General features: G+C 46.9%; 42 protein-coding genes, 6 tRNA genes and 1 pseudogene. 27 read left to right on the top strand and 22 right to left on the bottom strand.

The genetic code is table 11. From position 1 onward, the window contains the following. Together Q0144_RS08295 and Q0144_RS08290 are read left to right on the top strand one after the other, a co-directional pair. The coding region (locus Q0144_RS08295; RefSeq protein ID WP_298063239.1) for an aryl-sulfate sulfotransferase at nt 1–539 on the top strand (539 nt) is incomplete at its 5' end. Between the two features lie 447 nt (nt 540–986). Then, nucleotides 987–1,196, top strand: coding sequence for a DUF2695 domain-containing protein (locus tag Q0144_RS08290; protein WP_298063237.1), 210 nt, complete (start codon nt 987–989; stop codon nt 1,194–1,196). A gap of 537 nt (nt 1,197–1,733) precedes the next feature. Here Q0144_RS08290 and menA read toward each other — a convergent pair. Then, nucleotides 1,734–2,636, bottom strand: coding sequence for a 1,4-dihydroxy-2-naphthoate octaprenyltransferase (gene menA, locus Q0144_RS08285; RefSeq protein WP_298063235.1), 903 nt, complete (start codon nt 2,634–2,636; stop codon nt 1,734–1,736). A gap of 174 nt (nt 2,637–2,810) precedes the next feature. On the opposite strand from menA, the gene Q0144_RS08280 reads away from it, so the two are divergent. Together Q0144_RS08280 and Q0144_RS08275 are read left to right on the top strand one after the other, a co-directional pair. After that, nucleotides 2,811–3,641 (top strand): pyridoxamine kinase, encoded by an 831-nt coding sequence (locus Q0144_RS08280; RefSeq protein WP_298063232.1) that lies wholly within the window; start codon nt 2,811–2,813, stop codon nt 3,639–3,641. Nucleotides 3,642–3,654: 13 nt separating this feature from the next. After that, a complete protein-coding gene (locus tag Q0144_RS08275; protein ID WP_297997360.1) occupies nt 3,655–3,810 on the top strand; it encodes a hypothetical protein in 156 nt (51 codons plus the stop codon). 727 nt (nt 3,811–4,537) lie between these two features. On the opposite strand, the gene hcp is transcribed toward Q0144_RS08275, so the two are convergent. From hcp to Q0144_RS08235, 8 genes are all read right to left on the bottom strand, one after another. Beyond that, nucleotides 4,538–5,866 (bottom strand): hydroxylamine reductase, encoded by a 1,329-nt coding sequence (hcp, locus tag Q0144_RS08270; RefSeq protein ID WP_298063230.1) that lies wholly within the window; start codon nt 5,864–5,866, stop codon nt 4,538–4,540. Between the two features lie 273 nt (nt 5,867–6,139). Continuing rightward, a tRNA-Asn gene (locus tag Q0144_RS08265) sits at nt 6,140–6,214 on the bottom strand. A gap of 14 nt (nt 6,215–6,228) precedes the next feature. After that, a tRNA-Leu gene (locus tag Q0144_RS08260) sits at nt 6,229–6,313 on the bottom strand. 49 nt (nt 6,314–6,362) lie between these two features. After that, nucleotides 6,363–6,439: transfer RNA gene (locus tag Q0144_RS08255), tRNA-Arg, on the bottom strand. A 15-nt stretch (nt 6,440–6,454) separates the two neighbouring features. Continuing rightward, nucleotides 6,455–6,531: transfer RNA gene (locus tag Q0144_RS08250), tRNA-Arg, on the bottom strand. Between the two features lie 6 nt (nt 6,532–6,537). Then, nucleotides 6,538–6,614: transfer RNA gene (locus Q0144_RS08245), tRNA-His, on the bottom strand. A gap of 5 nt (nt 6,615–6,619) precedes the next feature. Then, a tRNA-Pro gene (locus Q0144_RS08240) sits at nt 6,620–6,696 on the bottom strand. A gap of 74 nt (nt 6,697–6,770) precedes the next feature. Continuing rightward, nucleotides 6,771–7,400 (bottom strand): non-canonical purine NTP pyrophosphatase, encoded by a 630-nt coding sequence (locus Q0144_RS08235; RefSeq protein ID WP_298063228.1) that lies wholly within the window; start codon nt 7,398–7,400, stop codon nt 6,771–6,773. A 105-nt stretch (nt 7,401–7,505) separates the two neighbouring features. Between Q0144_RS08235 and Q0144_RS08230 the strand changes: the two genes are divergently transcribed. From Q0144_RS08230 to Q0144_RS08210, 5 genes are all read left to right on the top strand, one after another. Further along, a complete protein-coding gene (locus Q0144_RS08230) occupies nt 7,506–8,804 on the top strand; it encodes an MFS transporter (protein ID WP_298063226.1) in 1,299 nt (432 codons plus the stop codon). Further along, on the top strand, nt 8,801–10,012 hold the full coding sequence (locus tag Q0144_RS08225) for a molybdopterin molybdotransferase MoeA (protein WP_298063224.1): 1,212 nt from the start codon (nt 8,801–8,803) through the stop codon (nt 10,010–10,012). Before Q0144_RS08230 ends, Q0144_RS08225 begins: the two co-directional genes overlap by 4 nt. Nucleotides 10,013–10,358: 346 nt before the next feature. Further along, a complete protein-coding gene (locus Q0144_RS08220) occupies nt 10,359–10,871 on the top strand; it encodes a DNA-deoxyinosine glycosylase (protein WP_298063222.1) in 513 nt (170 codons plus the stop codon). 159 nt (nt 10,872–11,030) lie between these two features. After that, entirely contained in the window at nt 11,031–12,164 is a 1,134-nt protein-coding gene (locus tag Q0144_RS08215; RefSeq protein ID WP_298063220.1) for a toxin-antitoxin system YwqK family antitoxin, read from the top strand. A 960-nt stretch (nt 12,165–13,124) separates the two neighbouring features. Continuing rightward, nucleotides 13,125–13,346: a hypothetical protein gene (locus Q0144_RS08210; RefSeq protein ID WP_298063218.1), complete on the top strand. Its 222-nt coding sequence runs from the start codon at nt 13,125–13,127 to the stop codon at nt 13,344–13,346. Nucleotides 13,347–13,615: 269 nt separating this feature from the next. Here the strand turns inward: Q0144_RS08210 and Q0144_RS08205 are convergent, their stop codons facing one another. From Q0144_RS08205 to Q0144_RS08190, 4 genes are read right to left on the bottom strand one after another with little or no spacing between them, the layout of a single operon-like run. Then, the gene (locus Q0144_RS08205) at nt 13,616–14,347 is read right to left on the bottom strand and encodes a superoxide dismutase (RefSeq protein ID WP_298063216.1); all 732 of its coding nucleotides are present in this window, start codon (nt 14,345–14,347) and stop codon (nt 13,616–13,618) included. Next, entirely contained in the window at nt 14,347–14,520 is a 174-nt protein-coding gene (locus Q0144_RS08200; RefSeq protein ID WP_005870938.1) for a hypothetical protein, read from the bottom strand. Before Q0144_RS08200 ends, Q0144_RS08205 begins: the two co-directional genes overlap by 1 nt. After that, complete coding sequence (locus Q0144_RS08195) at nt 14,513–16,627, bottom strand: mechanosensitive ion channel family protein (protein WP_298063213.1); 2,115 nt, start codon at nt 16,625–16,627, stop codon at nt 14,513–14,515. The genes Q0144_RS08200 and Q0144_RS08195 overlap by 8 nt, the downstream gene beginning before the upstream one ends. Then, complete coding sequence (locus tag Q0144_RS08190) at nt 16,593–17,261, bottom strand: carbonic anhydrase (protein WP_297943776.1); 669 nt, start codon at nt 17,259–17,261, stop codon at nt 16,593–16,595. Before Q0144_RS08190 ends, Q0144_RS08195 begins: the two co-directional genes overlap by 35 nt. Before the next feature lie 131 nt (nt 17,262–17,392). Here Q0144_RS08190 and Q0144_RS08185 point away from each other — a divergent pair, with 131 nt between their 5' ends. The 6 genes from Q0144_RS08185 to Q0144_RS08160 all read left to right on the top strand — a co-directional run bounded on the left by Q0144_RS08185 (nt 17,393) and on the right by Q0144_RS08160 (nt 21,061). Then, nucleotides 17,393–18,088, top strand: coding sequence for a Bax inhibitor-1/YccA family protein (locus Q0144_RS08185; RefSeq protein ID WP_297880079.1), 696 nt, complete (start codon nt 17,393–17,395; stop codon nt 18,086–18,088). A 94-nt stretch (nt 18,089–18,182) separates the two neighbouring features. Further along, nucleotides 18,183–18,704 carry a preprotein translocase subunit SecG gene (gene secG / locus Q0144_RS08180; protein WP_298063207.1) on the top strand — a complete coding sequence of 174 codons (522 nt, stop codon included), beginning with the start codon at nt 18,183–18,185 and terminating at the stop codon, nt 18,702–18,704. A gap of 101 nt (nt 18,705–18,805) precedes the next feature. Then, a complete protein-coding gene (frr, locus tag Q0144_RS08175) occupies nt 18,806–19,363 on the top strand; it encodes a ribosome recycling factor (RefSeq protein ID WP_295150138.1) in 558 nt (185 codons plus the stop codon). Nucleotides 19,364–19,366: 3 nt separating this feature from the next. Beyond that, nucleotides 19,367–19,978, top strand: coding sequence for an orotate phosphoribosyltransferase (gene pyrE, locus Q0144_RS08170; protein WP_298063205.1), 612 nt, complete (start codon nt 19,367–19,369; stop codon nt 19,976–19,978). Between the two features lie 97 nt (nt 19,979–20,075). Then, the gene (locus Q0144_RS08165) at nt 20,076–20,501 is read left to right on the top strand and encodes an RDD family protein (RefSeq protein WP_298063202.1); all 426 of its coding nucleotides are present in this window, start codon (nt 20,076–20,078) and stop codon (nt 20,499–20,501) included. Further along, nucleotides 20,498–21,061: a ribonuclease HII gene (locus Q0144_RS08160; RefSeq protein ID WP_298063199.1), complete on the top strand. Its 564-nt coding sequence runs from the start codon at nt 20,498–20,500 to the stop codon at nt 21,059–21,061. Before Q0144_RS08165 ends, Q0144_RS08160 begins: the two co-directional genes overlap by 4 nt. 517 nt (nt 21,062–21,578) lie before the next feature. Here Q0144_RS08160 and Q0144_RS08155 read toward each other — a convergent pair. After that, nucleotides 21,579–22,346 (bottom strand): hypothetical protein, encoded by a 768-nt coding sequence (locus Q0144_RS08155; protein ID WP_298063197.1) that lies wholly within the window; start codon nt 22,344–22,346, stop codon nt 21,579–21,581. A gap of 81 nt (nt 22,347–22,427) precedes the next feature. Next, nucleotides 22,428–22,619 carry a hypothetical protein gene (locus Q0144_RS08150; protein WP_298063194.1) on the bottom strand — a complete coding sequence of 64 codons (192 nt, stop codon included), beginning with the start codon at nt 22,617–22,619 and terminating at the stop codon, nt 22,428–22,430. Between the two features lie 30 nt (nt 22,620–22,649). On the opposite strand from Q0144_RS08150, the gene Q0144_RS08145 reads away from it, so the two are divergent. Together Q0144_RS08145 and Q0144_RS08140 are read left to right on the top strand one after the other, a co-directional pair. Next, nucleotides 22,650–23,369 carry a TerC family protein gene (locus Q0144_RS08145; protein WP_298063191.1) on the top strand — a complete coding sequence of 240 codons (720 nt, stop codon included), beginning with the start codon at nt 22,650–22,652 and terminating at the stop codon, nt 23,367–23,369. A 35-nt stretch (nt 23,370–23,404) separates the two neighbouring features. Continuing rightward, entirely contained in the window at nt 23,405–24,730 is a 1,326-nt protein-coding gene (locus Q0144_RS08140; RefSeq protein ID WP_298063189.1) for a hypothetical protein, read from the top strand. Nucleotides 24,731–25,192: 462 nt separating this feature from the next. Here the strand turns inward: Q0144_RS08140 and Q0144_RS08135 are convergent, their stop codons facing one another. The 3 genes from Q0144_RS08135 to Q0144_RS08125 form a co-directional block, all read right to left on the bottom strand. Next, on the bottom strand, nt 25,193–26,221 hold the full coding sequence (locus Q0144_RS08135; protein WP_298063186.1) for a DUF3137 domain-containing protein: 1,029 nt from the start codon (nt 26,219–26,221) through the stop codon (nt 25,193–25,195). A 379-nt stretch (nt 26,222–26,600) separates the two neighbouring features. Next, entirely contained in the window at nt 26,601–27,161 is a 561-nt protein-coding gene (locus tag Q0144_RS08130) for a Fe-S-containing hydro-lyase (RefSeq protein ID WP_298063184.1), read from the bottom strand. Between the two features lie 10 nt (nt 27,162–27,171). Further along, nucleotides 27,172–28,017, bottom strand: coding sequence for a fumarate hydratase (locus tag Q0144_RS08125; protein ID WP_297895917.1), 846 nt, complete (start codon nt 28,015–28,017; stop codon nt 27,172–27,174). A 199-nt stretch (nt 28,018–28,216) separates the two neighbouring features. Between Q0144_RS08125 and Q0144_RS08120 the strand changes: the two genes are divergently transcribed. The 4 genes from Q0144_RS08120 (at nt 28,217) to Q0144_RS08105 (ending at nt 31,152) form a co-directional block, all read left to right on the top strand. Next, entirely contained in the window at nt 28,217–28,774 is a 558-nt protein-coding gene (locus tag Q0144_RS08120) for a NapC/NirT family cytochrome c (protein ID WP_298063180.1), read from the top strand. Between the two features lie 10 nt (nt 28,775–28,784). Further along, entirely contained in the window at nt 28,785–30,185 is a 1,401-nt protein-coding gene (locus Q0144_RS08115; RefSeq protein ID WP_298063178.1) for a multiheme c-type cytochrome, read from the top strand. 267 nt (nt 30,186–30,452) lie between these two features. After that, the gene (locus Q0144_RS08110) at nt 30,453–30,869 is read left to right on the top strand and encodes a hypothetical protein (RefSeq protein ID WP_291940165.1); all 417 of its coding nucleotides are present in this window, start codon (nt 30,453–30,455) and stop codon (nt 30,867–30,869) included. Between the two features lie 148 nt (nt 30,870–31,017). Then, a complete protein-coding gene (locus Q0144_RS08105; protein ID WP_298063175.1) occupies nt 31,018–31,152 on the top strand; it encodes a hypothetical protein in 135 nt (44 codons plus the stop codon). A 925-nt stretch (nt 31,153–32,077) separates the two neighbouring features. Here the strand turns inward: Q0144_RS08105 and Q0144_RS08100 are convergent. Beyond that, a complete protein-coding gene (locus Q0144_RS08100) occupies nt 32,078–32,296 on the bottom strand; it encodes a hypothetical protein (protein ID WP_295098473.1) in 219 nt (72 codons plus the stop codon). 313 nt (nt 32,297–32,609) lie between these two features. On the opposite strand from Q0144_RS08100, the gene Q0144_RS08095 reads away from it, so the two are divergent. The 3 genes from Q0144_RS08095 (at nt 32,610) to Q0144_RS08085 (ending at nt 35,710) form a co-directional block, all read left to right on the top strand. Then, nucleotides 32,610–33,215 carry a DUF6803 family protein gene (locus tag Q0144_RS08095; protein WP_297994872.1) on the top strand — a complete coding sequence of 202 codons (606 nt, stop codon included), beginning with the start codon at nt 32,610–32,612 and terminating at the stop codon, nt 33,213–33,215. Nucleotides 33,216–33,606: 391 nt separating this feature from the next. Continuing rightward, on the top strand, nt 33,607–34,296 hold the full coding sequence (locus Q0144_RS08090) for a response regulator transcription factor (RefSeq protein ID WP_298063171.1): 690 nt from the start codon (nt 33,607–33,609) through the stop codon (nt 34,294–34,296). Further along, nucleotides 34,286–35,710, top strand: coding sequence for a DUF3365 domain-containing protein (locus tag Q0144_RS08085; RefSeq protein WP_298063168.1), 1,425 nt, complete (start codon nt 34,286–34,288; stop codon nt 35,708–35,710). Before Q0144_RS08090 ends, Q0144_RS08085 begins: the two co-directional genes overlap by 11 nt. A 19-nt stretch (nt 35,711–35,729) precedes the next feature. On the opposite strand, the gene Q0144_RS08080 is transcribed toward Q0144_RS08085, so the two are convergent. The 3 genes from Q0144_RS08080 to Q0144_RS08070 are packed head-to-tail and all read right to left on the bottom strand — an operon-like array spanning nt 35,730 to nt 38,541. Beyond that, entirely contained in the window at nt 35,730–36,452 is a 723-nt protein-coding gene (locus tag Q0144_RS08080) for an ABC transporter ATP-binding protein (RefSeq protein ID WP_298063165.1), read from the bottom strand. Then, nucleotides 36,449–37,459 carry an iron ABC transporter permease gene (locus tag Q0144_RS08075; protein ID WP_298063162.1) on the bottom strand — a complete coding sequence of 337 codons (1,011 nt, stop codon included), beginning with the start codon at nt 37,457–37,459 and terminating at the stop codon, nt 36,449–36,451. The genes Q0144_RS08080 and Q0144_RS08075 overlap by 4 nt, the downstream gene beginning before the upstream one ends. Further along, nucleotides 37,459–38,541: an ABC transporter substrate-binding protein gene (locus Q0144_RS08070; RefSeq protein WP_298063158.1), complete on the bottom strand. Its 1,083-nt coding sequence runs from the start codon at nt 38,539–38,541 to the stop codon at nt 37,459–37,461. The genes Q0144_RS08075 and Q0144_RS08070 overlap by 1 nt, the downstream gene beginning before the upstream one ends. 279 nt (nt 38,542–38,820) lie before the next feature. Between Q0144_RS08070 and Q0144_RS08065 the strand changes: the two genes are divergently transcribed. The 3 genes and pseudogenes from Q0144_RS08065 to Q0144_RS08055 all read left to right on the top strand — a co-directional run. Then, nucleotides 38,821–40,896, top strand: a complete 2,076-nt coding sequence (locus tag Q0144_RS08065; RefSeq protein ID WP_298063156.1) for a multiheme c-type cytochrome — start codon at nt 38,821–38,823, stop codon at nt 40,894–40,896. 52 nt (nt 40,897–40,948) lie between these two features. Continuing rightward, the gene (locus tag Q0144_RS08060; RefSeq protein WP_005870892.1) at nt 40,949–41,722 is read left to right on the top strand and encodes an FKBP-type peptidyl-prolyl cis-trans isomerase N-terminal domain-containing protein; all 774 of its coding nucleotides are present in this window, start codon (nt 40,949–40,951) and stop codon (nt 41,720–41,722) included. 28 nt (nt 41,723–41,750) lie between these two features. Further along, a pseudogene (locus Q0144_RS08055) lies at nt 41,751–42,048 on the top strand (nitrite reductase); the annotation flags it as partial.

The raw sequence follows: 42,048 nt of genomic DNA, 5'->3' as shown, positions 1-42,048 counted from the left end.
CGGTGGATAAAGACGGCAAAAAGATCGTCTGCGAGGACGAGTACTCAAAATGCCCTGGCTACGAGAGCGAAAAGGGCGGATTTGACTGGCAGTGGACGCAGCACACGGCATTTAGAATCGACAGCAAGTCTAAAAAAGGCGTCGTGTATCTAACCGTCTTTGACAACGGCGACACCCGCGGTATGGAGCAGCCTGCGATGGCGGGCATGAAATACTCCCGCGCAGTCGTCTATAAAATCGACGAAAAAGCTAAAACCGTCGAGCAGCTCTGGGAGTACGGCAAACAGCGCGGCAGCGAGTGGTACAGCTCTGTTACATCGCTCGCGCAGTATCAAGACGACCTTGATAGTGTGATGGTTTACTCCGCGGTCGCGGGTATGCAGTTTGACATCGCCAAAGGCCGCCCGGTCGGCGTACCTAGCCCTCACATCAACGAGTTTGAGTGGGGCGCAAAAGAGCCGTCAATCGAAATAAAAATGACCAACGCGATGGGCTATCAGGCGTTTCCGTTTAGCCCAGAAAAGGCGTTTGAGAAGTAAAATTTTAAAATTTAGCGGCCGTATTTCGAACGCGGCCGCTTTTGTTTTAGATTATGGTCAAATTCTACACATCTACTCGATAGAATTTCATCTGAATTTGCTAAATTTTATCCCTCGGTACGGCAAAATTTAGCCGAAAACATAGCTCTTTATTCTAGAATAAAATTTAATCATCGGATTTGCGATTTCGCGCTCTGCTTTTGCTATAATTTCGCTCTGCTAAAATTAATAAGCGTTATTTCGGTATAGACGAGGTAGCGCACGGTTTGGATGAAATTTGCATCCCGCTTGGGGCGGGGGACGACGGGTATGAAGTTAATGCGCCCAAAGGATATTCGTGCGGCAAGGCGGCGCAGCAAAGGAGAAAGAGTGGAAAAATCTAGAAAAAAGGAACTCAAAAAGCTCGCGGCGTAGCGGCAGCGAGATGCATTTGAAAAGAGCCTGCCGATGAGTAGGGCGGAGTTTGAGCGGCTATTTGAGTTCTTGGACGAGGGCTTGGCGCATCGTGGCTGCGACGGTACGCATAGCCTCACGTTGGAGTTCTTGCGAGCTCGGCGCGCGCCGAATGAGACGGCGGTTTTGGACTTTTGCGAGCAAAACGGCGGATATTGCGACCGCGAAGTTCTAAACAACGTGCAAAATTGCTTCGAATTTTAAGGGGCTATGTGCAGAAAGACATGGTTTTGCAAGCATCGTTTCAAAGAGGCGGTGCGTAAAATTTAGTAAAATTTTAGCGGCTCGATGGCTCAAAAGTAGGGCTAAAGCAACGTTTGCGGTGCGAACTGCCGCCGTGCAATAAGCACAAAGCCCACCACGCCAAACACGCGGGCCTTTTGTAGAATTAATGCTCTAGTTTTTAAATTTGACGCAAAAGGCGGGCAACTCGCCGTCAAAACGGCAATTAAAGCGTGGTGTGACGGGGCTTGTATGGACTTAAGAGCGGTATTGCTCGCTTAATTTAACGATACAAGACGGCGAGGAGACCTGGAGTTTGCCCCCTTAAATTTTATTGCGGTAGCCATCAGGCGGACAGAGATATGCTATGGACGTTTTCATTGAGCGAGCTTGCCGCAGACGCTTTGCTGTGCGACAAGCAGGTTGATTGCAAGATTAGGAGAACTCGCACAAAGCGCTTTTGCGCGAGAGGACTTTGCTGCGGTGCCGACGTAAATTTTATCTGCGCGGCATTTAAATTTAGGCCAAAATTTCCCCGACGAAAAATAGCGCCGACATCGCAAACGTGCAGAGCGCGACGACCTTTAGCTGCCCGTCAAAGTCGCGACATTCCCTCACTTTTAAGACGAAAAAGAGATGCCAAATAAGCGGCGCAAAGCTAATTACGTATAGTAGTTTTACGCCCGGCTCGCCGCGTAAAAGCGAGTAGCAGAGCATTAGACCCGCCCCTCCCGCAATCAGTGCGAAGTGGTAGAGCTTGGCTGCGCGCAGTCCGATACGAACGGGGATCGTGCGCTTGCCTTTGAGCGCGTCGTTTTGGATATCGCGCATATTATTTAAATTTAACACCGCCGTGCTTAACATCCCGCACGCGCACGCAGGCAGCAGCAGCGCCGCATAGAGCGAACGCGCGTATAAAAAGTACGAGCCAAGTACGCTAAGTAGTCCAAAAAACAAAAACACGAAAACGTCGCCGAGCCCCTTGTAGCCGTATGTGCCGGCTCCCACGGTGTAGCGGATCGCGGCATATATCGACGCTCCGCCTAGTGCTAAAAATAGCAGCACGAGATAAAACCGCTCGCCAAACGCCAAAACGCTTAGCGCGAGGCTGCAAAGCGCCGAAAGCAGCGCCGTAGCGATGATGACGCGCTTCATCTGCTCGGCGCTCATCTGCCCCGTTTGGATCGCGCGGCGCGGCCCCAGCCTGCCATCGTCGTCGGTGCCCTTTACCGCGTCGCCGTAGTCGTTGGCATAATCGCTTAGCACCTGAAACAGCAGCGTCGTAAGCAGCGCCAGCGCAAAAATATCCGCTCTAAATACGCCCGCGCCGTATGCCGCGCCGCTACCGAGCAACACGCCCGAGACGCTAAGCGGTAGCGATCTGAGGCGAGCTGATGCGTAAAGAGCCTTTGCGGTTATCATTTTTTGCCTTTTGTTGATTTTTAGAGCCGAATTTACGGCGAACTCGAGATAAAATTTAGCGGAAAAACGCCAAAAATATTATAAATTTAGACTATTCGTAGAGTAAATTTTATTTAAATTCGCCTTTTTAATATAAATAGCGGTAAAATAGAGCCAAAAATTTTAGGAATTGTGATGAAAAAAGTTCTTACCGTTCAAGATATATCCTGCGTGGGCAAGGTTTCGCTGACCGTCGCCTTGCCGATACTAAGCGCAATGGGGATGAGCACAAGCGTGATCCCTACGGCGGTTTTATCGATGCATACGGGCTTTTCGGGCTACACCTTTTGCGATCTAAGCTCTCAAATACGCGCGATCATGGCGCACTGGAAAGACCGCGGAGTGGTATTTGACGGCATTTACACAGGCTTTTTGGGCTCGGCGGCACAGATCGAGATTATGAGCGAGCTATTTGCGAGCTTCGGCGGCGCGGGCAAGACCATTTTGGTCGATCCTTGTATGGGCGATAACGGCGTATTTTATCCTGGCTTTAACGAGGATTTTGCCCGTATGATGGCGCTTCTGTGCGCTCAAGCCGACGTCATTACGCCCAATATCACCGAGGCCTGCGCGATTACAGGCGTGCCGTACCGAGAGGATGCGGATAGGGATTTCATCATGGATCTGCTTGCAAGGCTTCGAGAGCTGGGCGCTAGACAGGTTATTTTAAAGGGCATCGGCTACATTGCCGATCAGTGCGGGGTTTTCAGCTACGATGCACGCACGGGCAGGACGAATGAGTATTTTCACGAGCTGCTGCCGGTCAAATTTAACGGCACCGGCGATATTTTCGCGGCCGTAGCCTTCGGCGCGATAATGCGCGGCAAGTCGCTGGAAACGGCGGTTCGAGTCGCTGCGGACTTCGTCGTCAGCACGATCAAAGAGACGATGAGCGACGAGGAGCGCAAGGACTACGAAGGGGTCGATTTCGAAGCGATAATTCCCGAGCTGGTGAGGAAAATCTAAGTTCTAGACGGATTTGGAACTCGCCGCGCGGACAGAGGATTTGTGGGAGAGCTTTAAAATTTTACCGCAAAAGGAAATTCCTAAATTTCATCTGCGGCGTGAAATTTTAAAATTTCAAAATTATGTGTCGTGTGAGGCATGGAATTTTATAGGCGACGTGGAATTTTAGAATTTATGCATTGCACGGGCTTATAATTTTATCTCCTGCATAGAATTTTAAAATTTGCATCGACGTAAAGATGCGAAATTTATCACTAGCGCGGAATTCTAAACGCAAGGCTGCAGTGAATTTATCTGTTTGCGAGCTTGAGCTGCATTTTGAAATTTTGCACAAAATCTGCTTAAAATTTTATTCCCACAAGCCGTGCATTCATAAAGTATTCTCAAAATTTAGATTAAAATCCGTATTTAAATCCTATATTTATTTAAAATTTTAGCGATTATTAGAGAGGATGCTTGAAGAATTAAATAAAGATGGATATAAAATTAACGGCACTAAATTTCAATATCTGATAGCGAAAAATGAGATGATACGGAAAATTTTATGAGATACCAAGCATCAAGACGGCTACACTATAGCGGTTACTATAAGCGGCAGCGATACGGATAAGATAAATACTTACACAGAAAAAGAAGGATTGTAATAGCAAAGACGATTGGAATTTGAATGTGTAAAAAGGCACTTAATTAAATTTTTCGAAGCATTTAGTGAGATTATGAAATTTTAAAATTTAAATTAAGAAGGACGGTATAGTCGTGAAATTTAAATATGAGCGTCGGCGCAAAATAGCCGCGGAGTGGATCGGCTAGCTCCGCTAAAAGCGCTATATAAAGGGTAAATTTAAAATCGAAGCTTTGCCGAATTTTAAATTTACCCGATTTGCTCGTTACGAAATTTATTCGCCCAGGAAGTATTTCAGATCCGCCTGCGCGTCGCCACTGATTAGGCGAAGGCCGAAATTCTGCACCAAAAAGCCCAAAATTTCGTCGTTGAAAAACTCGGGCACCGTAGGGCCAACGTTGATATTCTTAACGCCTAGGCTAAACAGCGCAAGCAGGATGATGACCGCCTTTTGCTCCATCCACATCAGCACGATCGAGACCGGCAGGTCGTTTACGGCGATGCCCGTAGCCTCGCTAAGCGCCAGGGCGATCTTGACCGCGCCGTTGCTGTCGTTGCACTGGCCTAGATCGATGTAGCGCGGAAGCTCGGTGCCAGGGACGGTTCCAAAATCCACGTCGTTGAAGCGGAATTTGCCGCAGCTTGAGGTCAAAACCACGCAGTCTTTCGGCAGGCTAAGCGCTAGCTCGCGGTAATACTCGCGTCCTTTGCCCGGCGCGTCGCAGCCCGCGATGACGAAAAAGCGGCGGATTTTGCCAGATTTGATCGCGTCTAAAATTTGCGGCGCGAGGCTCAAAATCGTCTTGTAGTGTCCGCCCGTTACCAAGCTCTCGTCGCTGTCCATACTCACGTCGCCGCATGCAAGCGCGCACTCGATGAGCGGCGTAAAATCGTCGTTTTGGATATGCTTGACGCCGTCTGTGCCCGCGATAGAGTAGCCAAACAGCCTGTCTGCGTAGCTACAGGACGAGCGAAGCGGCACGATGCAGTTCGTGGTCATCAAAATCGCGCCTTTAAATTCGTTAAAAAGCTTGGTCTGATCGAACCACGCCTTGCCGACGTTGCCCTTTAGGTGCGGATACTTGCGAAGCTGCGGATAGCCGTGTGCAGGAAGCATCTCGGAGTGGGTGTAGATATTGATGCCCTTGCCCTCGGTCGCTTTTAGCAGCGCCTCAAGAGCGTGCAGGTTGTGTCCGCTGACCAAAATCGCCTTGCCCTCGACTTTGTTTTGGCTAACTTTAACTGGGGTCGGTACGCCGAATTTTGCGGTATGCGCCTCGCTTAAGATATCCATCATCTGCACGCCCGCGCTTCCGACAGCCATCAGCTGCGCGATATGCTCGTCAAAGTTAAAATTTGAGTTCGTCAGCGTGAAATACAACGTATCCGCCATAACGGTATCGACCGCGCTAGTATCGGCGCCGAGCTCGTGTGCGTGGTGGCGGTAGGCGCTAAGGCCTTTAAGCCCGAAAACCATAGTGTCTTGAAGTAACGCCAGCGTCGAGGTTTTGCCGCAGGTGCCGCGGTCTTGACCCTTTGCGCCGCAGCCCTCGGGTACGCTCATTTGGCACTGATGACAGAACATCTCTATATTGTCGCTCATAGAAAATCCTTTATAAAAAATTTAGTTAGTAATTTTAAGATTTTATTTAGGCAAAAAAATTGATTATAATCAATAAATGGCTAAATTTTATCAAATTTATTTACAAAATGAGAATTTTAAATTTTATAAAAGGTATTCTAGATTGCTTAGAAAGCATAACGAGAAATTAGAATATTAAAAAATTTCTGGAACAAATTTTTATAAAACTAAGAAAACTTAAAGCTCTTTAAACATCGATAAAATCAGGGGTCTAAAGGAATTTTTGAGTATATATGGCTCCGGATGCTGGATTCGAACCAGCGACCAAGCGGTTAACAGCCGCCTACTCTACCGCTGAGCTAATCCGGAACGCGTAGAATGGATGGTGCGGATGAAAGGACTTGAACCTTCATGCCGTGAGGCGCCAGATCCTAAGTCTGGTGTGTCTGCCAATTTCACCACATCCGCAAAAAAGAAAGCGCATATTAGCCAAAAAGCTCTTAATATGAGCTTAATATGGTACGCCCAAGAGGATTCGAACCTCTGGCCTACGGCTTAGAAGGCCGTTGCTCTATCCAACTGAGCTATGAGCGCAAAATATCAAATCAGTGGTACGCTCGAAAGGAGTCGAACCTTCAACCTACAGATCCGAAGTCTGTTGCTCTATCCAATTGAGCTACGAGCGCATAAAGTGGGGTGAGTTGTGGGAATCGAACCCACGACCCTCAGGACCACAATCTGATGCTCTAACCTACTGAGCTAAACTCACCACAATGGTCGGAGCGAAAGGATTCGAACCTTCGACCCTCTGGTCCCAAACCAGATGCGCTACCAGCCTGCGCTACGCTCCGAAGATTTTCGTGGATTGAATAAAAAGCGTATTATATATATTTTTTCTTAAATTCCGCTTTTTACGGCTTTAAATTTAATGAAATTTAGCAAGCCTCATCTGTTTTTCTAAATTTTTCAACAAAATTTGCATCAACGCCAGCCCCTTCGTACGGTGCGAAATTTTAAATTTCACCTCAGCGGGCAGCTCTCCGATTGTGCGGTCAAATCCACGCGGAATAAACATAAAATCGTATCCGAAGCCGTTGTGACCGCGCTCTTCGCAGATCGCCGTGCCGTGCATGAATCCGTGCGTGCAAAACTCGCCCAGATCGCATTTTAGCGCGATCGCCGCCGTGTAATGCGCGGGCGAGGAGTCTAAGCTTAAAGCCCTCAGCTTCCTTGCTAATTTCTCGCGATTGCTCGCATCCGTTGCACCCTCTCCACTAAAGCGTGCCGAAAATATCCCCGGAGCCCCGCCCAGCGCGTCCACGCAGATACCGCTATCATCGCTTAGCACGAAAAATTCGCTCTGCAAATTTTTACTTTTTAGGGCCTCATACACTGCGCGAACTTTAATAAGCGCGTTTTGTTTGAAGCTCGTGCCGCATTCGTCGATCTCAAAAGGATCCAGCACCTCGCCGAGCGCGCACACGTCGTATCCCGTGAAAAATTCTTTTATCTCTTTTACCTTATTTTTATTGCTCGTCGCAAGTAAAATTTTCATCCGCTCTCCTTAAATTTAAGCCGCCATTTTACCCAAAATCAAAGAATTCGTTACGATTTTTGGCTATAATCGGCACAAATTTCATATTATTTGAGGTCTAAGATTATGCTAAAAAGCGTCCTTCCGCTTAGTTTTATCATCGCTACGAGGTTTTTTGGATTATTTATTTTGCTGCCCGTGCTTAGCCTGTATGCATTGAGCTTACACGGCGCAAACGAAAGCCTAGTGGGGTTACTTTTTGGAATTTATGCGATTATGCAAGTGATTTTGCAAACGCCATTTGGAGTGCTAAGCGATAAGATCGGACGTAAAAAAACCCTTGCGATAGGACTGGCGCTTTTTATCCTGGGCGCTTGCGTTTGCGCGGCTAGCGAGAATATTTATACGATGATTTTTGGGCGCTTTTTGCAAGGCTGCGGTGCTGTAGGAGCCGTAGCTACCGCACTAATTAGCGATTTTACGCGAGAGGAAGAGCGCGGTAAGGCGATGGCGGTAATGGGCGCGATGATAGGCGTGAGCTTTGGTGTCGCAATGATTTTAAGTCCGCTTTTAAGCGCTAAATTTGGGCTTGCCAGCCTATTTCATCTAAGTTCAGCGCTTACGCTTTTATGTTTGATGCTGCTTTTTTTCGTAGTACCCACCGAACCGCATATCCGCTCCCTGCGCCAAAAGGTCCCGCTCGGCTCACTTTTGAGTGACAAAAATTTAATGCTTATGAATTTAACGAATTTTTTTCAAAAATCTTTCATGACGGCAGCATTTTTTCTAATTCCAATTTTGCTCGTGCAAAAATTCGGACTTTCCAAAAGTGATTTGACCAAAATTTATGCTCTAGGCGCTATTTTCGGCTTTACTGCGATGGGTGCGAGCGGCGCTTTAGGCGAAAAGCGCGCGCTAGCTAAGCAAATTCTACTTATCGGCATCTGCTTTTTCATCGCTTCGTATTTGATTTTTGCGTTTGCTAGCGGGGTGAGCGCTTTCGTGGTGGGCGTGATGCTCTTTTTCGTGGGATTTAACGCGCATGAGCCCATTATGCAAAGCCTTGCGTCCAAATTTGCCAAAGTCGCTCAAAAAGGCGCCGCACTTGGGATTTTTAATTCGTTCGGATTTTTTGGCAGTTTTTTGGGCGGGCTCTGCGGCGGCGCACTTTTTGGCAAAATTGGCATCGAAGCGCTAGGCATTGGCGTCGCGGTTTTGGGTGTGATCTGGCTTGCGCTACTTTCTAGGCTGAGCGATCCAAAACTTTTTAAGAATTTATACTTTCCTAAAGGCGGCGATTTTTCCACACTACAGGGCGTAAAAGGCATTATTGAAATTTACGAGACCGATGGCGAACTCGTTGTGAAATTTAACTCGAAATTGATAAATGAAGATCAAATTTATAAAATCGTAGGAGGCAAATGATGGAATTTGAAAAATTTGAAAGCGCGATGGAGCGCTTCGCAAATACGGTGCAAAAGTCATCGCGCATCGAAAAAGTCGCGATCACTCAGGCGCTAGGGCGTATTTTGGCAAGCGACGTCGCGGCGCCTTTCAGCACTCCGCGCCGCCCGACCGCCGCGATGGACGGCTACGCGCTAAAGGGCGCGGATCTGAGCGAGGGGGCTAAATTTAAGATCGTCGGCACGACGCCTGCGGGCAAGATGCCTGGCGCCACGGCAAAAGCGGGCGAGTGCGTCAAAACATTCACCGGCGGGCTAATGTGCGAGGGTAGCGACACGCTTCTGCCGATCGAAAACGTGCAGGTACAAGACAGCGAGATCGTCGTCACAAAGCCCGTTTCCGCAGGCTTTGCCGTGCGCGCGGCGGGCGAGAGCTACCGCGAGGGCGAGCTTTTGCTTCGTAGCGGCACGAAGCTCGGCTTTTCGCAGATCGCGCTGCTAGCCGAGCTAGGGCTATTTCACATAAGCGTATTCGTCCGCCCAAAAGTAGCGATCCTTGCCACCGGTAGCGAGATAAAAGACCTCGGCGAAAAGCTCGAAAACGACGCTCAAATTTACAGCTCCAACCACATCGCGCTTGCAAATTTAGTAACGCAGCTAGGCTGCGAAGCGATGATAATGCCTCTAGTACGCGACGACGAAAAAGAGCTAGAAGGCGCGATCCTATCGGCTTTACAGAGCGCCGACATACTTCTAACAAGCGGCGGAGTGAGCGTAGGGGACTACGACTTCGTACAAAGCACGCTACAGTCAAAATTTGAGCTAATCGTAAAAGGTGCGGCGATCAAACCGGGCCGCCACGTGCGCGTAGCTAAAACCGGCGAAAAATATATCTTCGCATTCCCGGGCTTCCCGCTCTCGGCGCTCATTACGTGCATTTTATTTTTGCGCGTATATCTGCGAAGATCCTTCGGCATGCACGAAAACACGGAATTTAGTGCGATCTTGGATCACGACTACGTAAAAAAGACGCCGTGGCTGGAGTTTATGCCCGCCGTCTTGCAAAACAGAGAAGGGCGACTTTTTGTTAGCCTGCAAAGCAAAAAGCAGGGCTCCAGCGCGATTTTGAACAATTTAGACGACGATAGCGTCCTGCTCGTCGCGCCGCTAGAGGTCAAGGAGCTCAAAAAAGGCGAGCTCGTACGCGTAATCTCAGTACCTAAAATTTAGCGCACAGCGGTTCGGAGGCGGTTGCGGCGGCGGACGGAATTTTAACTGCCACAAAGGTTAAAATTTTGCCGTCGCGAGACGTTAAATTTGGCTGCGAAAGCTCTACTTTATGGCTTTGAAAAGTTGAAATTTAGACCCAAATCGCGCGCCGCGATAGGCTCATCATAATTTTTACCGCGCGCCGTATCAGAACAAGCAGGCGCGCCGAAATCTTTGCCGCCGCGCAATTTTAGCCCAAGCTGTTTCACTGGCAAAATTCGGGTATTTACGAGAGATAAGCGAAAATGAAAGATAAATTTTATAGCGCTCCGGCGGGCGTTTTCGGCGAATACAAAGCGGGTGTAAAATGAGCCAAACTCACCCTTTTAAGCCGATTTTCGATCAAAATTCTAAAATTTTAATCCTCGGCTCCTTTCCCTCCGCTCCCTCTCGCAAGCTGGGCTTTTACTACGCAAATCCGCAAAATCGCTTCTGGCGGGTGCTGGCGCAAATTTTAAACGCGCCGCCGCCTACGAGCACGGAGGAAAAGATAAAATTCCTGCTCGCCCGCCGCATCGCCATCTACGACGCTGCGATCTGCTGCGAGATAAAGGGCTCAAGTGACGCCAAAATGACCGCCGTCGTGCCTGCAAATTTAGAGCCGATCTTTAGCGGCGCGCACATCGCGCAAGTTTACGCAAACGGCGGCAAGGCGCACGAAATCTGCGAAAAATACCTAAAAACTCAAATTTTAAACACAACGGGCAAAGAACCCGTCAAGCTACCCTCGACTAGCCCTGCGAATGCAAATTTTAGTTTTGAAAGGCTCGTTGGCGAGTGGACGATCGTCGCGGATGTGTTAAAGCGCGCCGAAATTTAGCGCTTAGCTCCGTTAAACAGCACGCGATAGGCCTACCTACACGGCGCGCGTCTAACGCCATAAACCAAATCCTCAGTCCAAACTCCGCGAGGATTTATCTAAAATTTAGCTTCAAATTTTAAAATTCTTTAAATTTAACCGAGCCAAAGGAAGCAAAATATGAAAACCCGCAAAGCCGCGCAAAATTCGCTCAATTTGGGCTTAAATTTAATGCGAAATTTCGCTTTTTCAAGCGCATTAAAGCTCCTGCTTCCGTTTTTAGCGTTAGGCGCGCAAGCTCTGGAGCCAAAAATCGTAATGAAGCCCGAGCCGGTCCTGAAAAACGGCCTATATTTCGTAGCGGATAAGCCCTATAGCGGGACGCTTAAGGTGCTGCATTATAGTGCCGAGGATCTCTACGACGTAAATTTTATGGGCGTCGTCTACCTCAGAGCAAAGCCGCTGCCACCGACGCTTATCAGAGAGATCGACGTAAAGGACGGCACCGCGGTGCTTCAGCGCGATTACTTTGACGGCAGAGATAAGCCTTCAAACGAATATCCGCTAAAGGGCGGCCTGTACGACGGCGTCGCGAAGAGCTATTACGCAGATAGCGGCGAGCTGAGGTCGCAGAGCGAATACAAAGCCGGCAAGCGCGAGGGTTTTTACAAGCTGTATTATCAGGGAAGCGGCAAGCTAAAGCAGCAGGGCGCGTATAAAGCGGATAGGCGCGAGGGCGTTTTCACCGACTACTACGAAAGCGGCGAAGTAAGCGCGCGCCATCCGTATAAGGGCGGGCTGCGAAACGGTAAAGACATGGATTATTACAAAAACGGCAAAGTGCGCGGCGTGCGAAACTATAAGGCGGGTAAGCGCCAAGGCACGGAAAAATGGTACTACGAAAGCGGCGCGCTAAAGCAGATGGGCGCATACAAGGATGACCGCAAACAGGGAATTTGGAAGTGGTTTTACGAGGACGGCAAGACGCGCGTAGTCGAAAATTTCAAAGACGACGAGCGCGACGGCACCGTGCGCGAATACTACGAAGGCGGCGCGCTTGCGGCGAAGGTAATGTTCAGAGACGGGCGCAAGCACGGGCTATACGAAACATATCACGAAAACGGCGCGCTCAAGGCTATAGTTACGTTCAAGGATGGCCTGGAAACGGGCACGGCGAAGCACTACTACGCAGACGGAAAGCTCGAAGCCGAGGGCGAGTTTGAGCGCGGTAGGCTCGTGCGTGCCAAAAAATACGACGAAAGCGGCAAACTAATCAGCGACAAATCCGATAAAAACGGGCTAGCAAGGGAGTAAAGCGGGCTAAATTTTAAAATTTTAAGTGGATTTGAGGCTTTGAGTGGGCTTAAAATTTGAAATAGGGTTTGAATTTTAAGCAGACGCGGCTTTACGTTTTACAGGCGCAATATTTTTGAGCGGAACGGTTTCGTGCTTTGAGGGAAGGCGGTTTTTAATTTTATTAGGCGTAGCTCTATACTTTAAATAGACACGACTTCGTGTTTCGATTGATCTCGGCTTCGCGTTTCGGACAAATTTTGATTGAGCGTGGCTATACGCTTTAAATAGGTGCGACTTTACGTTTCGAGTGAGTACGGCTTTGGATTTTATTGAGTATGACTTTGAATTTAAGCGAACGTGGTTTGCACTTTTGGTTTGGCGTTCATGCCGCGCGAATAGTGCCGCCTTAACGGACTAATTTTATGTTTGTGAAGCGATGTGCTGCGTTTAAACGAGTAAAATTCTATGCCGAGCGGCTTTATAGGGCGCGCAAATACGGCTCGGTGCTTTAATTAACGAAGTCTCGTGCAGCGCAACTCGTCGCGTGATTTGAGCTGATGCGGTTAAAATTCCACGCCGTATTTTGGCGCACATAGCGCGCAGGTATCGCTCGACGCGGCATAGCTTGGCTTTCGATACGGCTCGTCTTTTAGACATAATGAACTAGCCTTCTAAAGTAGCGCAAATTTTAAAAATTTAAAGCGGGATTTTAAACCGAAACGGCACTGAAATTTTAACCGCCGAAAGGGTAAAATTTGACGATCAAATTTCGCTAAATTTAGCCCACGGTTCGCAAGCCGTGCTATTCAGGCCCAAATTCAAATTCACCGCAACCTTGTCTTTGGCGCGGCAAATTTTATCTGGCTGATATTTTAAAATTTACCAACCGCTTTATTAAACAAAATTTTACGAATAGGGCATGGGTGAACAAGGCAGGGAGGTAGAGAGTGCCTCTCTATATAATTACGGAAGCAAAGAATGCGCTGCTTATTTCAGTATGAAAATTTCGTGGGCTTATTTGCAACTTTAAAATTTTGCAAGATGCTCGCTCGTAGCGTTAAATTTCCATACGCGGGCGGTGGAAATTTTAAGAAAGCAGAGCTAGATAAAGCGAAATTTCACATAAGGTCTGTGCAACGCGGTATTTGCGCACAAGATATAAGCGCTGAAAAGGAGAAGCACTCGGAATTTGGCACGTAACGAGTGGTGAGCTATGGTCAAACAAACTTCAAATTAAAAATCTTAAATTTTAATCCGTGGACGCCAAATGGGCTCAAAATCAAATTTGCGTAAATTTAGAGCGCGGCAAGCCGGGAGCGCTCTCAGAGGAGCACTACAGGTCGTATAGCGCAGTATCCGTACGGCAAAATACAGGCATTGGAAGACGTAGCCATTTGAAATTTAGCGCGCGGCGGGCATAGAGAACCGAAAATCCGCAGCGCTAAAGTTTACTCGGCAAAAGTCCGAATTTATCCGCAGCAGCCGCAATCGCAGCGCGAGGAAGCGGCGGGATGAAGCTCGCTAATGTAGAGCTTTGCGGAGTCAAGTCCTTGCTTTTTCGCCCATGAATAGGCGTCGCTTGCAAAGCCGAAGTCGGCAAAATGCAAGAAGCTCTCCACGTAGAACTTGCGCGCATTTTGATGATCGGCATAATAGGCGTGCTCCCAAAGATCGCAGGCAAGCAGTGGAATTTTGCCGCGCACGATCGGCGTGTCTGCGTTTTGCGTCGTGATGATTTCTAAATTTGCGCCGCGCTCGTCGCACGCGAGCCAGCACCAGCCGCTACCGAAAAGCCCCAGCGCGCGCTTTAAAAACTCGTTTTTAAAATTTTCCATCCCGCCGAAAGCCTGCGCTAAAGCGTCCGCTAGCTCGCCGCTAGGCTCGCTGGGCTGCGCGATACAATCGAAGTAAAAATCGTGGTTGTAAATTTCAGAAGCGTTGTTAAAAATACGGCTAAAACCTAGGCAAATTTGATAAAGCTTTGAAATTTGTGAAAACTCGCACTCCTCGCCGCGCGCCTCCCTGAACGACTGCGTGATGATCGTAAAAAGATCTGCGTTTTGTATCGGCGTGTCCGCTATATCTCGATTTAAGGCAGAGACGTAGTCCACGCAAAGCCCGCCGTGGTGAAATTTCAAACTCTGCAAGCTCGCGATTTTATTCGTGCGCGGATCAAAAGGCAGCGCCCTGGATCTAAACACTAATAATCCTCGCTGTCCAAATCGCTATAATCGTTAAAACCATCGTCGTCTTCGTAGCTGTAATCATCCTCGTCGTAGTTGTAGTTGTAACTCTCGTCGCCTCCGATTAAATCATCGTCCTCGTATTCGTCCTCATCGAACTCTTCGTCTTCGAAGTCATCGAAATCAGCCATTTTGCTCTCCTTTGTCGTTGGAATTTACTTTTGATTTTACGCATTCACTTGCTATTTCCGGGATATTTTCGATATAAACGCTCTGTGATGGGAAGGCAAACGATAGCCCGTTTTGCTCCACGATCTCCATTATTTTAAATAAAACATCCTCTTTAGTTTGGATAAAATTTGCCCATATTACGGTTTTTGTGAAGCAGTAAACTAAAATATTAATGGACGAATCGCCAAAGCTATCTAACGCCACGAACATGGTGCTTTTATAGCCCGCTAAATCGTCGATAGAGACCATATTTTGTCTATAGCGCATACGAAAATCTTTGGAATTTAGCGCCGTATCGGCAGACTGAGCGATACCCGGGTGAGATTTGAGCATCTCTTTGATGTCGTTTACGCACTTTCGCAGTTGAGCCGTGCTCGCGCCGTATTCGACGCCTATGGTAAGCTTTAAATTCCGTCCTACCTTCCTGCGGCTCCAGTTTTTGATATTTTGCGCCATTATGTTGGAATTCGGCACAAAAACAAGAGCATTGTCAAAGGTTCTGATCGTCGTCTTTCTAAAGCCCGTTTCTACGACGTTTCCTTCTATGTCTCCTAATACGACCCAGTCTCCTTGCGAAAATGAATTATCAAATAATAGCATCACGGATGAGAAGAAATTTGCGATGATGTCCTTGGTTGCAAATGCGATCGCAAGTCCGCCGATTCCAAGCGATGCCATAAGCGCCGAGATGTCAAAGCCTAGACGCTTTAGTACCAAAAGTGCGGCGATGATGATTACTATGACGTATAGAATTTTAACAACCAGATTTATGATATCTTTTCTGACGCCTTTTTTTGTGATGTTTCCAAGCACGACAATACCGTAACCATCGATGATTTCGATGATGAGCCATGCCCAAAGCACCACGTAAACGATCGAGAATAAATTTGCAAATTTTATCGGCACAGGCGCCGGATAATAAAATATACTAAGACAGATATCGACCGAATAAGCAATCAGCAAAATACCCATCGGACGCTTGATAATGCCTACTACTTGCGTTTTTAGAGTTTCGCTATCCAGAGAAAAGCTTTTATTAAAGAATTTAAATACGAAATAGATGATGTTAGCGAGCAGTCTGCGAAGCGAGTAGAAAAATAGCGTAATCAGCGTGATCAAAATGAGCTTGCCGAAATTTACGTGGCTGAGCTTAAACGGAATTTTATCGTTGATATAATCGATCACCGACTTAAAATTTAAGCTCGTAAAAACCACGCTGCTTGCGAGTAGATCGCTATTTCGCGACAGATACGTAAGCACCTCGTCGTAGGTCTGCTTATCGTTTTTCAAATCGTTGATTTTAGACTCTAAGGCGTCTATCTGCTCTTGACTGCTTAGATTATTTTTCAAATCATTAAGTTTGCTAAAATCCCTAGTTTGGATATTTAGTAGCGTACTACTTAGCTCGCTTTCAAGCGCGCTTCTGCTTGCGCCGTTTACAAACATATCCTCAATTTTCATAAGTGAGGTATAAAAGATCTCCGCCATTTCCATTTTTTCCAAATCCGCGCTTGCATTTACGTATTCGGGAGAGCTCTGCTTTTTGGCGTATTTTTTTAGCGTAGTTTGGATGTTCTTTTTATTTTGAGCATACGACATTATGCTTTCGATATCCATATCCTGCTGCGTAATCGCGAAAGGTAGGCGATCAAAGAGCTTGGCTTTATTGCGATCGATGGCGTCCAGTTCGTTTTTGCTCGCGTTGGCATCGCCGCCGTTAAGCAGGGAGTTGCGCTGCAAATTTAGCTTTTTAATCTCTTTGATTACAGAGATAAGCGTCTCGCCGTTAGGAGTTTTTTTCTGTGAAGTCTCCGTTTTGGCGACCTTTTCTGCGATCATATTTATTACTTCAGTTTTATTACCATCCTCCGCACCGAGGGATTTGGATAGGATTTTAGCGACTTCCTTTTTGATCTCGGTTTTGTTGTTTTCTAAAGTAAGATTTGCCTCGGGAGTAGAAGAATTCGTCTCTACAAAGCTTCCCTCGCCGGTCGTGTTGAGGTCTGCAAACGCTAAAGCGACGCTAAAAAGACTAATCGTTAAAAAGCTGATTATAGATTTTTTCATAATCCATTCCCTTATTTAATAGCGTAAAATGCGCGCCTTCGTCGTCGTAGTTGAATAGCTCGCCCGTTTCGATGACGTAGTGCCAGCCGTAAATTTTAATCTCGCCGTTTTTGTAGGCGTCTTTGATGCCAGGAAAGCTAAGTAAATTTTGCATGGAATTTATAATATTTAGCCGCTCGGTGATCCACTCGCGCTTGTCGGCGCCGAGATCTTTGAGCTTTTCGACCTCGTCTTTTACAGGCTGCATTAAATTTAGCCAGCGCCTTACGTTTGGAATTTTTTCGAGCTTTTTTGCGTCATAAAACAGCGCCGCGCAGCCTCCGCAGTTACTGTGCCCGCAAACGATGATATTTTTGATATTTAGCGAATACAGCGCGTATTCAATCGCTGAGGTAGTCGCTAAAAATTCCTCGCTAATGCGGTATGGAGGAACGACGTTTGCAATATTTCGTACGACGAAAAGCTCTCCTGGAAGCGTCGAGGTAATTAGGCTCGGCACCACTCGCGAGTCGGAGCAGCCGATAAAAAGCGTGTGGGGCTTTTGATGATTTGCCAGACTTCCGAAAAGCTCGGCATGCTCGGCAAAATTTTCTTCCATAAATTTAATAGCTCCATTTATTAACTGGCTGGGCATACTTTCTCCTTAAAAAAGTCGGGAATTATATATTACTTTCATAAATAGATAGAATTCTGCGAATTTTTAATTATATATTTACCAAATTTTCGCTAAACTCCCCGCTCATAAATCAAAAGAAGGAGAAAGATATGAGTCTATACGACAGACGAAATTACGCGGACGGCTATGAACTATCGGACGCATCACTGGAACAAGGACGAATCTCTCAGACCATTAAACAAACCTACGCGCTTCTAACCGCTTCGATGATAGCTGCGGCGGCAGGGGCTTTTGTGGCGATGAGTTTCGGCGTGAGCTTGGCTCTTCATCCGATTTTATATCTGGTAGTTTTAATGGGGCTGATCTTCGGTATGCAGGCAGCCGTAAATCGCGGCGCCAACACGATCGCGCTGGTTTTGCTTTTTGCATTTACCTTTATTACCGGTCTTACTCTAGGTAAATTGATCGCTATTTATATCGCAGCAGGCGCTGGAGACGTAGTAACGCATGCGTTCGTGGCTACGGCGATTACTTTCGGTGCTCTCACCGTTTATGCGATGAATACAAAGACAAATTTCGACTCTTGGGGCAAGCCGCTATTGGTATCGCTTGTGGCTATTATCGTACTAAGCCTTTTGAACTACTTCTTTTTCAAAAGCACCGTGCTTGATATAGCGATTTCAGCTTTTTCGGCTTTAATCTTTTCGATGTATATCATCTACGATACTAAAAATATTATAAACGGCACCTATACTTCACCGATAATGGCTGCCGTAGATATGTATCTAAACATCTACAACCTCTTCCTTTCGCTGCTAAGAATTTTCGGCGCAAGTAGAGACTAAATTTTACGCACCGCTTCGTGCGGTGCACTCTTAACTTAAAATTTATAAATCTTTTATTATAATCGCAAATTCAATTTTTTCAAAAGGTTTTATAGTGACTACGTTATTTTTGGTTTTACAAGTCGTTTTTGCCGTGATAATTACGATCTCCGTTCTACTGCAAAAGAGCTCTTCTATCGGACTTGGCGCATACAGCGGAAGCAACGAAAGCTTATTTGGTGCGAAGGGTCCAGCTGGATTTTTAGCTAAATTTACCGCCGCGATGGGAATTTTATTCGTGATAAATACACTTGTGCTCGCATATTTCTATCAGCAAGATGCTAAATCTTCCGTAGTCGATCGCGTAAAGATCGAAGCAAATGCTACTAAATCCGTGCCAAACGCTGTCCCTAGCGTGCCATCCATACCAGCTTCAGGCGCAAAGCCTAATTTCGCTCCGGCAAGCACTGAGTCAAATTTCATAATTAGCGGCGAGACCAATGCAACGGATACGAAAATCGAAGCGCCCGCAGCTCCTGCGACCGATACTACCGCAGCTAGCGCGCCTGCCCAGTCGCAAGCATCAAGCGATACCAATGCTAGCGCTACTTCCGCAGATCAAAACACAACCAAATAAACTCTAAATTTTAAAATTTAAAAGCGCAAAATCCGCGCTTTTAAATGCTATTCTTATTTTTTTAACGCTATAATTTCGCAAATTTTATTTAAAGGATTTGAATGCTAGAAGCTATCTATAAAGAGCAAAGAGCAAACGGCGATCGAGCTATCGAGGCTTTGAAAAAGGACTTTACGACGCTACGCACCGGCAAGGTGAGCGTGGCGATCCTGGATCATATTTTCGTGGATTATTACGGCTCGCAGACTCCGCTAAATCAGGTCGCGACCGTCCTTTCGACCGATGCGGTAACGATCTCGATCACTCCGTGGGAAAAACCGATGCTAAAGGCGATCGAAAGCGCGATCGCAGCGGCGAATATCGGCGTAAACCCTACTAACGACGGCGAGAGCGTAAAATTATTTTTCCCGCCGATGACGATCGAGCAACGCCAAGAAAACGCAAAAAAGGCCAAAGCGATGGGCGAAAAAGCAAAAATCGGCATTCGCAACGTCCGCAAAGACGCCAACGACGAAATCAAAAAGCTCGAAAAAGACAAAGCGATCTCCGAAGACGACGCTAAAAAGGGCTACGACGAGGTGCAAAAGATCACCGACTCTTACTCCGCCAAGATCGACGACGCAGTCAAGGCCAAAGAAGCCGAGCTTTTGAAGGTCTGAGCTGTGAATATAGAAAAAATCTATCGCGACTGCGGCGCATATCTGCGAGGGCATTTTCTGCTTTCAAGCGGCAACCACTCGGAATTTTATCTGCAAAGCGCCAAAGTACTTGAGGATCCGCGGCTCGCGGGACAGCTCGCAGACGAACTCGCCGCTATCATCGAAAAAGCGGGCGTGGAGTTTGACAGCGTCTGCTCGCCCGCGCTGGGCGGAATTTTAGCGGGCTACGAGCTAGCTCGCGCGGCGAAAAAGCGTTTCATATTTACCGAGCGCGTAGATCGCGTAATGAGCCTGCGCCGCGGCTTTGAAGTGCATAAGGGCGAGAGATTTATCGTCTGCGAAGACATCATCACGACGGGCGGCTCGGCTCTTGAGAGCGCCAGGCTCATCGAAAACCTCGGCGGAGAGGTCGTGGGCTTTGCCGCGCTTGCCAATCGCGGATTTTGCAAGGTCGCAAATTTATCGGGCAGCAGCGCAAAAGAGGGCGCCAAGCTGCCTGCAGATAAGCCGTTTTTTGCGCTAGGCAATTTCGAGTTTGAAATTTACGAGCCCGCGACCTGCCCGCTTTGCGCTGCCGGAAGCAAGGCGATCAAGCCCGGCAGTCGCGGAAACTAGACGCCGATTTGCTGCTAACAAACCGCAACGAGATTAAATTTTATTCTTTCAGCTTTAACGCGCCGGAATTTTAAAATTTAATCCAAAACGGAGCAAAATGGCAAAACAAAAAGCTAAAATTTCGCCGATTTTTCTGCGCGTAAAGGCCTTCATCGTCGATCTTTTCATCATCGCAATGCCCCTATTTTACGGCGTTACCTATCTCGTCTTGGGCTCAAAGGAAGCTCTGTGGCGTAACCAAGCCGCGATCGCGCTTATCTGGCTCGTGTACGGCGCGATTTGCGCGGCATTTTACGCCCGCAGCGCCCAGACGCCAGGCTATAAGCTCGCAGGGCTTTACCTCATCGACGTTCGCAGCGGGCGCAAAGTAAGCTTCTTTAGGGCGCTAACTCGCTTTGCGTGCTTCGTGTTTGCGGGCTTTAGCGTCATCGGGCTTTTGATCTGCTTTTTCCGCAAAGATAGATTAAATTTACACGACCTGCTAAGCGGGACTGCGCCCGTCGTGCGAAAGGACGCGCAGTGAGCGGGCAGATTTGCGGTATCGACGAGGCGGGGCGGGGCTGTCTTGCGGGACCGCTTTGCGTCGCGGGCTGCGTGCTGCAACGCGAGATCGCAGGCCTTGCCGATAGCAAAAAGCTAAGCGAAAAGCGCCGCGAGGAGCTCTACGCCCAGATCATCGAAAACTCGTGCTACAAAATCGTCGAAATTTCAAGCGCACAGGTCGATGAGGTGGGCCTAAGCTCGTGTCTAAGATCGGCGCTTGAGCAGATTCTCGCGTATTTTATGGGTTTTAGCGGACAGATCATCTACGACGGCAACGCAAACTTCGGCGTACGCGGGCTTCAGACGCTCGTAAAAGCCGACGCGCAAATCGCCGAAGTAAGCGCCGCAAGCATCCTCGCCAAAGTTACGCGCGACCGCACGATGTATGAGCTCGCACAGTGCTACCCGCAATACGGCTTCGCGCAAAACAAAGGCTACGGCTCGGCCGCACACATCGCGGCGATCGAGCAGTACGGATTCACGCCTTTTCACCGCGCAAGCTATAAGATCAAATCGCTGCAACCCTCGCTGTTTGATTAACGCGGCAGCAAGCTTGCTCGATCAGCGAGACAAAGTCTGCCGTTCGGTTGATACTCCGTTGGCAAACGACGCCGAAACTCATATTTGAATGCAAAGCACGCCGATTTCAGCCGATACGATAATCGCTAGTTTTGGCAGGCGAATACGCTTTTTGCCTAGCTAGCAAGAAATTTAATAGCCCACAGCCTGCGTTCTCGGCTATGACCTACTCTTGCGCTACTTGTGGGAATTTTAACCGCGCTTTCATATCTCGCAAGAGCCCGTACAAGGTCGGAATTTTTATCTAAAACCGCAAGCTCGGCTCGCTAGCTTATCCGCGTCCGAATAAAATTTAAAATTCCGCGCAGCGTAAATTCAGCCCGCGCACCGCAATAAGGCTAAATTTAAATTTAGCCTTGACGGCGAGAAGGCATCGTGCTTTAAATTTAAAATCCACGTAAAATCTTGAATGAAATTTTGATACAAAAAAGCGGCTAAATTTTAAAATTTTATAAAATTTAGCCGCAAGATGAGGTGCTTACTTTCTTTCGTAGAAAATTACTAAGGCGTCTTCTGCCACCCTTTTACCAGTGAACGAACTTGTTTTGATAATATCATCGGCAACATCTTCGGTCACCATAAATTTATCCGACAAACTTATGCTTTTATCGGCATTGACGATAAAATTTAGCTCAATAACAGCTTTTGATGGATACTCTACTTTTTTGCGTCCAAAAACTGCATCATATTGCTCTACTGTTAGCTGCGAGTAATAGACGGCTCTCTTAAGATATTCTATAATATAATCAACGCTATATTCTTTTTGAAATTCCCCTTTTAATTTATCGTCACAATCAACTATCTTGTCTTCATCGTCGAATTCTATTTTGCCTTTAGTTTTAAATGCTTCTTGGAATTTTACCTCATTGAGTTTGCAGTGTTCTTTTGCTAGCTTAAGCAGGCCTTGCTCATCATAGACCTTACTTTTGTAATAAATCATAGCATTATTTAAAGATGTATCCAATGCTCTTTGTTTATAAGATTTAAGGCTCTCGGTTTTATCTTGCACTATCTTTACTTTCATGCGCTCCATATCCACGTCGCAGACCATCCTAACCGTCTTTAATCCGCCGTTTTCCTCTTTGCTCCACGTAACACTTTTGCAGATTTTCGAGCCTTCGATCGCCGTGCCGATACTCATCGACTTGAAATCAGGCAAAGTATAGTTTTTCACGAGCTCTACTTCGTCCTCGCCGCATCCTGCTAAAAACAATGCCGCCAGCGCGACACTTAGCACATATTTCATCTTTAACTCCTTGAAGTGAATTTTCTAGAAAATAATGCTACCCCCCCCTGCTTAAAAACGGGTAAATTTATAGCCTAAATTTTAAAATTCCGCCATTAAAATTCCACGCGCCGCAATTCTGCCGCGCATGCGGCGCTTTGCGCCTTTTAGCGAAATAGTCTTGCGGTAAAATTCCAAGATAAACCGTCCGCATCGCATCGCCGAAATTCCCCGCGCAGTTTCGCGCACGAAGGCGGTAAAATTTAGAAATTTTAACCAAACTTTCGCTATCATCACCGCTTAAATTTCACCCAAAGGAAACCGATGTTTGAATGGATCGCCTCACCCGAGGCATGGATCAGCCTGGCGACGCTCACGGGGCTTGAGATCGTGCTTGGCATCGACAATATCATATTTATCGCGATTTTGTGCGGCCGCCTGCCCGAGGCACAGCGCGGACGCGCCCGTATAATGGGGCTCGCGCTTGCGATGTTCACGCGCATACTGCTGCTTCTTAGCCTAAGCTGGATCATGGGGCTTACCAAGCCGCTATTTAGCGTGCTTACGCGCGATTTTAGCGGACGCGATCTCGTGCTGATCGGCGGCGGATTGTTTCTGCTCGTCAAATCCACGCTCGAGATCCACTCCAGCACTACCGGCGAGGCGCACGAGCATAGCGCCGGCGGCGGCAAGGCAAGCTTCGGCGGCACTCTCGTGCAGATCGCCGTTTTAGACATCATCTTTTCGCTCGACAGCGTCATCACCGCCGTGGGCATGGCGCAGCACCTACCTGTGATGATCCTCGCAGTGATCATCGCCGTGGGCGTGATGATGCTCGCTAGCGGCGCGATCGCGCGCTTCGTGGACGCAAACCCGACGATCAAAATTTTAGCGCTTGCATTTTTGATTTTGGTAGGCGTCTCGCTGATCGCCGACGGGCTGGGCTTTCACATACCTAAGGGCTACATCTACTTCTCGATGGCGTTTTCGCTGCTGGTGGAACTCATCAATATCCAGATCCGCAAAAAATCCGCCGCGAAATAGGCGGGGCAAAATTTTGCGAGATCTAAAAGGCGCTCATGGGGTTTTCTAAATTTCTTTCGCCGCGACGTATCAAGCTTGCTCGCGGCACGGCCAGGGATTTCAAGCTTGAGCCCGCGGCTGCAGACACGGCGAAATTTAGCTTTATGCTGGAGCACTTGCGCTTTGCGGGAATTTTGGACTTAAAACGCGACGGGCTTTATCTGCCGATACGCGAGGGAGACGAGCTGGCGGTGATATATGAGGTTTCGAGCTCAAATTCCGCCCGCAGCGATTTAAGCGGTGAAAATTCCGCGCTGCGCCCTAGCTGCGAAGTTTCAAGTAGCGGAAATCCCGCTACCGCAAATTTAGACTACGACGCACATAGCTATACCGCGGCAAGTGTACGTCAAAATTCTGCGGTATCTGATTTATCGGACAAAGATCGTAGCGGCATAAACTCCGCCGCTTCCGTCCTTCCGCTAGATTTCGTTAATCTAAGCCTGGGCGCGCAGCGCTGGAAGGACGCCGGTAGCACGGCACTCGCCGCGATATTCGCAGCCTTCGGCGTAGCGCTGACTGCAATGAGCATCTACTGCATAATCTTTATTTTTGAAAAGAGCGATCCTGCGGTGGCTATAGCCCTACCCGTCCTCGCGCCTTTTGCATATTGCAGCTTTAGGTTTATGCGAAGAGACTGGCGCGCCGCAAAGTTCGGACGCATATTCGCAGCGCTTTCGCACTCCAAAGAGCCCAAGCGAAGCGGCGAAGCGGAGGGCTATGCTAGCGGCGTGCGCGTGCTGCAAAGCGGCGACGTTTATTATTATGGCTTCGCGCTGGATGGGCTATATTTATCGGGCGAAAACAAGCTGCAGATCGTTTCCGGCGCGCTACGTGCGGATCAAAATTTAGCGGAGCTTGCGGACGGCAAAAATTGCATGAAATTTAAGAATTTAGGCGCAGAAAATTCCACAAATTCTGCGAGCATCAAGAATTTTGCGAAATCAGCGAATTCCACAAGCTCTGCAAATTCTACTAACGCAGCAAATTCTATAAATTCCACCCGCTCTGCCGAAGCCACGGTACCCGCCAAGGCGAAGGACGCTTCGCAGAGCTTCGAGCTGCAAAACGGCGATATTCTCCGCGCTCGCTACAAAGACTACCGCGTAAGCGGGCTTTGGAATCAAAGCCGCGGCATGAAGCTCGGCGATACGCGCAGCGGACTTCGGCGCGTAGCGGATTTTATCGCGGGCGTGGCGCTACAAATAGGTCTGCGTCTAGGCGGCGCGCTCGTGTTGACGCGGCTCGGCGATCACATCGGCGGCTCCTTCGGCAACGCCCTAAGCTTCATCGGATTTTTGCTGCTGCTTAGCCTTATGCTTTGAAAGGCGAATTTCAAACGGCAGCCCTTGCGGAATTTTGCAACTTCAAGGAATTTCAATTTCTCAATTTCGCAATTTCGTAGAATTCCACAGCAAGCGGATTTGGATTTTAAATTTCAAGGCTTTGGGGTTGTAAAATTTCAAGGCGCGACAAAATTTCAAATTTCAGGCGCGTAAGATTTCGGCTGCGAAATTTTAAAATTTTAAATTTCAAAGCGTAAAATTTCAAGGCGCGGATTTTATTTTCAGGATTTCAAATTTTACGGTGCAGAATTTCGTAGCGTGGATTAAAATTTTAAATTTCAAAACGCGCGGGATTTTAAGGCGCGTGAAATTCCAAAGCGCGAAATCAAAAAGCGGAATTTTAAAATTCCAAATTTTACGGCGCGTGAGGTCGCAGCACGGCGTGTGAAGTTATAGTGCGCGAGGCTGTGACACGCAAAGCTGCGACGAGCCGTCCGTCCGCTAGCTCCAAATTCTTTCGTTTAGTTTTAGGTTTTTTACGATCGCTAAAAAGTGCGAAAGCTCGCGCTTGAGCTGCGCGGCAGGGTCGCGGCGCAACACGCTTTCGCCGATGTCGGGCTCGAAATTGTCGCGCCCCGTATTTACGAAAATGTAAATTTTGCTATCTGCGAAGCTAAGGCTAACGGGCGCGGCTACGGCGCCTGCGAAGCGCAAGAGCCTGCGCATAAAGGCGGGCGTTAGAATATACATCGCGCCCGCCGCGTCCGCGGAATACACGGCGAAGGCGACGTTAAACTCCGCATCGTCCATATCGATCTTTTTTAGCCCGAGGGTGTTCGGCGCGCCGGCGCGAGCGGGAAAAATCAGGGTTTTGGCACTTATGCGTTTGTTAAATTCCGCGCAGAAAAAGGTGCCGAGGATTTCGCTTTCCGAAAATCTATTAAATAAGCTCACGTCGCAAAATGCGAACTTCACGCCGTCATAAACGCCCGAGACCCTATCGTTGCCGCCTTTGAATTTATCTAGTCGAAAAAAGAGCCCGGAGAGCTTGAGTTTGGCGGGATCGATATCACCTGAAATTTCATATCGATAGCCGAACGCCTTAAAATAGGGCATTAGATAGTGCTCTTTAAAAGCGCACCGAAATTTTGCCGAATAGTCTTGCTTAAAGTCTCTAAACAATACAAACAAGCTCGAAGCGGCCAAGATTAAAGTCATAATCGCGAGTAAGATATATTTGGAAATCGTGGGGCGATTTTGTAAATCAACTAGAAATAGGCATATTATAAAAAGACCCGCGGCTTGGATTATCGTAGCTTTTATGGAGGCCTGATCGCACAAAACGGCTACTATAAGAACAACCGCAAATAATCCGATAAACGGCAACAAATCCGCCATGCCTCCTCCGTCGCGTAGCTTGTATAACAAAAACACGCCGTAGCCGAGCATGCACGCCGCCACGAAGATCGTATTTCTTTTCGCCTTATACAAAAGCCCCAGCCTGATCTTCTCCAGCTCGCTCGCGCTCAATCGCCCCTCCTAAAATTTAAATCCGATTATGACGCTTGCAGGCTTTAAATTCGCTTAGGAACGGCGACGAAATTTTAAAATTTAGACTTGCGTAAATTTATGGTTAAATTTTAGCGGCGGATCGTCTAAATGAAGCAAAGGCGGAATCTTGGTAGAAATTTAAGCGGCACGAAATTTTAAAAATTCCGTGCCGTAAAAGAGATAAAATTTTACGGGCGCGATTTAAATTTCGCTATAAAATTCCACTGCGCCGAGCCGCAAAATTTCGCGGAATAAACGCCGCAAATTATGCTGCGAAATTTAGGATGCCCGAGCGAACGCCGATAAATTTACGAACGCTCGCACTGCAAAAAGCGCCGCGCGGACGCCGCTAGAAAATTTAAATTTTTCTATAAGGCGCCTGTCCGACTTCGTAGAAGTTATTGCCCTCGCTGTCGATCGCTACGATAGCTGGGAAATCCTCGACCGTAAGTCGCGCAACCGCCTCGGGGCCGAGCTCTGGATAGGCCAGCACTTCATATTTTTTGATGCTTTGGCTAATCAGCGCGCCCGCTCCGCCGATAGCGACCATATAGACGCAACCAGATTTTTTCATCGCTTCGACTACGGCGTCGCTGCGGTAGCCCTTGCCGATCATGCCGTTGATGCCCACTTCGTTTATCATCGCCGGAGTGTATTTATCCATGCGTCCGCTAGTCGTAGGTCCTGCGGCACCGATAGCCTGACCCGGTTTGGCAGGGGTCGGTCCCAGATAATATATCGTCTCGCCCGCTAAATTTACGGGTAGCTTCTCGCCGCGAGCGAGGGTTTCGGTTAGAGCCTTGTGCGCGGCATCGCGAGCTGCGATGATGGTGCCGCTGATTAGGACGTTATCGCCCGCCTTTAGGCTTTTTACTACGCTTTTATCGAAAGGTGCGGTAATTCTTTTAACTTCTGACATGATTTCCTCCTTATAGTTCAGCGTCGGCATGGCGAGCCGCGTGGCAGTTGATATTAACGGCGACCGGAAGCCCCGCTATGTGGGTCGGATACCACTCTACATTTACCTTAACGGCGGTATTTATGCCGCCCAGACCCTGCGGACCGACGCCCGTAGCGCGCGCCATCTCCAGTAGCTCATCCTCTAGCTTGGCGTAGCGCTCGTCGGGATTTCTGCTGTCGATCGAGCGAACCGCGGCTTGCTTGGCCAAAAGCGCCGCCTTATCCATCGTGCCGCCGATACCGACGCCTACGACCATAGGAGGGCAAGCGTTAGGACCAGCGTATTTAACAGCCTCTAAAAATACTTTTTTTACCCCCTCGATGCCGTCTGCGGGAACGAGCATTTTTAGTACCGATTTGTTTTCGCTACCGAAGCCCTTAGGAGCTACTTTAATCTTAAGCTTGTCGCCGGGGATGATGCGGGTATTGATGACCGCAGGAGTATTGTTTGTGGTGTTTTTGCGTTCAAAAAGCGGCTCTGCGACCACGGATTTACGTAGGTAGCCGCCTACGTAGCCGTCCGCGACGCCTGCGTTGATAGCATCCTCCAGATATCCGCCCTCGATATGTACATCCTGACCGAGTTCGACAAAAACCACCGTCATACCGGTATCTTGGCAGATCGGCGCGACCTCTTTCGCCGCCAAATCGGCATTTTGCAAGAGCTTGCCTAAGATATCTTTGCCGATAGGTGAAGTCTCGTTCTCGCGCGCTTTCTCAAATGCCGCGCGCATATCTGGCGTGACGTGATAACAGGCTTTTTTGCAAAGCTCGCTGACTACTTTTGTAATCTCAGCCGCTTGGATCGTTTTCATGATCTCTCCTTGTATTGAAATTTTAATGGATTATATTCCGTTAAACTAAAAACTTAGTTTAAAATTTTATCTTCATTTAATAAATTTTAACAAAAGGTTAGAAAATAAGCGGCTTTTAATCTTTTTATAATAAAATACCACTTTTCGAATTATCAAATACTAAAAATTTTGCGAAGAAATTTTAAAATCAAGGAAACCTATGAAAAAGAAAACTCTTGTGCTGCTCGTGGGCGCTTGTGTGCTTATAGGAATGATACTTTCTCTTGGGATTGCGGAGATGGTTCACCTTACGGGCACCGATAAATTCTGCGTATCCTGTCATACGATGCAGCCGATGGCAAACGCCTTTCACAATGACGTTCATGGCGGCAATAACCCGCAAGGCTTCAAAGCTGATTGCGTCGCCTGTCACGTCTCTCATGAAAATACCTTTATGTATCTTTGGACCAAGGCTCTAACCTCTGCAAATGATGTCTACAAGACGGTCTTTACCGACGCAGATAAGATCGACTGGCAAGAAAAACGTAAGGAGCGAAATCATTTCGTTTATGAAAGCGGCTGTCTAAGCTGCCATCGAAATTTAAAAGAGCAGAATAATCAAGTAAATAAAGCCTGGCTCGCGCATAGGGATTATTTCGCGGGCACTACCGGCAAAACCTGCGTGCAGTGCCACGAAAACGTCGGTCATAAAAATTTAGGCATCGAAATCACCAAATATTGGGATAAATACAACCAAGAAAATAACAAAACCAAGTAAAGGAGAAGCAATGCTAAAAAAAGTCGCTATTTTAATAGCCTGTATCGCATCGTTTGCATTCGCAGAAATGCCCGCGCAGCATGCGAATATGTCCGCGTCGGACGCGAACGTAAGCAATTCTGTAAACGTTAGTCTTACGAAGAATTTAAAGGTAAATAGGCAGCTTACGCCGCTAGCTAGACGCTGCGTCGAGTGCCATGCCGAAAAAACTCCGGGCGTCGTTGCGGATTGGAAGATGAGCCGCCACGCTCACGTAGGCGTTAGCTGTACCGACTGCCACTCGCAGCCAGCAGATAGCCCTATGGCAGCTAAAGAGCCGCATCCGAAAGACACAGACAATCATATTTCGGTGCTAGTTAGCCCAAAAACCTGTGCCAAATGCCACAGCAACGAGGTTAAAGAGTTTGAAAACAGCGGTCACGCAAGAGGCGCTATGCAAATGCAAGCCAACAAAGGAATAGTTGATCTAATGTATCACTACGAAGGACGTGATATCCCTGATCTTAAACATGCACCTGATATTACCGGCTGCTCTCAATGCCACGGTAGCGTCGTTAAAATGGATGAGCATAACAAGCCTACCAAAGAGACCTGGCCCGTTTACGGCATCGGTACGGTTTATCCGGACGGTAGCGTAGGCGGATGCAAATCATGCCACTCGGGTCATAAATTTTCGATCGCCGAAGCTCGTAAGCCTGCCGCTTGCGCATCTTGCCACTTAGGACCTGATCATCCGGATATCGAAATTTACAATAACTCAATGCACGGACACGTATTTAACGCTGAAGGCAATGAGTGGAAATTCGATAGTGCTCCTGGTACTTGGGCGGTTCCTGACTACCGCGCTCCTACATGTGCGACCTGCCATATGAGCGGCGGTGTGGGCGATCTAAACTCCACTCACAACGTATCTCAACGCTTGAAGTGGAATTTGTGGCAGCCTAAGAGCAATCTACGCACCGGCGGTAATGAGACCGCGGTAAGCGAGTTTTTAAATACCGGCAAACTAAATGTCGGCAATCCTTTGGCGGGTAACCTAAACGGTCCTGAGGCGGCGCGCGCGGAGATGAAGCAAGTCTGCAAAGAATGCCACGCCAAGACCCACACGAATAATTTCTTCGAGATGGGCGATAAGCAGGTACTTCTATATAACGTTTACAACGACGAAGCGACTAAGATGCTAAAAGAGCTTAAGGAAAAGAAACTTCTAAAAGACGATCCTTGGGCGGATGCGTTCCAGCGAATCTACTATGTTTCATGGCACCACGAGGGTCGCAGAATGCGCCAAGGCGCGCTAATGGGCGGACCTGATTATTCGCATTGGCACGGCGTATTCGAGGTCAAAAATGACATCAGAGAGATGCGCGAAATCTACGAGCGCCGCATCAAAACCGGCAAGATCGAGGAATAATCCTTTTTAGTCTGCCAAATTCTGCCAGACTAAACAGATCAAGCTTATAAGCCCCCGCAGTCCGCGGGGGCTTTTTTTATTTGCACAAAATTTTAGAATTTTATTTTGTAATCCGCAAAGCCATCAAAAATCGTCCCTAAAAACCACTGTCTAATTATTTAAGATTATTGAGAATTTATGACGGAAGTAGCTGATAAATTAGAGTAAATTTATCTCTTTGCAATCCAAAATTAGCTACAATCGCGCATATCATTTAAAAGGAATTGTATGGACAAGCAAACGGCATTAGACTTTTTGAGACTTCATCAGCCGATGCCTGCGCAGCTTTCAGATCAGCTTGTGGCAGAGTTTCGCGCGGTACGGGAGTTTTTGCGTGATAATCCCTGCGACGAGGCGCTTGAGCCGCTTTTGCGCTCGCTAAACGAGGGCGACGGCGCAGGTGAATATCCGCTCGTGGACGAGGTGCTAGGTGCGGCGGACGATGCTGCTGCGGTAGCTGCGATTAGAGCGGTCTTGGAAGATCCGAGCACGGGCAGCGGAGCGCGATTTTGGGCGACGCTTTTTAGCGTGAGCTTCGTCCGTAAGGAGCTCATCGCAAGCCTGGAGACATCGCTTAAATACGCAAACGATGATTTGATCGAGCTTACGAAGGAGCAGATCGAAATGTTTAAGCAGCTGACGTAAAGCTAGCTGCGTAACTTATAGTTGCGCCTTGCTCACCAGATTGCGCTGCTACAAAGCAAATCCAAATTTATAAAAATCGGCTTAATCGAAGGCTGCTTTTAAATTTTAAAATTTTGCGGTCGCTTAAAATTTTTTAGAGGCTACGATTATGCAAGAGGCGCGCTTTGTTTTCTACGCGCTGTGGCAGGCGCCCTGTGCGAGGATTGCTATCGGCAAAGATATAGCGTCACCGCTAAGTGCGAGCGGCGCAGGCACCGAGAGATATGTGCCTAGGCAAGGGTAGAAATTTTACGGCGTCGTTTGAAGTAAAATTTTAAATCTGCGGGCTTATGATAGAATTTAAGTCGTAATAATGAAGCATAATTTAATATCGCTACGAGCTCACCGCTGAAATTTTAAGATTACGTCGCGCAGTGACGAGATTTTGCTCGGTGCGATCCATACGAAATTTTAAGCCGTAAAGATAAAGCGGAATTTCTCATACGCGATTTTTTTAGACGAAATTTTAAGCAATGAGTTTGAGACAGAATTCTAAGGCGTGAGCTAGATTGTAAACTTGCACCGTCGGTAGAGGATACCGCGCCTTTTTTTGCTCTGAGAACTCCTACCGCACGGCAAAGAATTTTGCGCCATTTTGCACTACAGCTATGGATCTCGACCACGCAGTGAGCAAGGTTGCGCTATGCGACCAAGGATGTTGTACTATTTCGCAAGCGATCTTGTAGCGAGATTAGATTATGAGTCTCGGCGTGCGGCATAGGAATTTGGGCGGGTGTGATCCGTGCAAGGTTGCGTGGCACAGATTTTGCGCCTCCATCTGCACCGCCAAAAAATTCTACCGAGCGGAGTTGTGGTCTAGAAATTTTGCAGCGGCACAAAATTGCCTGGCGCGGATTTTGAGCTTGCGCGAAATTTTGCACCGGCTAGCATTTGAGAGACCTGAAATTTTAAATTGCATGCCGCTTTAAAATTTTAAACTTATGAAATGTGAGCCGCGCTTACTTTTAAATCCTAATTACGCGCCAAGAGCAGCTCGATCAATCGGCGAGCGTAGCTAAAATAAGATAGATAAAATGCATCAGCGCGTGAAGCGGGTCTAAATTTAAATTGCGGGCGAAATTTTAAAGCGTGGCCTAGAACGCTTGCGGGCGTTCGGTTTCGGCTTTAAAATAGTTAAATTTAGCGCTGGCACCCGCAAGACGCTTCGGCTATCTGATTTTTGCGGTGCCGAAGCAAAGTCCGTTTTCGTTGCACTGCATATTTTCGATTTGCGGATCCTCGCTTTCGCCGCAAATTTGAATCATCTGATGTGACGCCTCGTCCATTTTGGGCTCGCTGCAATGCGAAACGCCTGGCTTTGGATGCTCTGGAGCGGAGCAAGCGCATATAAATAATGCCGCGCAGGCGAACAAGAGGGTGTTTTTCATTTTAAATCCTTTTTAAAAAATGTCGTAATTTTATCTTTACAAAACTGAAATTTTACGGAATTTAAAGCGTTTTGGCTAAATTTAATGCAGCTGCATCTGCAAATATAAATTTTCTAAATTTCACGTTAGATACGAAGAGGCGGCGTGCGAGGCGAGATTAAAATTTAATATTTGTGAGCGAGTTTTAAGACGCAGCCCAAATCGTTTTACGGAAAGATAAGATTAAAGGCGCACTTAATCTTATCTATTGTTTTAAAATTTTTTACCGAAAGCCGCTATAATTGCGCCCTTTAAACCAAAATAAGGAGAAAACATGGCAATGACGAATTACATGGAACTTTTGATGGCAAATCAGCCGTGGAATTTGATTTTATTTATGGCGGTGCCGATGGGCTTAGCAGAAGCGATAGTAGCGAGCGAATTTTTTAGCTTGTACCGCGCGAAGGAGGGCTCTTTGGCACTAAAAATCAATAAATGCCTTAGCATCATTCTCGGCGCTTATTTTACGATATTAATCATTTACGTAGCGGTTAAAATTTTGCCCGCTATTCATTTGCGTGGCGCTGCGGACGCTTTAGCTTTGGCGGCATACGTAGCAGCGGCGCTGCCTGCGCTAGTGCTGCTACTTTTGGAGCTCGGAGTTATCGCAAAAGGAGCGGAATTTAGAGCTAGGCTTAAATTTCATTTCTTGGCGCTGATTGTATTTTTGGTGCTAGGACACGTCGCGATGATTTTTGGAATGACCGATCCAGGCATGAGCGGCATGGAACATTCTATGATGGATCATGGCTCGATGAGTGGGATGAGCCACGATATGGGTTCGATGGAGGGGATGGATCATTCGCATATGAATCATGGCTCGATGGAGAATATGGATCATGGCGGCATGGATCACTCAAAGATGGAGCATTCACATTAACTTTAGCATGCCCGGCTTGGGCTAAATTTTGAATTCTATTCCGCCGAGCTGCGGAGCTGATAGATCTTTATGATTTGATTGCCTTTGTCTGCGAAATGCATATGCAAGCACCTCTCAAATAAAATTTTACCGCCTTTCATATACCGCCTGCGAGGCGGTAAAATTTAATATCAAGCTTATCGCCCCGCCTTTTTATGTTCTTGTGATATTTTTATCCAACTTATGCAGGCACAAAGCTCGCACATATGCGGTTTGAGGTCTAAATTGGTGTGCAAACCGCTTTGGTATATTTTTTAACGTTAGTTTAATGCTAAATTTATATAATTTAAGCGAGTTATATTTTAAGAGACGATTAAGAATGAAATGCGCTAAACTTGGAGGCGGATAGAGTATGCAAGATTACGAATTATTGGATGTTTTGTCCAATAAAAGGGTTCTTTGCCTAGAGGATGAGCCCGGGATTTTAAAAAATATAATCGAATCGCTGCAGCTGTTTTTCGGCGAAGTAGTGGGGGTTAAGGACGGGTTGGAGGCGCTTGATGAGGCGATGAGCGGTTCGTACGACGCACTGGTTTTTGATATCGGTGTGCCGCATATGGACGGGCTAGAGGTCGTTAAAAAGATCCGTGCTGCCGGCATCTCGGTGCCGATCGTGATCCTTTCGAGCCACACCGAGCAGGAGTATCTGTGGCGGGCGGTGGAGCTTAAGATCACTAGGTATCTGCCTAAGCCGTACGACAAAAACGCCTTTATAAAGGCGCTGCAAGACGTCGCTGCGGAGCTGATAAATCACACGCCGATATTGAGTATAAACGATGAGCTGAAATATGATTTTGCCAAAAAGATCATCTACGTCAAAGACAGCGCCTGTCACCTCTCCAAAAGCGAGAGCAAGCTTTTGGAGTACTTCTTAGCGCGCAAAAATCAAACCGTAACCTACGAGCAGCTATTCGACTACATGTGGGAGTTCGAGCAGCCCAGCAAGGAGGCGATCAAGGCGATCGTCAAAGAGCTGCGCCGCAAGATCGGCAAGGACGTGATCAAAAATTTATATGCGGTGGGGTATCTCTTTGAAGTATAAATTTAAATTTATCGTAGCGGTTTTCGTGCTGCTATATATCGTAATTACGGCTTTGGTTTTTAACTTCTACCGCGAGCTTGCGCTAAAGGACACGAGGCGCGAGGCGTTTTATATCCTAGATACGATGAATGCGGTGCGCGATTACGTCTCGACCGTGCAGCGCCCGCTAATAAACGAGCTTAAAGAAAAAAAGCTTCTAAGCGAGGATTTTTTCGATCCGAGGCTGATGTCCTCGACCTACATAACGCGCGAAATTTATAAAATTCAGCTCGCCAAAAATCACATCAACTACGACTACAAGCTCGTCGCTACCGAACCACTCAATCCCGAGCACGAGGGAAGCGAGTTTGAGAATGAAATTTTAGAGGGCTTTAAAGAAAATAGATACAAAGAATACTCCAGAATCGTCTATGATAAGGGCGGTGCCTCGTATCTTTTGAGTCTGCCGATAACAAACTCTCAGCCTTCGTGCACCGAGTGCCACAGCATCAACGCAGCGCCTAAAAAGATGCAAGAGCTCTACGGCGATGTGGGAAATTTCAAAGGTGGCCTAGGCGATACGATCGCGATGATAAGCTTTAAAATTCCGATAAAAAGCATTCTGCTCTATCACACCAAAGAGTTTGTCGTTAGCGGCCTAAGCTTGCTTGTGGTGTTTTTGATCTGCATATTTTGTATCTATAAAATTCACAAAAAAAACGCGACTTTAAAGATGCAAACCCAGCTTTTGATGATAAATCAAAGCCGCCTCGCGCTCATGGGCGAGATGATCGGCAATATCTCGCATCAGTGGCGTCAGCCGCTATCGCAGATCAGCTCCACGCTCATAAATTTAGAGCTTTATAGCGAGCGGGGCAAGCTTTCAAACGAGAGGCTCGAGGGCGGCATCAGGGATGCGGGCGAGCAGGTGAAATTTATGAGCGATACGATCGAGGATTTTAAAAATTTCTTCAACCCAAACATGCCGAAGAGGGAATTTAGCGCCGGCGAGGCGATCGAGCAGGCGCGTAAAATTTTAAATGCCTCGCTTAAAAAGCACGTCATCGACATAAGCGTGCGGATAGAAGAAAATTTCACGCTTTATGGCAACGTAAACGAGCTCATCCAGGTGCTCATAAATATCATAAACAACGCAAAGGAGGCGTTTTTGGACGTGCCGCTTAAACGGCGCGAGATTAAAATTTGCTCATTTTTAAAACAGGGCGAGCGAGTAATCACGATCGAAAATAACGCAAGCCGCATCGACGAAGCGCAGCTAGATAAAATTTTTGAGCCGCACTTTACGACGAAACAGCAGGGCAGCGGGCTCGGGCTATACATGAGTAAGATGATAATCGAAAAAAACGGAGGGAGCATAAGCGCTTCGAATTCCGACGAAGGCGCGATATTTACGATTTCTTTTCGTCAAATTTGATCAAATCCGCGCAGAAGCGCTAAAAATTTGCGATAAATTTTTTGCCGCTTCTGTTTTGAAGAAGTTCAAATTCCACGCCGAAAACCTCGCTCAGTAGGGCTGTATCCAGATCTTTCGGCGCGCCTAGAAACGCTATCTCGCCGTCATGCAGCACCATTATTTTATCGCCGTAATTCAGAGCGTGATTGATGTCGTGGATGTTTATGACGGTCGAAATTTTATAAAATTTCGTGTAGTCTCTTATTAAATTTAATATATCTTTTTGATGAAGCAGGTCTAAATTTGCGGTAGGCTCGTCCAAAAGCATGATTTTAGGCGTTTTTGCAAAAACCATAGCTATGAGCACCAGCCTCTGTTGGCCCCCGGAGAGCTCGCTAAAGCTTCTTTTTGCGAGGTGCTCGATGCCCACGTGCTTTAGCACATGCTCTACCCTTTGCAGATCGCTGCGGCTTACTTTAAAATTTAGCTTCGAAATGCGGCCCAAAAGCACCAGCTCAAATACGCTAAGTCCGCCTTCTTGCATAATATTTTGCGTCAGATAGCCGATCTCCTTGACGCTCGCGCCGCACAGATCAATCTTAGCATCCGTTTTTAAAATCCCCGCTAAGCATTTCATCGTCGTGCTTTTGCCTGCGCCGTTTACGCCCAGGATCGTTAAAATTTCGCCTTCGTTTACGGCGAAGCTTATGTTTTTTAAAATTTCTTTGTTTTTGTATGAAAAGCTTAAGCCCTCAACCCTCATCCGCGCCCCTTATTTAGCACGATCGCTAGGAAAAACAGCGCCCCGATGAATGAGGTGATTATGCCGATAGGAAAGATTACGCCGCTTATTAAATTTTTACTCAAAATCGATGAAAATGAAAGAAGCAGAGCTCCTATCAGGGCTGAAAACGGAAGGAAAAATCTCTGCTCCGCGCCTATTAAAATTCTAGATATGTGCGCTCCCAGTAGTCCAACAAAGCCGATCGTGCCCACGAAACAGACGCAAGTAGCGGTTAAGACCGAGGCTAAGATCAGCATTTTTATTTTAAAAGAGCGCACGCAAACGCCCATACTTTGAGCTATTTCGTCGCTTAGTAAGATCGCGTTAAAGCTCCAAGCATTGTAAAGCGATATAAAAAATGCCGCCGCAAATACGACGAGCATAATCGATAAGCTCGCGTAATTCGCCTTTGAAAGCGAGCCGAAGGTCCAAAAAACAATACTCGAAACCTCCGCTTCATCCGCGACGTATATCGCGAAGGCCTGCAGGCTCTGATAGATAAAAACCAAAATGATCCCTATTAAAATGATGCCCGAAGAGCCTAGATTTATGCGATTTGATAAACGGTATATGAAAACGATGCTTAAAATAGCGAAGAAAAATGCAAAAAATCCTATACTTAAAAAATTCCCCGCAAAAAATACTATGCCGACGGCGGCTCCAAAGCCCGCCGCAGAGCCCACTCCTAGGGTGTAGGGGCTAGCGAGCGGATTTGCTAGTAGGGTCTGCATGACGGCGCCGCTAAGTCCTAGGCTCGCTCCCGCTAAAACAGCCGCTATAGCCGCAGGCAGCCTCATATCAAAGACTATAACGCTTAGGTTTTTATCTGCGCTGCGCGAAAAGAAGGATTGTAAAATTTCAAAAAAACCGTAGTTTGCGGGCCCGTTTGCTATATCAAGTACGAATAAAACTAATAAAAGCCCCGTGCCGCAGCATATTAATAAAATTTTTCTAAAGACGAGGCTTTTATAAAATTCTGCGGACATTAAAAATCGATCATCCACGTTCCGCTAAATTCGACCGGATAAAATTTATCGAAAAATTCCTTCAGCTCTGCGGCAGGATCTATATCTGCAAAGAGCTCGGGATGTATTTTTTTCGCGAAAAATAAAATCCCCGCAAAATCGAAAATATGCCTGCTTAGATCGTGATAGATCGCGTAAATTTTATGATTTTTGACGGCGTTTATGTTTTGCCAGCCGCTCCTTTGGGCGTAATCATTAAAATTTGCCGCGGCCTCCTGCTTGCTTACGCCGTAGCCTAGCGGGATGTTCTTGCCGCCGTTTGGAAAATAATTCCCCGCAAATATGATAATATCGGGATTTTTATTGACTATAAATTCCGGATTGAGCGGCGAGGAGGCGCCTTTTATCAGCCCTTTTGCGATATTTTCTCCGCCGGCGGCGCTGACGAAGGCTCCCCACATCTTATCGTCATACGATACGCCGAAAACGCTAGCGCCCGCCTTTTCGCTAAATTCTACGTAAACTTTGGGCTTGGTCGTATTTTTGGCTTTGGCGAGCCTTTGTTCTACGAGCTCGAATTTTGATTTATAAAATTTATTCACTTCGGCTATCCTGTCTTGCTTACCAAAAATTTCGCCTAGAATTTCCATGCTTTTCATGTGGTTTTGTAAATTTTCATCATGAAAATCTACGAACACCGCAGCAATGCCCGAGCTATCTAAATTTTTCAAATTTTGCTTAACTTTTTCGTAATCGTTTTTTGCAAACAAAACCACATCGGGCTTTAGCGAGACGATGCGCTCGAACGATAGAGTGTTTTTGCCGACGTAGCCCACATCGGGGATCTGATCTATGCTCGGAAATTTTTTCAAAAAAGCCTGCCACGTCGCTTCTCTGCGACCTTTCCAGTATCCTTTGGACCATCCTGCGATTTTCGAAACGCCCTCTTCACCCGTGGTTACGAAGTACTCTTCGAAATAAAACGTCAAAACGACCTTTTCTATCTTGTCCTTTACCTCAACCTGCCTGTCTAAAACGTCGGTGAGTGTAGCGGCGTTTGAAAAAACAAGCAGCAGCGATATAAATAAAATTTTTCTAACCATAATGAGACCTCCTTAAAACGGTTAAATTTCACCGCTATTATACCATAAATAATATTTTTTATAAAATAGTATTATAAAATATCTTTGCCGAAGGGTTAAATTTTACGACGCGCGATTTTGAATAAATTTCAATAAAATAATAAAAAGTATCAATATTTACGATATCTTTTCGTTAAATTTAGACTTCATTAAATTTCTCCCTTTTTCACCCTTTTTTGTTGATATTATTTCGAACGTAGAACTTTGCTAATTTAAAATTCGATTTTCAAAGGAGGAGCCATGAAAAAATGGAATAAGATGCTACTAGGCGCGCTAGCCTGTATTAGCATTTTTGCCGCAGGAGCCTGTGCTGATGAAGGCATGGGGCATGAGATGGAAATGTCGCAAAAATCGCGCGATGTCATCGCAAATCCTAAGGGCACGTTGCAAAGCAGAGGCGTCATATCCTTGCAGGACTACGTCGTAGAAGAGCGAGAGATGTATGACTGGCTATTTAAAAATCACCCGATTTTTACCAAATACGGCGGTAAGACGGTCGGTAAGATGGATGTTCACGACCGAGGTTTGGAGTGGCTTGCGGAAGGGCATGGATTTGACTTTTCAAAGGCGAGTAAAAGAGATGACGGCAAGGGCTATAGCTCTATGATGTATAGAATCCCTGCAGGATCTTCTTTGCAATTCCCAAATAAATTCATAGGCCCTGAAAAATGCGGCGAGTGCCACCCTGCGCAGTATGAGACATGGAGCAGATCGCGCCACGCCACTACTATCCGCTTCCCGGGCGAGCACCCGGAGGTTAATAACAACCTAACCGATCCGGTATTTAGCCCGGATACCGCGTCGATCCTTCCAAAAGGTATTACCCCTGACGTAATTTATGCGACCGTGGGGCATCTAAGGACAAAATTCGGCTACGTAGATGCATGGCTTCTACGCGGAACCTATCACGTAGAGGGCGGTTTGCTACGAGATGGTACCGGTCAGATCGTAGCCGGCGGTAACCAATTCCAAAGGACTTGGGCGTTAAATTTAGACGATGAGACGGTCAAAAAGATTAAAAAGATTGTTCCGGAATTCCCAGGCACACTTGAGGAATACGGCGATAACGGCGGTTACGTAAGAGGTCTTGCGTCGTATGCTGCGAAATACAAAAAATCGATGTTTTTCCAAGCAAACAGCTCGTATTGCGAAGTCTGCCACCCATTCAAATTCGATTTTAAAACTAAAAAAGAATTCTATGCCGCTTTGGGTAACGCAAAAGAGCTTCAAAAGCACACTATCTCCAAGGGTATCACCTGCGAAGAGTGCCATGGAGCGGGCGGTCACTTGGATGGCGCTACAAATTTTAGAACCTCAAACTGCGAACGCTGCCACCAAAGATTTAACTATAGCCCTGATTTAGCTCGTGCTAATCCGCTAAACAACGGCAAGCCCGATCTATCTCTAAGCTCTAAATTTAAATCTATGGGACCAGGATGTGGCTCTGAAGGCTCTCAGTCCTACTTTACCGCTCACTACGAGAAAGGTATGCGTTGCGTAACCTGCCACGATCCGCACGATAACACTGGACCGGTAGTTGGCGATAAAACCGTCAAGGGCGTAAATTACAACTCAGAGCAGGGCTATTTGAGCGCGTTTTATACAAAGCCTAAGATCACAAAAGAGTGCAAGGATTGCCACCAAGAGCAAGCCTACATCGCTGCAAGAGCCGATACGCATAAAGACAACACCTGCGCATCTTGCCACATGCCGTTTATGATGAGCTGCGAGAACTTCTACGCTATTCAGTTCCAAGACAACGCGGGATTTGATACTCAAAGAAGATCGCACATCTGGAAGATCGACATCGATCCTGCTAGAAAATCTCTAGTCGCAGGCGATGCCGCCAAAGGTCCAAGAGATGCGAAAGATTGGCACTTCCAAAGAAATAAAGACGGACGAAATTTCGTCGATCTTATGTGGTCGTGCGCACGAACCTCGTGGGCAGATAAAGATATGCAAGATACCAAAGGCTGCCACAGCCCTGTCGTTTCTGAGCTAAAAGAGACGCTTCACTTCAAGAACCAAAAGCAGGTTTATGATGAGGTTATGGGCTGGCAAACTCCGATTAAGAGCGATTTCTCGCAAGTTAAGATCGGTATTCAAGGAATTTACTCGATCCTTGAGACTAAAAAGCTTAACTCCAGCGATAAAACTCGCGTCTATGAGCTAATAGAAAAAGCTCAAGACACCGTCGATCTTATCGAAAAAGACGGCTCATGGGGTATGCATGGCTTTAAATATACTAAGCAAAGGCTAGAGGCCGCTAAAGAGTATATTAAAGAGGCTCAAAGAATTCTAAATAATAATTTATAATTCTTTCGGGGGTCGCGTAAGTTCGCGGCCCCGAAATTTAAAAGGCAAATGTATGCAAAAAAGACTAAAAATTTTCTTGCCTATCGTTTTGGCAAGCTGCGCGTTGGGCGCGAATTTAACTACGCAAGAACAAAAAGAATCTTATAGCATCGGAGCTTCCACCGGAAGCTATGTTTCAAACCAGCTGCATTCACAAGCCGCGTTAGGTGTCAAATACGACTTAGATGCGGTGATAGAGGGGTTTTTGGACGCTCTTAAAAAGCAGCAGAAACTAAAAGATGAGGAAATTATTGCGCTTTTGAATCAAAGAGCCGATAAGCTAAATAAGATCGTAGAAACAAATTCCAAAGCGGAGCTTGATAAAAATTTAAAAGCAGGCAAGGAATTTATGGCGAAAAATGCCAAAAATCCGGACGTTAAAACCACGAAATCCGGTCTTCAATATGAAATTCTAAAGCTAGGTATGGGCGAAAAGCCAAAGCCTGAGAGCGTAGTAGTGATGAACTACAAGGCGTATTTGACGAATGGTAGTGTATTTGACGATACTTTCGCGTCTAAAATTCCGGCGCATCTTTCTATGATAGGCTTAATCGACGGATTGCGCGAGGGGTTGCTTTTGATGAATACGGGCTCGAAATATAAATTTACAATCCCTAGTAATTTAGCCTACGGCAACGTGGACGTAGATAGAATTCCTGCGGGTTCTGTGGTGATTTTTGAAGCCGAACTACTAAAAGTTTTAAAGCCCGGCGAGCTTGCCGATGCGGCGAAAAAACTTAGCGAGAGCGAGGCCAAAAGCTTTCACGACGCGAACAAAACAAAGTAGTTTTGCTTAAATTTAGTCGGAGGAGAATATGCAAAAGCAAAGAAGAAATTTTATAAAATCCGCCGCACTCGGCTCTTTGGGGCTTGGCGCAATCGCCTCAAGCTTACTCGCGCAAAACAGCGCGGATAAAAGCGCGCAAGACGCAAACGCGAGCGCCAAAAAGCAAGAGCCTAAAAAGCCGCACTACGGCATGATATTCGATCAGAACAAATGCGTCGGCTGTACCGACTGCGAGATCGCTTGCAGGAAGGTAAATTTAGTCCCGAAAGGCCAGATGAGGCTTTTTATCCAGGATAAAACCGATCCGCTAAATTTGAAAGAAAAGC

The organism is uncultured Campylobacter sp., assembly GCF_938045345.1.
Taxonomy (GTDB): domain Bacteria; phylum Campylobacterota; class Campylobacteria; order Campylobacterales; family Campylobacteraceae; genus Campylobacter_B.
The sequence above is the reverse complement of the archived record's forward strand: the minus strand, read 5'-3'. Positions and strand labels throughout refer to the sequence as shown.

Coding starts and splice junctions, on each gene's coding strand:
- Q0144_RS08090 (WP_298063171.1), top strand. CDS start 33,607: ATGCAAGATTACGAATTATTGGATGTTTTGTCCAATAAAAGGGTTCTT.
- Q0144_RS08215 (WP_298063220.1), top strand. CDS start 11,031: ATGAAAACCCGCAAAGCCGCGCAAAATTCGCTCAATTTGGGCTTAAAT.
- Q0144_RS08080 (WP_298063165.1), bottom strand. CDS start 36,452: ATGAGGGTTGAGGGCTTAAGCTTTTCATACAAAAACAAAGAAATTTTA.
- Q0144_RS08100 (WP_295098473.1), bottom strand. CDS start 32,296: ATGAAAAACACCCTCTTGTTCGCCTGCGCGGCATTATTTATATGCGCT.
- frr (WP_295150138.1), top strand. CDS start 18,806: ATGCTAGAAGCTATCTATAAAGAGCAAAGAGCAAACGGCGATCGAGCT.
- Q0144_RS08200 (WP_005870938.1), bottom strand. CDS start 14,520: ATGGCTGATTTCGATGACTTCGAAGACGAAGAGTTCGATGAGGACGAA.
- Q0144_RS08195 (WP_298063213.1), bottom strand. CDS start 16,627: ATGAAAAAATCTATAATCAGCTTTTTAACGATTAGTCTTTTTAGCGTC.
- Q0144_RS08110 (WP_291940165.1), top strand. CDS start 30,453: ATGGACAAGCAAACGGCATTAGACTTTTTGAGACTTCATCAGCCGATG.
- Q0144_RS08235 (WP_298063228.1), bottom strand. CDS start 7,400: ATGAAAATTTTACTTGCGACGAGCAATAAAAATAAGGTAAAAGAGATA.
- Q0144_RS08185 (WP_297880079.1), top strand. CDS start 17,393: ATGAGTCTATACGACAGACGAAATTACGCGGACGGCTATGAACTATCG.
- Q0144_RS08075 (WP_298063162.1), bottom strand. CDS start 37,459: ATGTCCGCAGAATTTTATAAAAGCCTCGTCTTTAGAAAAATTTTATTA.
- Q0144_RS08070 (WP_298063158.1), bottom strand. CDS start 38,541: ATGGTTAGAAAAATTTTATTTATATCGCTGCTGCTTGTTTTTTCAAAC.
- Q0144_RS08115 (WP_298063178.1), top strand. CDS start 28,785: ATGCTAAAAAAAGTCGCTATTTTAATAGCCTGTATCGCATCGTTTGCA.
- Q0144_RS08190 (WP_297943776.1), bottom strand. CDS start 17,261: ATGCCCAGCCAGTTAATAAATGGAGCTATTAAATTTATGGAAGAAAAT.
- Q0144_RS08145 (WP_298063191.1), top strand. CDS start 22,650: ATGTTTGAATGGATCGCCTCACCCGAGGCATGGATCAGCCTGGCGACG.
- Q0144_RS08290 (WP_298063237.1), top strand. CDS start 987: ATGAGTAGGGCGGAGTTTGAGCGGCTATTTGAGTTCTTGGACGAGGGC.
- Q0144_RS08105 (WP_298063175.1), top strand. CDS start 31,018: ATGCAAGAGGCGCGCTTTGTTTTCTACGCGCTGTGGCAGGCGCCCTGT.
- Q0144_RS08065 (WP_298063156.1), top strand. CDS start 38,821: ATGAAAAAATGGAATAAGATGCTACTAGGCGCGCTAGCCTGTATTAGC.
- Q0144_RS08130 (WP_298063184.1), bottom strand. CDS start 27,161: ATGTCAGAAGTTAAAAGAATTACCGCACCTTTCGATAAAAGCGTAGTA.
- Q0144_RS08095 (WP_297994872.1), top strand. CDS start 32,610: ATGGCAATGACGAATTACATGGAACTTTTGATGGCAAATCAGCCGTGG.
- Q0144_RS08225 (WP_298063224.1), top strand. CDS start 8,801: ATGATGGAATTTGAAAAATTTGAAAGCGCGATGGAGCGCTTCGCAAAT.
- Q0144_RS08155 (WP_298063197.1), bottom strand. CDS start 22,346: ATGAAATATGTGCTAAGTGTCGCGCTGGCGGCATTGTTTTTAGCAGGA.
- Q0144_RS08230 (WP_298063226.1), top strand. CDS start 7,506: ATGCTAAAAAGCGTCCTTCCGCTTAGTTTTATCATCGCTACGAGGTTT.
- hcp (WP_298063230.1), bottom strand. CDS start 5,866: ATGAGCGACAATATAGAGATGTTCTGTCATCAGTGCCAAATGAGCGTA.
- Q0144_RS08060 (WP_005870892.1), top strand. CDS start 40,949: ATGCAAAAAAGACTAAAAATTTTCTTGCCTATCGTTTTGGCAAGCTGC.
- menA (WP_298063235.1), bottom strand. CDS start 2,636: ATGATAACCGCAAAGGCTCTTTACGCATCAGCTCGCCTCAGATCGCTA.
- Q0144_RS08125 (WP_297895917.1), bottom strand. CDS start 28,017: ATGAAAACGATCCAAGCGGCTGAGATTACAAAAGTAGTCAGCGAGCTT.
- Q0144_RS08165 (WP_298063202.1), top strand. CDS start 20,076: ATGGCAAAACAAAAAGCTAAAATTTCGCCGATTTTTCTGCGCGTAAAG.
- Q0144_RS08120 (WP_298063180.1), top strand. CDS start 28,217: ATGAAAAAGAAAACTCTTGTGCTGCTCGTGGGCGCTTGTGTGCTTATA.
- Q0144_RS08210 (WP_298063218.1), top strand. CDS start 13,125: ATGCGCTGCTTATTTCAGTATGAAAATTTCGTGGGCTTATTTGCAACT.
- Q0144_RS08220 (WP_298063222.1), top strand. CDS start 10,359: ATGAGCCAAACTCACCCTTTTAAGCCGATTTTCGATCAAAATTCTAAA.
- Q0144_RS08150 (WP_298063194.1), bottom strand. CDS start 22,619: ATGATAGCGAAAGTTTGGTTAAAATTTCTAAATTTTACCGCCTTCGTG.
- Q0144_RS08140 (WP_298063189.1), top strand. CDS start 23,405: ATGGGGTTTTCTAAATTTCTTTCGCCGCGACGTATCAAGCTTGCTCGC.
- Q0144_RS08280 (WP_298063232.1), top strand. CDS start 2,811: ATGAAAAAAGTTCTTACCGTTCAAGATATATCCTGCGTGGGCAAGGTT.